The organism is Flavobacterium sp. LS1P28, assembly GCF_003970335.1.
Classification (GTDB): Bacteria; Bacteroidota; Bacteroidia; order Flavobacteriales; family Flavobacteriaceae; genus Flavobacterium.
The window spans coordinates 288,357-346,027 of sequence record NZ_RYDI01000001.1; the positions used below are offsets into that span (position 1 = coordinate 288,357).

The following is a 57,671-nucleotide window of genomic DNA, read 5'->3' on the forward strand; positions in this document are numbered from 1 at the left end:
GAAAATGGAGTTGAATACAACGGATTCAAATAATTGGAAAATTCTATATCAAGTAGGTTCTCGTGACGATAAAAATACAAAAGCAGTGGAAGAAAAAATTAAAATGTTCATAGCCAGTGAAAATCTTCAGAAACTATATTATTCCTATGATATTTATACGGAGAAAGAAAATTTCATTACCATTCACGGTATAAAATCACGGGTTTATGCAACTGACATAACATTGGTTTTAGCAGAGAACATAAAATATAAAATCACGGATGCCGCAATAGTGGTTTCAGGTGAAAACTACAAAGTAATCCAAATCAAGAAAAATCTCGAAACGTATTTGGTACCAAAAAAGCAATAATTATGTTTGATAAAAAAGCAAAATCCTATACCGATCTTTTAGGAAAAACGAATCGGATTGTTGAAGGAACTACGATAAAAGGCGATATTATTTCGCAGGCTGATTTTAGATTAGACGGAAATTTAATTGGTAATTTTCAGTCAGAAGGAAAAATAGTGATTGGACCCGCAGGAAGTGTCACTGGAGATATTGTATGCAAAAATGCGGACATCGAAGGAAAATTTGAAGGTAAAATTCAGGTAACCGAAGTATTGAATGTAAAATCAAAGGCCAGTATTCATGGAGAAGTTATTGTAGGGAAATTAGCAGTAGAGCCAGGCGCTGATTTTAGTGCATCTTGTGCCATGAAAACAAATATTAAAAATGTAATGCAAAACGATGGACAACAAACCACCCCCGAAAAGAGCGAATAAATGGCTGCAGTTCATTAATATTCCAATTCAAATGGGAGTTATCATATTTTTGTTTTCCTATCTTGGGGAGTGGTTAGACGAGAATTATCCCCATCCAAGAGTATATTACAGTAAAATTGTAGTGATGGTTGGCGTGGTTTTGGCATTGTACAATGTAATCCGTCAGGTAAACGAAATCAATAAAACGCAGTAATTTTTCAAAATAAAAAGCGTAAAAACCAATCGTAACACGTTCCGATTTTACAAATTAAAATAACGTTGCGCCTGAGTGCCTTTGCGGCAAAAAACAAATACAATGAATTTAAAAAAATACAAACCACTGCTGCCTTTATTGGTGCTTGCGGGATTGGCTTACGGTATTCATAGAGTTGTTTTTTATGTTTTGCACATAAATGACTCCACTTTTTACTATTCGATAGAAACCCTATACCTGCTGTTCTTGGCGTTGTCAATTATGGTATTTGTGGTTTTGCTGAAAGTGAAAGAACGAAGTTTTGATAATGTAGGCATGTCATTTCTTTTGAGCACCAGTATCAAAATGATAGTTTGTTATTTGATTTTAAAGCCTATATTGCGGGTTACAATTGAAATTAAATCAATAGAGAAAATTAATTTTTTTATAATGTTTATTCTCTTTTTAGCAATCGAAACCATATTAACAATACGTATCTTAAACGAAAAGCAATAAATATATTTTTTAAGGAACAAATCCATCAAAAATAATTTTTTATATTCTTTTGCATATTAATAAAAGATGTACATTTGCACCAAATTTCAGAAACGTAATAAATTAAGATAATTAACTGTTATGGTGATTTCAAACAAACCACTTAGATTCATAGTAGCGACTTTAGTAGCGTGTCTTCCTTTAATTAGTTTTGCAAATCCGGAACAGGATTCTGTGAAAGTAAAAACAGAAGTTGCTCATGAGGCAGCTGAAGGAGCTCATGCTGAACCAACAGATGTAAAATCTGAAATTAAGGAATTTATCAATCATCACCTTTTAGATTCACATTCTTTTACCTTTAATGCGGATAAAGAATCAGGATCACATAATGGTTTCTCATTGCCTGTTATCCTTTGGGACAATGGTTTGCAAGTATTTTCTTCTTCAAAATTTCATTATGGTGAAGAAACAGCAGAGCACAATGGAAACTTCTACGTATTGCACCACGAAAAAATATACAAAACAGAGGCGGACGGAACTTTAACAGAAGGCGAACATGGTCATCCTACTAATGTAACGCCACTTGATTTATCCATCACTAAAAGTGTGGTTGGTATTTTGTTTGTCGCCATTTTAATGTTTATCTTGTTTAAAGGTTTAGCAAAATCATATACTAAAAACGGAGGAATTGCTTCAGGAGCCGGACGCATATTTGAACCGATTGTTTTGTATGTCAGAGACGAAATTGCCATACCAAATATTGGAGAAAAAAAATATAAGAAATACATGAGTTACTTGTTAACGATATTTTTCTTTATTTTATTTCTAAACATTTTAGGGTTAACGCCACTGGGATTCAATATAACGGGAAATATTGCTATAACAGCATCGCTGGCTATTTTGACGTATGTAATTACCACTTTCTCAGCCAATAAAAATTACTGGGCACACATTTTCTGGATGCCAGGGGTGCCAACTCCAATGAAATTTATTTTGGCGCCAATTGAATTATTGGGAACCATCATCAAACCATTTTCATTAATGATCCGTTTGTACGCTAATATTTTAGCAGGACACGTAGTTTTGATGAGTATCATTGGTTTAATGTTTATTTTTAAAAGTTGGATTGGAAGCAGTTTGTCATTTGGATTGGCATTTGTGCTTATGATTCTTGAAATATTAGTAGCTTTTTTACAAGCGTATATTTTCACTATGTTATCCGCACTTTATTTTGGAGCAGGAAACGAAGAGCATCATCACGAAGAGGCTCACCATTAAGTCGAAAGTCAAACGTTGAAAGTTTAAAAGTCACCTTGACTTTATGACATTCGACCTTACAACTTTAGACTATTAATAAAAATGTTTAATTTTTAATTTATATATTATGGAAATTCCAACTATTGTAGGAGCAGGATTGATTGTTATCGGAGCAGGTTTAGGTATTGGTAGAATTGGTGGTTCAGCAATGGACGCTATTGCTCGTCAACCAGAAGCTTCTGGAAAAATCCAAACAGCTATGCTTATCGCAGCTGCACTTATTGAAGGTATTGGTTTTGCTGCGTTATTCGCATCTTAATTAAAACTAAAAAAAACAATAGTTACAACGGTTGGTTGTAACTATTGTTTTTAAAATTAAAACATTACAAATTGCGATTAAAAGCAATTCATACTTTAAAATTTATAATTAGATATAATGGATAAGTTAATAAATGATTTTTCGTTTGGTTTGTTTATTTGGCAAATAGTAATATTTGTAGGATTGATATTCTTGTTAAAAAAATTCGCTTGGAAACCAATTCTGGATGCAGTTAATGATAGAGAAGAAGGAATTAAAAATGCCTTACTATCTGCTGAAAACGCTAGAAAAGAAATGCAAAATCTTCAAGCTGACAACCAACGTATTTTACAAGAAGCAAGATTAGAGCGTGACAACATGCTTAAAGACGCTCGTGAAATAAAAGAGAAAATGGTTGCTGATGCAAAAAATGAAGCACAGGCTCAAGGATTAAAAATGATCGAGCAAGCGAAAGCAGCAATTGAAAGTGAAAAAAATGCAGCCATGGCCGAATTGAAATTACAAGTTTCAACATTGTCATTGAATATCGCAGAAAAAATATTGAAAGACGAATTATCTAACAAAGAAGCTCAAACTAAATTAGTTGAGAAAATGTTAGGTGATGTAAAGTTAAACTAACAATTATGGCAAGTACAAGAGCAGCAATTCGCTATGCAAAAGCAATTCTAGACTTAGCAAACTCAAAAGGTGTTGCCGAAGTTGTAAATAACGACATGAAATTGATTGCTTCGACAATTAAGGGTAATTTAGAATTGAGTACTTTTATTCAAAACCCGACCATGAAAGTGGAGGTAAAAGAAAAAGCACTGTTAGAAGTTTTTGCCGGTATAAATGGCGTAACTCAAGGGTTGTTTCATTTATTATTTGAAAACAAAAGATTCGAAATTCTAGAAGCAATTGCCATAGAGTACAGTAAATTATCGGATATTATGAATGGTATTGAAGTAGCGCAGGTTACTACAGCGATTCTTATGGATGCAGCATTAGAAGCTAAAGTTTTGGCTAAAATTGCAACACTTTCGGATAAAAAAATCACAATAGAAAATATAGTAGATGCTTCAATCATTGGAGGATTTATTCTTAGAATAGGCGACAAGCAATACAATGCTTCAGTAGCCAACAGATTACAAGTATTAAAAAGAGAGTTAAGTAATTAGTTTTATTGCACATTTAAGTGTCTAAATTATAAATTAAGATGGCGGAAATCAAACCTGCTGAAATTTCAGCAATATTAAGAAAGCAAGTAGAAGGTTTTGAATCTGGTGCTACACTAGAAGAAGTAGGAACAGTACTTCAAGTTGGAGATGGTATTGCTCGTGTTTACGGGCTTTCGAATGTTCAATATGGAGAGTTAGTTGAATTTGACAATGGATTAGAAGCTATTGTTTTGAATCTTGAAGAAGATAATGTAGGTGTAGTTCTTTTAGGACCATCTACAGGAATCAAAGAAGGTTCAACTGCTAAAAGAACACAACGTATTGCTTCTCTTAAAGTAGGAGAACAAATGGTAGGTCGTGTAGTAAACACACTTGGTTTTCCTATTGATGGAAAAGGACCAATCGGTGGAGACTTATACGAAATGCCGTTAGAAAGAAAAGCTCCTGGAGTTATCTTCCGTCAACCCGTTACTGAGCCATTACAAACAGGAATAAAAGCAGTAGATGCTATGATTCCAGTAGGTCGTGGACAACGTGAGCTAGTTATTGGTGACCGTCAAACAGGTAAATCAACTGTTTGTATCGATACTATCTTAAATCAAAAAGAATTTTACGATGCTGGGAAACCAGTATTTTGTATCTATGTTGCTATTGGACAAAAAGCTTCGACTGTAGCAGGAATTGCTAAAATGTTAGAAGAAAAAGGCGCAATGGCATATACCATTATTGTTGCTGCAAATGCTTCTGATCCAGCTCCAATGCAAGTGTATGCTCCTTTCGCAGGTGCTGCAATTGGAGAATATTTTAGAGATTCAGGTCGTCCGGCTTTAATTGTTTATGATGATTTATCTAAACAAGCGGTTGCATACCGTGAGGTTTCTCTGTTATTGAGAAGACCACCGGGACGCGAAGCATATCCTGGAGACGTTTTCTACCTTCACAGTAGATTATTAGAACGTGCTTGTAAAGTAATTGCAGATGATGGAATTGCTAAAGACATGAACGATTTACCAGATTCATTGAAATCAATTGTAAAAGGTGGTGGTTCATTGACTGCGCTGCCAATTATTGAAACTCAAGCTGGTGACGTTTCTGCATACATCCCAACAAACGTAATTTCTATTACAGATGGTCAAATTTTCCTTGATGGAGATTTGTTTAACTCTGGGGTTCGTCCGGCAATTAACGTAGGTATTTCGGTATCTCGTGTTGGAGGAAATGCTCAAATAAAATCAATGAAAAAAGTAGCAGGTACATTGAAATTGGATCAAGCACAATTCCGTGAATTAGAAGCGTTTGCTAAATTTGGTTCTGATCTTGATGCCGTTACTTTAAACGTAATTGAAAAAGGAAGAAGAAACGTTGAAATCTTGAAACAAGGTTTGAACGATCCATATACTGTTGAAGATCAAGTTGCGATTATCTATGCTGGTTCTAAAAACTTATTGAGAAATGTTCCTGTGAACAAAGTAAGAGAATTTGAGAAAGATTTCTTGGAATTCTTGAACAACAAACACAGAGCAACTCTTGACGCTTTAAAAGCAGGAAAATTAACAGACGAAATTACAGATGTAATTGAATCTGTGGCAAAAGAATTATCAGCAAAATATAACTAAAACTAGTCAAAAGTTGTAAAGTCGAAAGTCTTAAAGTCAGTTTATCTGCTTTTGAGGACTTTAGACTTTATGACTTTACGACATTAGACTAATATAAAATGGCAAATTTAAAGGAAATCCGTAATAGAATTACTTCCGTTTCATCTACGATGCAAATTACATCGGCAATGAAAATGGTTTCTGCAGCAAAGCTAAAGAAAGCACAAGATGCAATCACAGCAATGCGCCCTTATGCCGAAAAATTAACGGAATTATTGCAAAATCTTTCTGCCACGCTTGATGGTGAGATAGGAGGAGAGTTTACCTTACAACGAGAGATCAAGAAAGTATTATTAGTTGTAATAACTTCTAACAGAGGTTTAGCGGGTGCTTTTAATACGAATGCAATCAAAGAAGCTAAAAATCGCGCTGAATTTTATACGGGGAAGCAAGTGGATATTTTTGCTATTGGCAAAAAAGGAAATGATGTTTTGAGTAAAACACATTCAGTGGTTGATAATCAAAGCGTAGTTTTTGATGACTTGACTTTTGATGCTGTAGCTAAAATTGCGGATACATTAACGGAGAAATTCGTTTCAGGAGAATATGATAAAATTGAGTTGATTTATAACCAATTTAAAAATGCCGCAACACAAATCGTTCAAACCGAACAATTTTTGCCATTGGCACCTATAAAATCTGATCTTACAGTTTCAACTGGTGATTATATTTTTGAACCTTCAAAAGAAGAAATCGTGTTGACTTTAATTCCAAAATCATTAAAAACACAATTGTATAAAGGAATTCGGGATTCATTTGCCTCAGAGCACGGAGCGCGTATGACTGCGATGCATAAAGCAACTGATAATGCAACGGAAATGAGAAATCAATTGAAATTAACATATAATAAAGCACGTCAGGCTTCTATTACTAATGAGATCTTAGAGATCGTTGGTGGTGCTGAAGCGTTGAATGGATAATAGATTATTGATTCAAAATATATAAAGAGTCACGTATAGCGTGACTCTTTTCTTGTTTCTAAGGGAATTGTTTAATAATCTTTTTTTTCTTAAACCAATCCTTGTTTATTCCATAAATCGTAGTACTTTCCTTTTTGTTCTATTAATGCGACATGATTTCCGGACTCCACGATAGTGCCATTTTCCATTACCAAAATAGTATCTGCATTAGCTATAGTACTCAATCGATGGGCTATGACAATAACTGTTTTTCCCTGAGATTTAAAATTATCAATCACTTCTTTTACAATGTGTTCCGAGTTAGTATCTAATGAAGAAGTGGCTTCATCCATTAATAACACTTCCGGGTTTTTGTACAAGGCTCTTGCTATAGCAATACGTTGTTTTTGTCCTCCAGAGAGCATGGCGCCATTTTCTCCAATTTGAGTTTCAAAACCATTGGGCAATTTCTCCACAAACTCTGTAATTCCCAATTGTTTGGACAAATCTAAAATGCGTTGAATATTTGGAAATGAATCGCCTAAAGCAATGTTTTCGATAATATTTCCCGAAAACAGATTGAGCTGTTGCGGAATGACACCAATGCAATTCCGTAAACTCTGATAATGTATGAATTGAGAATCATATTCTCCAATATAAATTTTTCCTTCTTTTATGGGATATAAGTTTTGCAACAGTGAAATCAGTGTCGTTTTACCACTTCCGCTTTCGCCAACGATAGCTGTGGTTTCATTTTTCTTGAAAACCGCATTAAAATTTTTGAAAACTTCTGTTCGAGAGCCATAACGAAACGTTACATTTTCGAATTTTATATCTCCTATGTTTTCTCTTTGTAATTCGACTTTATTTTCTGTCTCTTCTCGTTCTAAATCCATTATCTCAAATAGACGATCTGCGGCAATTAAGGCATTTTGAGCGGTTTTATTCATCCCAATTAATGATGCTACTGGTGAGGTAAAATAGCCAATTAATGCATAGAATGAAAACAATTCACCTGGAGTTATAGCTCTGTCAATTACATAACCAGAACCTATCCACATAAGTATTACTGTAAATATAGAGGCCAAGAACTGCGTTGAAGTCCCAGCAAAAAGACCATTTAGTCCAGATTTGTAGCCAGTAAAAAGTAATTTAACAAACTTGTTTTCTGTTTTTAAATTTGAAAATTCTTCAATTCCAAATTCTTTAACCGTTCTAATATGGGTAATACTCTCGACTAATTGCGTTTGCAATTCCGCAGCATTCTCCATGATAACGCGTTCCACTTTTTTATTGAACTTATTTAAAATAAAATAAATAGCTCCATAAAATGGAATCACCAGCAGAATCACCAAGGCCAATTTCCAATAATAGGTAAACATCAAGGTAAAGGAAAAAATCACAATGAAGATATTTACAATCATATCAATCGCCACTTCATTGATAAAAGATCTAATTTTTACCGCATCGCCAATCCGGGATGTGATTTCTCCAACTTGCATCGTGTCAAAAAAACGTTGCGGAAGATGGAGTAAATGTTTATAGTATCCTAAAATTAATTTGGCATCAATCAATTGCCCCGTTTTCATAACAAAAACACTCTTTTGAGAACCGATGTAGGCTTGCAATATGATGATAAAAATCATGGAAACACTCAGCAAATTGAGTAAGTTTCTGTTGCCTTCAACCAAAACATAATCGGTAATTTTTTGAATGTAGATGGACATGGCCAATCCTAAAACGGTAAAAAGTATGGCACCCGCCAAAGCCTGAATTAAAATGGTTTTATGTGGCTGTACCAAATCCCAAAAGCGTTTTAATGGAGTAACTTTTTCGTTATATTCCTTGAAATCATCATTCGGTGCAAAAAGAATCAGTACACCAGTCCAGATTTTTTGAAATTCTTCATACGTATAGGTTTCCATTTTGCCAAAAGCGGGATCCATTACCGTTATGGTTCCCCCTCCTTTGGAGGGGTTAGGGGAGGATTCAACTTTATAAATCACCACATAATGATGCAATTGTTCTTTTACTATAATGTGAGCAATAGCAGGGAGCGGAATTTTATCAATAGCATCTATGCCTCCTTTTACTCCCTTGGCAGAAAAACCCATTTTTTCGGCAGCTTCAATTATCCCCAGCACATTGGTACCTCTTTTATCGGTATTCGCAAATTGACGAATGCGCGCTATAGGCAGATTAACTTTGTAATGATTGCCAATAGAAGCGAGACAAGCAGCACCACAATCTTTAATATCATGTTGTTTTATTTTTATTGAAGCCATTATAAGAGTATAGATGATAGAAAAAAGACTTTAGAATTTTCTCAGAGAGTATAAATTATTTTATAAAATTTTACCAGTTTAAGATTTGGATGCAATTTGTTTTGGGTTGAGCCAATCATCGACTTTGTCAAACAATAAATCAAATAAGCTTCTTCTTGTAATGATGTATCGTGTGGTTAGGGTCATTCCTTTTGTAATTTGGGTTTTGTAACCGGATTGCAATTGCATTGCGGTAGTATTCAGTGCGCATCGTACTTTAAAAAAAGCTTGTTCCCCTTGAATGGTAATATTACGGTCAATATCGATTACTTTTCCTTCTAGCAAACCCCATTGGTTGTAATTGAAAGCATCGAGTTGAAATTTCACCTTTTGATTTTTTCTAATTAAACCTATATCGTTTGGTGAAACGGTGCTTTCTACAATCAATTGATCTATTGCCGAAATAGAGGCTATAGGTTGAGAGGCGTTCAAGAAAGAACCAGCTTGAATTCCTGAGAAATTTTCTATAGTTCCAGATAATGGTGCTGTTATATAATAGTTTTGCGCTTCTACTTTTATTTTTTCTAGGGTGCCGTTTAGGTTTTGAAGTTGCATTTGTAGCTCTCGTTTGCTGTTTTGCCAAAGGCTACGTTGGTTTTTTTCTAAACCAGAAAGTGCTTGCTGAGCATACGTATAATCAAAACTATATTTCTCAAATTCAGCTTTGGCAATTATGCCCTTATCATGCAACTGTTTGTTTCGGTCATATACTATTTTTGATTGGGCAATTTTGCTTTGCAATTCCTCTCTTTTATTATTGTAACTCTGCCACTCTTGCTGCATAGCAAGTGTTTTAAAACCCGTAGCCCTGCCTTGTGTAACTTGAGTTAAATCATGAATTTGATCCTGAATAGTAGCCGCCGTCACTTGATTATTGGCTTTCTCGGTATTTAAATTTTCTTGGGTAATGGCAATCAGGGTATCTCCTTGTTGCACTACTTGGTTATTCTTTATTTTTATAAAAGTTACTTTGCCATTCACTAAGCTACTTACTGGAACATTGTCAGTAGTACTTCGCACGATACCGCGACTCTGACTGCTAATGTCTATTTTGATGACAGGCAATAGTGCCAGAAAAATAAGTATAGCCAGAATCAAGACCAAGTAAATAGAAATACTCTTGGTTTTGTTTTTTGCGATAAGGTTTTCGAGAGTGTTTATGGGATCTTGACTGAAGTTCATTTTTTTTAGTGAATTTATAAGACACGTTTGTATAGATAATAAAAACATGGAGAACCTGCAATCCAACAAACAAATTTCCTTTAACTGATTACTATTTCAATACTAAAAAGACTGCCTAATAAAATAGGCAGTCTCACAATAAAAATCTTGATTTAAAAGTTATTTTTTAACTTTTGAATATGAGCAATTAACGCTCCTAAAGCAATACCTATGATAAATATCTTAAACCAATAAGGAGCTAAGTATTGCATTATTTTATGATAAGTCATTGTGTTAATTTTATGATGTTGCCCAGTCTACAAATTTATAGACGCCATATCCAACTAAAGCACCTACAACAACAACGCCAACAACTGTAGCCCCTGCAGCAGCCACGGCTATCACTGCTGGAGCAAGATAACCTCCTTCAGTCTCTTTGGACTCTTGGATACTAATTTCCTTTAAATTCAACGCTTCTAAATTCATATTTTAATTTTTTGATATTTAACATTATTTTTGTCCTTGAGCAACTGCTGCACCTACACCAACTCCTACCCAAAATGCAGTAGCTACAGTTTCAGCAGATATTGCTATTCCCCATATTAGAAGAGGTATAAACCCACCTTCTGTTCCTTTAACTTCTTGAGCATTAAGCTCCACTAAATTCAAATTATCTAAATTCATTTTTTAAGTTTTTAAAATTACACATTTCATTTCAATAAAAAGTTTCTCGAGAACTTTTGTGCTTGGTTTTTTTTAGAGACCATAGCTTTCAAACTCCTTGCTCTGTTTTTTTTGAAAGGGTTACAGTACAGCTGAATTATTCCCTTATGCTTTGTTTTTTGAGGAACAAATACCTTTACATAAAACCTCATGCTCTGTTTTTTTTGAAAGGGTTACAGTACAGCTGAATTATTCCCTTGTAATTGGCCAATTGATTTAGGAAAGTAATCTACATTTAAAAGTAACGTCTTACTCCAAACGCTTTCACTTTCTTTGTGCCAAAACTAGAGTAAGAAGAGGTTCTAAGCAAACTGTTATTATCGGAATTCCTGAATTCCGATACTGAATTCACGGAATTCCACAAATTGTATTTTATAAATCACTGAAAATATGCTATTTAAATAATGTAAAAAAATCATTATTTTTAAGATTATTTTAGTGATGTTGCTGTATTTTTGTGCAAAATCTACTGTAATGACTAACCAACGTTTTATTAAAATAGTGCTTTTAATACTGTTTCCTTATTGTTTATTGGCGCAAACGGCTGATAAATTTATCGGAAAAGATTCGTATGAAGATTTAAAAAAAGAGTTTATTTTACAGAAAAGTGATAATAATAAGAAAACATTTATTTCGGAAATCATTTCTAAATCTTATTCTAGAAAAAATAATTTAAGTCTTTCACGGGGTTTTTATCTTTTATCAACATTATACAAAGGAAATAAAGCAATACAATACCTTGATTCATCTATTGCCTATTCAACTAATCAAAATGATTATAATTTTCCAGCATTGTCTTATTCTAGAAAGGCATATGAGTTAAGAATGCAATTTAAGTATAGCAAGGCTTTAGCTAATTATTTCAAAGCAGAAAAATATGCTAAAGACAATAATGAAGATTTAAATTTTTATATCAAGCGGTCAATTGGTGTTTTAAGGTCAGAGGAATTAGGTGAAGTAGAGGAGGCATTGCTACTATATCGTGAATGTTTAAGTTACATAAGAAAAAAAGACATATCATCTTTAAAATACAGTAGCGATTATCACAATCTTTTATTTGTGATTGCCGATGCGCACAAATCATTAAAGAATTTAGACTCTGCTAGTTTTTATAACAAATTAGGGTACAAAGAATCGATTATAACCAACGATAAGTTTTATATACCATATTTTATTTTAAATGAAGGTGCAAATGAAATGTTAAAGAAAAATTACAAAGCATCTTTAGATAGTATAAATAAGGCATTGCCTCAAATAATATTAGATAAAAATTTTGGTAATATACTGGCGTCTTATTTTTATTTAGGAAAGTCGTACGCTGGTATGAGTAGTGAAAAGAAAGCGATTCAAAATTTTATCAAAGTAGATTCCATGTATTTATTAAATAAAAGAATTACACCAGAGTTTATAAGTGGGTATTCCTATTTAATTGAATATTACAAAAAAACTGGAGACAAAGAAAATCAATTAAAATTCTTGAATAAGTTTATGAGTATTGATAGCATATTACAAAGAAACTATAAGCATTTAAATAAAGTTTTAGTCAAAGAATATGACACTCCTCGTTTACTTGCAGAAAAAGAATCCCTTGTACAATCCTTGCAAAACAATGAATCTAGATATTTTATATGGATTTTGATTCTAATAGTAGGTATTGGAGGCTTAATAGGCTACCAATTTTATTCAAAAAAACAATATCAAAAACGATTTGAAGCAATTATTCGTCCTACATCAGTTGATTTTCAGCCTTCTGGTGCTATAAAAAAGGAAGATGATTTTAAACAAGAAAGTAAATCACAAGAATCACGAGGTATAGCAATAGAGGTTGTGGAGCAATTATTAGAGAAGTTAGTCTACTTTGAACGCAATAAGGGATATTTAGAGAATACGATTACCATTCAAAAAGTAGCTTTGCAGTTAAATACAAATACAAAATATTTGTCTAATGTTATTAATGAACATAAAGGAAAAACGTTTGTGCATTATATTAACGATTTGAGAATTACACATGCGGTTGACCAATTGCAAGCCCAAACGAAATTACGAAATTACACCATGCCTTTTTTAGCGAAGGAGTTTGGATTCAATTCTGCCGAAGCTTTTGCTGCGGCTTTTTATAAGAAAAACAAGATTAAGCCTACTTTTTTTCTAAAAGCACTAGAAAATGAAAAATATTCATAACTATTTCGTTTTCAGTTAATTATTTTATATAGCGCTATCGGAATTCACGGAATTCCGCCAATAACTTTTAATTTTTTTTAGCTATTATCAGGCCAAGCTTTTACTTTTGCAACTTGTATAATAAATAAATAATTTTATCACATGAAAACAGAAAAAAAACAAACAAAAACGCAATCAAAGTTCAATTTAGAAAAAATGAAAGTAGCTCAATTGGATAACTTACATTTAATAAATGGTGGTTTTTTAAAATTGACTGGTGACATTGAAACTGTAACTGACTCTTTAATGCCTCCTCCCAATAACTTTAACTTAAAAAAATGAAAAATATTTATTTAATTTTTTTAGTCTGTATAATTTTAAGTTGTGCCACAAAAAAAAATGGAGTTTATGTTTTAAAAAATGAATCAATTAGCTCTGGTTGGCGAAGTTTAGATTCTTTAAATTGGTTTCATAAAGTCAATAAAGATCAAAATGCTTTTATCATTGATTTTATTCAAGTCAAAAAAACATCTAAAAGTAAAGTTCGAAACAATAATGTTGTGGTTGCTATAATTGACACTCCATTAGATACTAATCATGAATATTTAAAGAATAATATTTGGTTCAATAAACATGAAATTCCTTCTAACGGTATAGATGACGATAAAAATGGCTATGTAGACGATATTAATGGTTGGAATTTTATAGGAACAAGAGATAATGGTTATTTAGTTTGGGTTAATTTTGAATTTGTAAGATTTTTGAAAATTTTGAACGCTAATTCTAATCCTCAATTAACTATTCAAAACCTAGGCGGTGATGAATATAAACGTATAATCAACACTTATAACAAGCAATTTGGAGCTTATGACAACTGGTTAAAATCACAACAATACATTGTTGATAATTATCAAATAGCAAAAGATAGCTTAAAAAGATATTTTCCTAATGAAAAGTATTCAATCAAGGAATTAGATAGTTTGTATCTCAAGCATAAAATTAATGATAAAACTTTTAAACAAAGACGTGAAGACAAGGATTATGATATTGGTGCAATGATAGGTTTTATAAAGTCAAGATTGCAAGCAGGAGAGAATACAATTGAGGAAGCTTTAGATACAAGGGTTCGAATAGATTCGATAGTCAACAGAAATCTAAATGTAAATTTTGATGAAAGAATATATATTAAAGGCAATCCTTATTTAGTTAGTAAAGGATATGGAAATGCGACTATCTCAGAAAACAAGGCAGGCAAAAGATCTACGCATAATCATTCAACTAAGGTATCAGGTATTGTATCGATGATTGCAAAAAATAATTTCAAGATAATGCCGTTAGTAATTTCGGCATCAGGTGATGAATACGATCAGGATATAGCTAATGCGATATATTATGCAGTAGATAATGGTGCAAAGGTTATCAATATGTCATTTGGTAAAGAATTTTCTTTATATAAAGAATTGGTAATAGAAGCATTAAAGTATGCAATGAAAAGGGATGTATTGATTGTACATTCTGCGGGTAACAATAAATTCAATATTGACGAAAACCCTTATTATCCGTCAGATACAGAATTTAAGGATGATGCAAAAGAAGTCGTAGATAATTTTATCAATGTAGGCGCCACTACTGCAAAAGCAGACAGTACTTTTGTGGCCTCTTATTCAAATTACGGCAAGAAGAATGTAGATTTATTTGCTCCTGGAGATAAAATTTATACCACAACCGCAGGCAATAGTTATGGCTATGATTCAGGTACTTCACTTGCAGCACCCATGGTTTCTGGAACAGCGGCTTTAATATGGTCGTATTATCCTAAACTAACAGCTAAGGAGGTTAAACAAATTATTCTAGAATCAGGAACGGCTTACGATTTAGACGTTTTGGTCCCTGGTGGAGAGGGCAAAAAAATCAAATTTAGTGAATTATCTAAATCAGGAAAAGTATTAAATGTCTATAACGCGATGCAACTCGCTGAGAAAGTGAGTAAAAAGAAACGATAATGCACCACTATCAAGTTCGTCCTTTCTCGCACTATGTTTTAAGAACCCCTTTATTTCCATTGCCTTTCTATTTTGATTTATTGGAAAATTATTCCGAAGAGGCCTTATTGCTGCAGTTTGAAAACCCTTATGTTAGAGAAGCCATTCGTATGGCTTCACCGGAACTACTAACAGCTTTAAAAAAATGGAAAGCTGATCCTTCCAGTGTATCACCTAAAAAAAGGGAGAGTTTGCAGCTTAGTTTACTGAAATACATTGCGCGAATATCAACTCGTTGTACTCCTTTCGGGTTATTTGCGGGTTGTTCAGTTGGAAAAATAGCTTCTGAAACGAACATTATACTCAATTCAACTGAAAATTTTAGTCGTTTTACACAATTTGACATGCAATTTTGGGTGGCATTATTACGAGAATTTGCTAAAAGAGAAGAAGTTATACCTTATCTTAAATATTATCCTAATAATTCGATCTATGCTCTTGGGGATTTTTACCGCTATGTTGATTACAACTATGTAAAAACAAAAAGAGTCCATACCATTTCAGCATTGCGAAAAACAGCCCTTTTAAGTGAATTAGTGCTTAAAGCAACATCAGGGATGACTGTTGATGAAATGGTTTGTCTTCTTGCCGATGATGATTCTGAAACCGCAGAAGCTTTAGAATATATTAATCAGCTTATCGATTTTCAGTTTCTTGTAAGTGAATTGGATGCAACAGTTACAGGTAGTGATGAATGGGGACGCGTTTTTTCTATCATCGATAAAATTCCGAACTTAAAAAAAGATTCTCAACTTTTGCAAAGTATAAGAACTCAATTTTTAGTATTAGACCAAACGCTTGTTCCTTCTGAAAAAGACTATGAAGCGATACAGGATTTAATTGAGAAAACAGGTGTGGAGTTTGATGAAAAATATCTTTTTCAAACTGATTTAAATACGACCGCTTCCGTAAATACTTTGAGTACTAGTTCACAAAATAAAGTCTTCCAAGCGGTTCGTTTTTTAAACGGAATTCAAAAGCAAAAGAAGTCTGAAAACCATACTAATTTTATAAAAGCATTCACACAAAGGAATGAATCAAGAGAAATGCCTTTGACAACTGTTTTAGATACTGAAACGGGAATTGGGTATCTTCAAAATTCTGAAATGAATGATACGCATGAGATTTTGGAGCATTTTTCTTTTAAAAGTAAAGTTCAAGAAACAATCCTCGAACCTTGGACGGCTTATGATTTTATAATGGAGAAGAAACTTCAGCAATGTATTCTTAAAAATGAAGAAGCAGTATCGCTTTCTGAAAAGGATTTTCCGGATTTTGATCCTAGTTGGAATAATGCACCAGCTACTTTCTCGGTAATGATTGAAATTGCATTGCATCAAGAAAAAGAAATCATATCAATTGAATCTTCGGGGGATGTTAGTGCCGCCAAACTATTAGGGCGTTTTTGTAATGGAAATGATGCTATTTTCAATTTAACCAATGAAGTTGTAGCCAAAGAAGCGACCTATCATTCTGATAAAATTTTAGCAGAGATTGTTCATATTCCGGAATCAAGAACTGGTAATATATTAAGAAGACCTGTTTTAAGAGCATTTGAAATTGCCTATTTGGCTAATTCGGCAGCAACTAAAGACTACACGATTGACTTAAATGATTTAATGATTTCGATACGCAACAACAAAATTATTTTGCGATCTAAGAAACACAATAAAGAAGTTATTCCTTGTTTGTCAAATGCCCATAATTATGTTACTAAATCGCTGCCTGTTTATCATTTTTTATGTGATTTACAGTCGCAAGATGTAAAGCCTATTTACAGTTTCAGTTGGGGTGTTTTAGAAACGCATTATGATTTTTTTCCAAGGGTTGAATATAACGGAGTACTACTTTCAAAATCAAAATGGATCGTAAGTAAAACTGAAATTATGCCTTTTTATAAAATGGATGGCATTCTATTATTTGAAGCTTTTTCGATTTGGAGAAAACAACGAAGCATTCCTAGTCTTGTAAATTGGGCTCATTTTGACAACACATTGTTACTTGATTTTGAGACAAATATAGGGATTCAATTATTTTTGAAATCAGTTGTAAATCATGTTAAAATCACTTTAGAAGAATTTCTATTTACAGAGGAATCTGTGGTGAAAAACGCAAAAGGTGAAAATTTTGCCAATCAGTTCATTCTATCCTATTATAAAGACCAATTGTAAAGTATGAAAAGGGATTTTTGCATAGGAAGTGAATGGCTGTATTATAAAATATACACTGGAGTAAAAACAGCAGATCTTATATTATCTGAAAAGTTGTATCCCTTAATTTTAGATTTACAAAAGGAAAAGATAATTGCCAAATGGTTTTTTATTCGGTATAACGATCCTGATTCGCATCTTCGTCTTCGTTTTTTAGTAACCAAACCAGAAGCAATAGCTACCATTATCAGTTCATTCCATCCTGTTTTTGAGAAGTTATTGGTCAACCATTTAGTTTGGAAAGTACAAACGGATACTTATAAGAGAGAATTGGAGCGGTACGGAGAGGCTACCATGGTAGATTCTGAGACTTTGTTTGGGTATCATAGTGAGTTGATTGTAGCCTATTTAAAGCATAAATCCAATTTTGAGGTAGCAGCACAGCTATTGTTTGGACTGTTTACAATTCATCATTTTTTAGAAAGTTTTCAGTTATCAATGTCTGAAAAACATGAATTGATGCGCCGGTTACAAATGAATTTTAAAAAAGAATTTAATGCCGATGCGGCCACAAATAAGGGACTAGATACCCAATACCGCAAGCGTGAAGTAGAAATTACTGCCTTGCTACTAGGCAAAACGGACTTGCCATTTGAAGTATTAACTCCCTTCATAGAAACTAAAATATCAGAAATTGCTTTGTTAAGTTCCAACATAAAAAGTCAGTTGGAGATTCCTCTTTTTGATTTTTTAAGCAGCCATATTCACATGATGGTTAATCGTCAGTTTACCTCCCGCCAACGACAATATGAGCTCCTGATATACGACCATTTGTATCGGTTTTATAAAACTCAGGAGCTCAGAAGGCATTAAAAATTGGGATTGACTTTTGAGTTAAGCCCTTTTGCTCTATAATACAATAGAATGTTTTAGTTAAAAATCAGTGACAACAAATTTACCATTTGTAATATTGTGAATCAAAGCGCCTTTATTATAAACTTGCAGATTCATTTCGCCTCTAGTTACTTTTTCTTCATTTATAGTTGTATGCTCAAGAATTGTGTAACTGCCAGCTGTTTGGTATTTTTTCCAATCAATATCTCTAATCCACAATAACTGGGTAGCTCTAAATATGCCAACATATTGATCAAAATCAATTCTGTTCTCTATTGTATTTTGGTCAAATTTATACGTGCCTACTGCTAAATTTGGCAATTTAATTTTAGATTTAATTAAAGCTCTAAATCCGTTATCTGTGTAAAAGTACATTTGATATGGATTATTTAATAGTTTCGGATCATATTCGCCAAAATGAAATGCGGTAAAAAAACTTAAAGCAGTTCCTTTAAAATTCATATTTGTAAAAGTATATGGGCACTCGGTAGTTCTTACATTATTACTAGTTACCGACCCTTCGATATATTTTCTTTTTTTATCAATGTCTAATTCATCATAGTAAGATTGTTCTAATAGATATCCTTTAAAATCAAAATGAAGGTACTTTTTTGTTTCATCGTAGTTGAAATTTGATATTGTCATTAAGCCTTTAGGGTTAAAATCGGCAGATTCAAAATGTGCATTTTGATTTCTATAGTCAAAAAGTGTAATATTTTTTAACGTACCATTTTTCAATAGCGAGAATTCAATTCTAAAACCTGGATTTTTATTGTTTTGATAGCTACAACTAAAAAATAAACTTTCACAACTTTCGTTGGAGCCGATGCGACTATTTATTAAATTTAACTGTTCATTGTCAATTTTAATATTTAGAGAATTCACAACTTCTTCTTTAAGAACTTCTTCTCTTTCACAAGATGCTATAAAAAGGAATAAAAGCAAACTATTTGCTTTTATTAAAAACCACCTACAGTACTTACCGTAGGTGGATATGTTTTTTTTTGTGCCTACCATTGAACTTGAATTGGTCTTACTTGAAACTCTACTTTACCAGTATAATATGTTCTTGTAGCAAATTGCCCAGTATTAGGATTTTTATTTACTACATTATCGTAAAAAGGAATTACAGAGTCGAATAAATTGTTGCTTTTCGTTGTTCTTTTGACGATATAATCATTTGATTTTGATTCTTCAATTGACGCTCCATATTTCGTGTTCACTTTAACAACCTCAAAAATTGTCCCGCTTAATTCGGTAGAAAAGTTAGCATTGAATTTTGAGCTTATTGATTGTTTAGTTTCAATTATTAATGGATCATCTACTTCTTCAAAAGAAAATTTCCATTCATTTGAAAATCTATTTAAATCCCACGTTTGAAATTCTAACACTGTACCGTAATTATTATTCAAAAAATTTATAGTTTTTAAGCCAATTATAGTTGTACGAATGTAAGTTTTTTTGAAAGGCCAATTAAATCTGCTGTATGCTTCATGTTTTAATTCAAATAAATCAGACGGTTTAGCAAAAAAGCCTTTTTTATCTGATTCACCAGTGTTTGATGCTTTTGATCCATAAAAGCAATAAATCATAAATTCAAATTGTCCGTCTGTCCATCCGGAGGAGCTATTGAGTCTATAATCAGTTACTTGTTTTGGGTCATCTGTGTTTGAAATAGTATTAAATGCTCCTTGTGCATCATTTCCCGACATTTTGAAAGAGGTTATGTATTCTCTATACTTCCCACCACTAATTACTCCTTTTTGCTTGCTAGGAGTCAATCCATAATAGATGTTGTCTCTTTGCCAACCCTCTGATGCAGTACCTTCCCAAACATTGTAAGCATCCTTTAAAAATTGACTTTAGCACCATCATTTTTTATGTTGGAAAATAGCAAAATTACTGAACATTTCTATTCGATTTGCTACATAACAAGTAACAATCATTACGTTATAATTTTACTCTTAAAGTAGGTAATATAGCTATGGTTTCAACACCATTTAATGAATAATACAACTTGCTTTTTAAACCAAGTTCAGCATAACTATTGAGTTTGAAATAATATTCTAAAGATCCAAATAAACCCAAATTGTCTGCTCGATTTTTTTCGTTTATTAACACAAACACAGTATTGTTATCAATATTAGTAATATCGCTTCTGTTCATATTTTCAATAAAATAGTATGCTCCAAGCGTAAACTGCAAATTGTTTTTAAAAACGGTTCTAAAATGAACATCATAAAAGTCTTTGGTATGAATGTTTCTATAGTTTTGTAAAACCAAACCAGTATTGGTTGAAGTAAGTATTACACCATCATCTATATTTTTTGCATGCTGTAACCTAGAATAACCTAATCCAATGTAGCGGTCTTTAGGTAATTTAAAATCAAAATTTATTTCATAAAACGAGCCAATATTTGGCAATTCAAAAGGTACGGGATCATCTAAAAAGGATTTGGAGTACTCGATGTAGGATAGACCATAAGAGAACGAAATTTCAATTTTTTGTTCTTTGTTTTCTTGAGCAAATAAAGAAGTTGAAAGAAAAAATATAGTTAATAGTAGTCTATTTTTCATAGGATTAGATTTTATAAGTAACTGTTTTTTAATTTTAATGAATGTTTTATTGAATCATTTTTCTAAAAATAATTTTATGATAATTAGAATCTTTTACCAATATTTAAAGTAAGGTTATAGTGGTTAGGATACACCGGAATTGAGTTAATTTTTTTTTCGCCAATAGGCATTAAATAGTACGGACTGATACCAACAAAGTAATTCTTATAAAATGTACATTGAAATTGTAATCCTAAGGTATAATAAAAAGTATTTAAATTACCTGAAGTGGTTCCATTTTCATAAGTAAGTATCTGTCCATTATTAAAATCATAAGTCCAATTTTTTACATCATGCGCTCTAGAATATGAAAACAAATAGCCAGCACCTAAATTAAAATTAAATAAAAACCGATCATTATTAACAAATAGATAATCTATCTTAGTTCCTACAGTAACAGTATTTATTTTTGACCAAAGCGAATTAAAATATACACCTGAGTAGGTTTGATCCATTAAATAATTATCGACTGCTGTTGCATCATCAAAAAAACGAGGAAAATCATTACTTTGATTGTATTCTAAATACAAATCAAATGCAAAAGACTGAGAAAATCTATTTTGATAATTTAAACCTAGTGAAAAATTATTTAAGTTGCTTTCTTTATCAGGAAACCAAGGTTTGCCAATTGACACATAAACGCTTTCGTTTTGAGCAGATGAGATTGTAAAAATAAAGATAAATAAAACTGTAAAATTTTTTTTCATAACAACATAAATGTAGATGCTGTACCAAAGATACAGCATCTAATTAATAATTAAAGGTCGGTATAATAGTGTTTAAAGTAGTAATCTACAATGCCATTTTTCTTCACATTATAATCCACACCACCATCACTGACTGTTTCACCAGTAGCGCCAAGACCTACAATAGTTGCTAAAACAATTCTACGTGAGATTTCTGCATTTGTCCTAAACTTTGCATTACCGACTGAAACATTAATTTTAGCTGAACCGCTTGCCTCGGCATTTGGTTTAATTTTACCATCTTCAAGTTTAAAACCTGACTTCATGGAAAGTTCAAAAGATGCTGTAGCCTTCAAGTTATGTATGGAAAAAATAGCGAAATCCTGTGTATTTTCGCTCATGTTCCAATCTTGGTCAAATTCAGCACCAAAATCAACCCAATTTTTATCTTTGACATGTTTTCTTTTACATCTGAATTCTTTTACAATATAATCTTTTGGAGAAGCTGTTATTGTGCCATCTGCGTTTTGTGTGACAGAACCATCAGTTGTGCCGCGGTAAAATCTCAACTTTTGATGTGTGCCACCAAACCCCATGTAACCAGTTCCATTTATTCTTATTCTTGGGATATAGGAACTGATACCATCTGTTTCGGGAATATTATTATGATTGGTATTTGTTGTCAGTAATGTTGTTGTTGGTATTGTATTGTTATTATTAGTAAATCCACTAGGATTGTAAACCATGAATTGATTCTCACTAGTTATCAGTTCATTATTTTGGTCTAAAGGTGTAGGTAACAGTTCTATAAAATTACAAGGTCTACCAGCAATATCACATGGATCTATAGGTACGATTACATAAACGGGATTGTTATCTAAAAAATTGTTATCAAGATTATTAATAATTTCATAATCACTGTAGCCTGTATTAAATTGAAATCCGATGTTTGTTTGCGAATTGTTTAGCGGATCGAATGAAACATAATATTCTTGTGCATTTTGATCATCATTTTCATATTCAGGATCAAATGGAAAAAAAATTTGTAATTCCTGTGAAACAAGAAGATTAGTTAATTCATCTGCAATAAACGCTGTAGATCTAAAATTGTTCTTAGAAGTTAAGTTTTTGTCCAAAATTTCTTTAATTGTTTTATAATCATTAGAATTATTTTCAAACTCTTTTCTTAAAGCATTTTTAAAAATATTTTGCTTTCTTAAATTATTTATTTGGTTTTTGAACGTAGCTTGTTCATTTTTTCTTAAACCTTCTTCTTGTTCAAGTAAGTATGCAAAAGATACAATATTTGCATCTTTGTCAACTTCTTTCATTTTGTTATTTAAAGCGTTTTTGACTTCAGAGTCAGTTAATAACTTGCCTAACAAAATAGCAGTTTCTTGTACTAACTTCTGTTTTGAATTTAAATTTGTTTTTTCTAGTGTTTCACTATTGTTTTCAGTAGAACAACTGATTACCAAGAGGCAGAAGGAAAGTAGGAATATACTTTTTCTCATTATAAATTTTGTTCTCATTTAAGATTGTTTTAATTGTTTTAAATTGATAAATTTTAGATAAGTAGCTACAATATCATTTTAGAAAAAAAACTTAATTCTAAATAACGTCTTACTAAGAACTTATTTGTTTTTCTTGACTCCAAAACTACCCTCATATATTTTAACATACAAACACTTGTTATCGGAATTCACGGAATTCCGTGTCTTAATTCCGTGAATATTTTTTTAAAATACCTGAACATCAATAATTTGAAAACATGATTTTTTCTATGAATTTAAGCTATAAGCTCTAATTTTAGGTGTTGCGCGATAAATGACACTTATTAAACTTCAAAATTTTCAATTAGATTTCTCAAAAATTTACCCTATCATCACTTTCAATCTCATTCCTTTTTCTCTAATTTTACATTTTTGAAAAGCAAATATGAAATTAGAAATTAGAAAACTGACCACTAAACAGGAAATGTTAGCTCAATATGAAGTTATGCTACATTTATATACGAATTTCACTTTAGACAAATACGATGCGTATCTCACAGAGATGATCCCACACAACTACAAGCAAATTGCCGTTTTTGAAGGTGATGTATGTGTTGGACTCTCTGGATTGTGGTCAGGAACTAAACTCTGGTCTGGCAAGTATTTAGAAATTGATAATTTTATTGTACACCCAGATCACCGCAAAAAAGGAATTGGCAAAATGTTGACGGATTATGTTGATGCTTTGGCAAAAAAAACGGGCTGTACGATGATCGTTTTAGATGCCTTTACCGGAAATTTCACCGCACATCGCTTTTATTACAACCAAGGTTACGTACCCAAAGGGTTTCACTTTCTTAAAATTTTAAACGAAGAAGGTCTAAGTTAAAGAGAAAATTATGAAAGGATATAAAATAATTTTTTTCTCTGTGATTACCGCTATCAGCCTTACTTTTTGTGCTATGAAACACGAACTTCAAACGGAATTCCCTCAAGAAATACAATCAGTATTCTACCAAAAAGTGAAAAAAGATACGGAAAGCAGCGTGATCAATTTTTATATCGAATTCAAAAAACCGCTTGCGGCAAACATCAAATTGGAGAAAATCTATTTTCACAATCAAGAATCTCTAGTTCAGGAAATTACACCAAAAGACTTTAAATCTTCATTTTTACAAAGCAATAAAAAAGAAGATTTGATTATGGATATAAATCCCACCAAAGAATATTGCAACAAAGCACCTATAATTTCAAAGACCAAATTCGATATCAAATCCACAGAAGCAGTATTAAAATACAAGCTAAAAAATAAAACGTATTATTTGAAAATCTCCAATGTCTTCGAAAAACCGCTCTAATTAAAATCTTCAAATCAAATATTTTCTAAGACAAAACAGCAGTAAAAACAAAAAGGTACTGAGGTCATTTAAACCAAAGAATTGGTTATTTTTGTCGATATCAATTTAAACAAATACGCCATTTTGGGATTATATAAAAATCTTTTTAAACAGACTGCCATTTACGGATTAGCAACGGTCATCCCGCGAATGTTCAGTTTTTTATTGGTGCCTTTATATACGGATCTACTTCCTAAAGCGGAGTATGGGAAGGTTTCCATAATTTTTGCCGGAATGATTTTTTTTAATGTCATTCTTGCATACGGAATGGAAACTGCTTTTTTTAGGTTTTATAATAAGGAAACAAACAAAAATTCAGTAGTTGAAACAACCTCAGTGTCGATCTTCTGGACTTCACTTACCTTTTTATTCATAGCATTACTTTTTCGAAACACATTAGCGCTTTGGTCAGGAATTGATGAACAATATATTACATACACCATTTGGATTTTAGTGCTCGATGCATTGGTTATTGTTCCGTTCTCTAAATTAAGGGTCAACCAGCAACCCGTAAAATACGCCATAATCAAAATAGGAAATGTAGCTGTCAATTTATTTTTGAACCTTTTCTTTTTGAGTTATTTACCGGTGATTTCACAATCAAACCCGGATAGTTTTTTAGGTTCTTTTTACTTGGAAGATTTTCAGATAGGCTATATTTTTGTGTCTAATTTAATTGCCAGTCTACTGACCTTTATAGTGTTGTCACCCAATTACTTTATATTGAAATGGCATTTTGATTATTCGCTTTGGAAACGCATGATGCAATACGGTATGCCTGTTATGGTGGCCGGAATAGCATTTGCCATCAACGACCAATTTGACAAAATTTTATTGGGATACTTATTGCCTCCTGACATTGCTGATGCCGAAGTGGGAGTGTATAACGCCTGCTACAAACTCGGTTTGTTCATGGTCTTGTACCGAACTGCCTATACTTTGGGAATCGAACCCTTCTTTTTTAGCCATTCTAATAGTAAAGATGCGCCACAAACCTATGCTACAATTACCAAATATTTTGTCATTTTTGGGTCGTTTATATTACTGTCCGTCATCGTTTTTGCCGATGTGCTCAAAGTTATTATGATCCGAGATGATTCCTATTGGGAAGCCATGAAAGTAGTACCATTAATTATTTTGGCTAATTTTTTCCTAGGCATTTACACCAACCTTTCCGTTTGGTACAAACTCATTGACAAAACGCATATTGGTGCATACATTTCTATAGTGGGAGCCATCATTACCTTAGCATTAAACTTTCTTTTAATTCCTACAATGAGTTATTACGGTTCTGCAATTGCCACCATTGCGGCTTATGGGAGCATGATGACCATCTCTTATTATTTTGGAAACAAATATTACCCCATACCGTACGAAACCAATAAAATTGCCATGTATTTAGTGATTTCCATAGGTTTTTCAGCAGTTTCATTTTATGGCTTTAGAGAAAATTATTTAGTTGGAGTGCCGCTATTGTTAGCATTCCTATATTTTATTTACTACAACGAGAAAGAATTATTAATCAAAATGTTGAACCGAAAAAAGAATTAGAATCTAGTTTTTAGGAGCTATTTCCTGCTTTTTGCTGTATCTTTTCTTTTTTAAAGAAAAAAAGAAAAGGATGCCGCTTCAATCAGGGCTAAAAAATCGAAAACAATACAAAAGAACATATACGGACAAGTAGGGACAAGTCGCGACTTGTCCCTACAGCACATAAAAATAAAAAAAATGACAATAAACATCATCAACAAATCACAACATGCCTTACCAAACTATGAAACCATAGCCTCTGCCGGAATGGATTTACGTGCTAACTTAACAGCATCTATAACATTAAAACCATTAGATCGAGCCATCGTAAAAACAGGACTTTTCATAGAACTACCCATAGGTTACGAAGCGCAAGTAAGACCTCGAAGCGGTCTCGCTGCTAAAAACGGAATCACAGTATTGAACGCACCCGGAACAGTAGATGCCGATTATCGTGGTGAAATTGGAGTTATTTTAGTAAATTTATCCAATGAAGATTTTGTTATCCAAAACGGAGAACGCATTGCGCAACTCATCATCGCAAAACACGAACGTGCAGAGTGGATTCAAGTACAAGAGCTGACAGAAACCTCCAGAGGAGAAGGCGGATTTGGTAGTACGGGAGTGAAATAGATTTAATAATTTAAAGATTGAAAAATTTAAAGATTTGCGATAATCTTTAAATTTTTCAATCGTTTAATCTTTCAATAAAAAAACATGAAAATAATTGTCCCAATGGCAGGCCGTGGTTCACGCCTTCGCCCACATACATTAACCATTCCTAAACCTTTAATTCCTATTGCAGGAAAACCGATTGTTCACCGTTTAGTAGAGGATATTGCAGGCGTATTAAATCAAGCGATCGAAGAAGTAGCCTTTATTATTCATGAAAGTTTTGGCAAAAAAGTAGAAGAGGAACTAATTGCTATCGCACAAAAATTAGGCGCCAAAGGCACTATTTATTACCAAAACGAAGCTTTAGGAACCGGTCACGCCATTATGTGTGCCAAAGATTCTTTGAGTGGACCAGCAGTTATCGCTTACGCAGATACGTTGATTCGGGCTGATTTCGATTTGGACCAAAATGCCGACAGCGTGATTTGGGTGAAACAAGTAGATCAGCCGGAAGCTTTTGGTGTTGTAAAACTGAATGAAGCAAATGAAATAGTAGAATTAGTAGAGAAACCGGTAACTTTTGTCTCAGATCTTGCCGTTATCGGAATTTACTATTTTAAAGATGTGGCCGTGCTGAAAAACGAATTACAATTAGTATTAGATAACAATATTATCCACGGTGGCGAATATCAAATAAATGATGGTATCAAACAAATGATGGCTAAAGGCATGAAATTTGTTCCCGGTAAAGTGGACGAATGGATGGATTGTGGCAACAAGAATGTAACCGTGGAAACCAATTCCAGAATGTTAGGATTCTTGCATAATGATGGCGAACATTTAGTGGATTTTGATGTCAAATTAGAGAATTCAACTATAATTCCGCCTTGTTATATCGGTAAAAATGTAATTTTGATAAACGCAACTGTTGGTCCTAATGTATCTTTAGGAGATGGATGCCATGTTTCAAACAGTACGATAAAAAACAGTTTGGTACAAACCCATTCTCATATCAAAAATGCGAATTTAGACAATGCAATGATTGGGAATCACGTTAGTTTTGATGGGAATTTTTCCAGTATTAGCATTGGGGATTATTCGGTATTGGAGTAAAAGGATTCAATTAATGCACTAAGCAATAAGAATAAAACAATGTTGCATTTTTTTACCATATAAGTCATGTAAGTTTAAGTTTCAATTGTGTTGGCCTTATGTAACTTAAACAATCATAAGGTCATTTAAGGTTTAATTCTTATATGACTTATATATCAAATAGTATTTCACTCATTTTTTAGTATGACATTAAATAGGTCCAACTACTTAAATGCTATAATCAAAAATAAAAATATTTAATTTTAAACATACGAGTCTTGCAAGGCTATGTGGCTTCGCTTAAATGAACTATTGGTTTTACTTGAATTAATTCAAAACTTATATGACTTATATGTTTAAACAAGTATGCGACGAAATGTTATTATTTGTAATGTTAAGTGGTATTATATAAAAAAGATTCAGGATTAAAAATACAGCATGAAAAAAAGCGCTTTCATAATTTTATTTCTCGTTTTGCAATGCAATTCGGCTTTGCTGTGGGCACAAACAGAACCTGAGGAAATAAAGCTCGATACGGATCAGTTTCAGGAACTTTTTTATGAATCGTTGTTGCAAAAAGGGATTGAGAACTATGATAAAGCAATTGTAGCTTTGGATAAAGCCAATAAAATTAAACCCAATGATGCCGCCGTATATTATGAGTTAGGGAAGAATTATTTAGCATTAAAAGAGTATAAAAGTGCTTATAATTACTTTGAAAACGCCACTAAAATTGATCCTAAAAACAAGTGGTTCTGGATAGGAATGTATGATGTGAGTTACGAAACTAAAAATTTTACTCAGGGAATTACCGTCATCAATAAGTTGATTGAATTTGATCCCAAGTACAAAGAAGATTTGACCTCACTTTATATGGGGACTAATCAGTATGAGAAAGCTTTGGCACTGATTCAGGAACTTAATGAAACCATCGGAAAAACAGATAGAAGGGAATTATACAAAAGCCAGATTCTGTCTGTAGGAAAATTTCAGAATATGGAGATTACCAATCTGGAAGATCTGATTGCTAAAAACCCACAGGATGAGTTCAATTATATCAGTTTAATTTTTTTGTATTCGAAAAATAATGAAGAGTCAAAAGCGTTTGAAACCGTCAAAAAACTCGAAAAAGCAATCCCAGATTCGGAGTGGGCACAAGTAAGTGTATTCAAAAATTACTTGGATGCTAATGACGCACCAAAAGCCATTAAAGCAATGAATATTGTTTTGGCCAGTGCCAAAATTGATTCGAAAATTAAACACCGAATTCTGAATGAGTTTCTGGTTTTTACCGATAAAAATCCGCAATATTCGGCTGATTTAGAGAAGGCTGTCGGCTATTTTGACAAGGATACTTCCGTTGATGTTGCCAAAGAAATTGGGAAGTTTTTCCATGCTAAAAAACAATGGAACAAAGCAATTATGTATTATGAAAAATCAGCAAATAAGGAATCTGATGATGCCGTCGGAACGAATTTACTTTTGCTTCAAGCGCATACGGAGATGAAACAATTTGATACAGTAGCTAGGAAAGCTTCGGCACTTATGGAGACTTTTCCAACGCAGCCTCAGTTTTATTATTATGCGGGTTTAGCCAACAATCAGCTGCAACAATTTAAAAAGGCGAAGGGTTTTTTAGAAATGGGCATGGATTATGTAGTGGAGAATAAAGAGTTGGAAATCAATTTCAATATTCAACTTGGAGAAGCGTATAATGGTTTGGGAGATTTCAAGAAAAAAGACTCGTTTTTCTCTAAAGCCAATCAATTATTAAAAGAAAAAAAATAATGAAAAAAATTTCAATAGTAGTTCTACTTACTGTTTTTATGATTTCTTGTAAATCTAAAGCCATTGTGGTTGCTGCCAGTAATGAGCCCGTTGCTGAAGCGGGGTATATGTCAGCCAAAAAAATAATAGAAAATCATTATAACAATAAAAATGAATTTTCTACATTATACATTAAGTCAAGCGCGCGTTATGCGGATGACAAGCAGACCCAAAACGTTACCGCAGAAATTAAAATCAAGAAAGACGAACAAATTTTAGTAAGCATTCGTTTTCTTGGAATTACAATGGCAAAAGCATTGATTACGCCTTCCACGGTGAGCTATTACGAAAAAATCAACGGAAACTATTTTGAAGGGGATTTCAGCAGTTTAAGCCAGTGGCTAGGAACGGATTTGGATTATAATAAAATCCAGAACATGTTATTAGGTCAGGCTATTGATGATTTGACTAAAGGAAAATATCTAGAAACATTATTGGAACAAACCTATCGATTAGATGATACATCGAACAAAAACACAAAAAAATCATTCTTTTTAGATGCCGATAAATTTTTAGTTCAAAAGCAAGAAATTACACAAACTGCCGAAGAGCGAACGATCAAAGTTACATACACAGACAACAAAGTATACAACGAGACAACATTGCCTACAAGTGTTTTAATTAATACGTTTCAGAAGAAAGGAACTACCGAAATCAGTTTAGATTACAATACGGTAACTTTCAATGAAGAACTTTCTTTTCCTTATAGTGTTCCAAATGGGTACAAAAGAATTATAATTAAGTAAATTAGCAAAAATATTTTTCCGATATGCCAAAATTTCTCCTAAGCCTAATTTTAATTTGTACCACTTCATTACTATGGAGTCAGGAATCCCAACAAGAAAAATTAGAAGAACGTAAAGCTCAAATTCAAAAAGAAATTCGAGAAAATGAAAGATTACTGCAGAATGTAAAGAAAAAAGAGAAATCCGCTCTCAATGTGGTGATTATTCAAAGTACTAAAATAAGGCTTAAAGAAAAATTAATAAATACCACTGAAAAGCAAACCAAGTTGCTTAACAACGATATGTACATTAATCAGGTTCAGATCAATAAATTAAAAAAAGAATTGGGGGAACTGAAGGAGGATTATGCCGAAATGATTTTAAAATCATATAAAAGCCGTTCGTCAGAAAGTAGAGCGATGTTTTTATTGTCTTCTGAAAATTTTTTACAGGCATACAAAAGAGCGCAGTACATGAAGCAGTACACCAGTTATAGAAAAGCACAGGGCGAGGAAATTAAATCTAAGTCGACCAAGTTATTGGACTATAATGATAAATTAAACATTCAAAAAAAGGAAAAACAAAAACTGATTGCCGAAAACGAAAAGGAACGATTGGCTCTGGAAAAGGAAAAGAAAGAACAGCAAAAGGTAGTAAATTTTATCAAAAAAGATAAAAATATGATTGCCAAAGAGCTTAAGAAAAGACAACAAGAGTACAAATCAATTGACAGACAAATCAATAAATTAATTCGGGAAGCCATTGCGGCAGCCAATAGGAAAGCCGCCTTAGAAAAAGCGAAAGCCAATCCAAGTGCTCCGGTTTCCAGAGGTGCAGTGTCATCCTCTAAAATTGAGTTAACTCCCGAAGCTAAAATAGTTGCTGATAATTTTAGAGCGAATAGAGGAAGATTGCCGTATCCTGTTGAAAAAGGATATATATCATTAGGATATGGAAACCAAACCCATCCTTTGTTCAATACAATTACGGTTCACAACAGCGGTGTAGAAATCACTACGGACAATGGCGCAAGTGCCAGAGCTGTTTTTGGAGGAGAAGTAACCAGTGTCATCGTTTTGTCACCAGTAAACAAAGCCGTAATGATACAGCACGGAGATTTCTTTACGGTCTATCAAAATTTAAGCTCAGTGTCAGTCAATAAAGGAGATAAAGTGAGTATAAAGCAAAGTCTTGGAAAAGTAAGAACGAATGGCGAGACCGGAAAAACGATAATTAAATTTTTAATCCTACAAAATACAACCTATAATAATCCTTCAAGCTGGTTGTCCCCAAGATAGAAAATAGTTGTCTGATAAAAAAAGCACTATCAATTCAATCGAATTGATAGTGCTTTTTTTAGTTAAGGAATTCTTTAGTATTAATGGATAAAAGGTCTGTTGACGAAACCTTTTTGACGGTTGTGCTCCATTGCTGTAGTGTTAGTATAGATAGCTGTTTGATTTTTGAATAAATTAACGAATTTAGAACCTTTTAATGGGTTATTCTGCTTTATTAAAAGAAGAATGTACAGCTTTCATCATTCCTTCAGTAGACCAGGTTCCGGAAACTATAATACGTCTGATAGTGTACAATGGATCTGCAGGATCTCTTTTGGTTGATAAAATATAAGCCATTTCATAACCACTTTTCTTAATTTCAGGAATAGCTGCAGTATTCCATAATCCAAACGGATAGGCAAAATCCGTCACCGGTTTTCCTATGATTTCTTCTAATTTTGCTTTTGGTTTTACCAATTGTAAATTCCAGTCGTCGCCCATATATTTTGTAACCATGTGGTGATCCCAAGTATGCGCGCCTACCACATGTCCGTCATCAGATAAGCTTTTAATTTGCTTTTTGCTCATATATCCGGGACGATTAATTGAGACAGTCATAATATAAAACACGCCTTTGAAACCCTGTTTTTTCATTTCGGCTGCGCCAATGCTAAATTGTTCTTCTCTGGTATCATCAAAAGTAATCATGATTGGCTTTTCCGGTAAGGGACCATCAAATACTAAATAATCATAGAGTTGTTGTGGCAAAACGGTTTTATATCCTGCATCGGCTAAGGCTTTCATTTGTGCTGCAAAAGCATCAGGTTTTACGGTGTACACTTTCATGTTTCCGCTCGCACTGGCACTAAAATCTCGGATATTATGATAACATAAAACGGGTACTTCTTTTTTTGAAAGAATAGTCGCAGCATCAGCCGCTACTTTTTTTGGTGCAATAATTTTTGCAGGAACAGTTATAAGCGGGATTTCCGGTATTATTTTACGAGGTTCTGATTGGCATCCAACTACTAAAAAAAACCCAACAGAAAGGGAATAAAGAATATTCTTCATAAATCAATTGGTAAATTATTGGTACTGAATGTAAATTGGTTTTGGAGTAAATTTTACTAATTCCTCTGGGCTGTACATCTTCCAATCGTTTTTATTGTCATTTTTATAAAATAATTTAAAACCAGTGAATTGTACCGGTTCTCTATAAATATAACTCATATACGTGGACTTTTTTAGAATTTTACTTCCAAAACCATCCATGTCCATAACGATTTGAACTTCAGGAACGGTCTTGATTTCTTTATAGTTTTTTACCATGCCCTGAGTAAAACGGTGTATTACAAGCACTTTTGGAGTCAGTTTATTTTTGCGCACAATATTTGCCAATATGTCAATGGCATCGTTAATATCAGCGGCAGTGAAATGCCCGATTTTTGAACCTGGGCGCTCTCCATTTTTCATAGAAAACTCCGGATCAATTCCAAGGTGTACATTAGGCATTGAAAGGTATTGTTCCAGTTCTGCCACTTCTGCCTTAACGGTGCTGTGTCCCACCTGAATGTCTAGAAATACCAGCGCATTTATAGGTTTTGCCCAACTTATAATAGTGTCTATTTGCTTAAATGGCATACGCATGCGGTGCATATTATTTTTTCCCGGAGCGCCTTGAGCGGTAACGGCAATATAATGCAAAGCCGGAATTGCTTTTACAGTAGAATCAGCAGCTTGCCACTTGGCCACTTCACCTTGTAATTTTGCCAACATTTCTTTTCGGGGAATTTCACCTAATATTCCCATTCTGGTGGAATATAAGTTGCCGTAATAAGCAATGATTCTATTGTAGGGTAAGAGTGCGCCCGGTAAAGGATAAGGGGCTTTTACAGGCCATCTGCCCGAGGTGTCATTGTTGCTTAAGGCAATCATTCTGGTATTAAAATCAAGCGTGTCGATGGTAAGGGATATTTTCTTTTCTATCGAATCTACTTTTACGGTGGCCGGTTTTTCTGTTTCACTTTCATTATCAGCGGCTTTATTCCGATTACAGGCTAGCGTACTTAACAATAATACGGGAAGTGTGATATATGCAATTGTTGATTTTTTCATAGGTAGCTACTACTTTTTATTTAAAATGAAGGTCCAAGTTTAAAGATAATTTAATTCTGGGATTAATCACAAAGATATGATTTTTAAAGAACGTCATTTTGGTTAAACTAGTGTTTTTAAAATGGTGTTTTTTATATAATTTCCGTTTAAACTAGACTTTTGTGTAATTTTACAATAATCTTTAATCGAATTCAAAACAATATGAAACAGAATGTAAATTGCAACTTAATAATTGTGGGGAGCATTTTTATTTAATCCATATTTTATTTAAAAGGGTTTTTTGGAACAAAAAGAAAATACTAACTTTATAAACGTTTTCATTCCCTTAAACACAACAAAAATTGTTCAAAAACAGCCTTTCCTTTCTTCTTTTTTTATGTAGTGTTTTCACTGTTTTTGGACAAATAAAAAAAGATACCATAGCCCTTTCAGAAATCACTTTGAAGGGTTCGCCAATTAAAAATGCACCTCAAAACACTGCTTCTTCCGTTTCAGTGATTACTACTGCCGACATCAATAAAAGTGATGGCATTATACTGACCCCTGTACTAAACAAAATTCCCGGGGTTACCATGCAACAAGGTGCGTTGAACACCAACAGGATTACGATTCGTGGCATTGGCGCCAGATCTCAATACGGAACCAATAAAATAAAAGCCTATTTTGATGGTATACCATTGAGTTCCGGTGATGGTGAAACCACTATTGACGATATTGATTTAGCGTCAATCGAAAAAATAGAAATCATAAAAGGACCAAATTCTACGAGTTTTGGATCCGGTTTGGGTGGCGTGATTCAGTTGTTTTCAAGAGAAACTCCATTATTGGAATCGTTTGGAAAATCAACAGTTACTTTTGGGAGTTTTGGGTTGCTACAAAACCGACTCTCGGCAGGATACAGCGATTCCAAAACGAATGTATTTGCGAGTTTTACGGATTTACAAAGTGAGGGATTCAGGGAAAATAGTTCCTATGACAGAAAATCATTTAACCTGCATGCCAAACAAAAAATTAATTCAAAGGGTAGTTTTTCCTTTTTGGGAACATTCACCCGATTGAAAGCTTTTATTCCAAGTTCTATTAATGAGACGGATTTAAAAAATAATCCAGAGAAAGCAGCCGCTACATGGGCAGCCGCACAAGGTTTTGAGTCGTATGATAAATTCATGCTGGGTTTAGGATACGACCATCAATTTTCTGAAAAATGGTCGCTGCAAACCAGTATTTTTTCTAATTTTAAAGATGCTTACGAACCCAGACCTTTTGACATTTTGGACGAAAAAACAAGTTCGCTAGGCCTTCGTTCGAATGTGAATTACAAAGACCAATTGTTTTCTTTGCCCTTTGAACTGAGTTTTGGCACCGAATTATTGACGGAAAAATACGCGTATTCCCTTTTTAAAAATTTGTACAAATCGCAACCTGGTCAAGGTAGTTTAAAAGGCGACGAATTCAGCTCCATCGAACAAAACCGGAACTACAGCAACTACTTTTTACAAATGGAATTTTGGATTTCAGAAAAACTGCATCTGGAAACCGGAGTAGCATTTAACACAACCAAATATTCGTTAGAAGATATTTTCGAAAATAATTCTGGGGCTCAAAAAATGCCCTTTACTTTTGGAAATGTGTGGTCACCAAGAATTGGTTTCTCGTATAAAGTAAGCAAAGGAAAAAATATATTTACATCGGTGAGTAAAGGATTTTCGGTGCCATCAGTTGCTGAAACACTGACTCCAGAAGGGCAAATAAACACCGATTTGAAACCAGAAGTGGGGTGGAATTATGAATTGGGTTTCAAAGGAAACTGGCTTGAAAATAAAATATACACCGAAGTAACGTTTTATAGCACACAAATTGAAAATTTATTAGTGGCACGACGCACCGCCAATGATCAATTTGTTGGGATTAATGCAGGAAGCAGTTCACATTCAGGATTAGAATTCTTGGTTAATTACAAACTTTTCGAACTTACCCAATTTCAAATGACTTCTTATTTTTCAGGTGCGGTGAATACCTTTAAATTCAAAGAATTCTTGGATGGTGATGCTGATTATTCGGGAAATCAATTGACGGGCGTTCCTGAAAAGCAATTTAATTTTGGAGTAGATTTAACCACAAAAAATGGATTTGGTGTCAACACTTCTTTCCGAACGATGAGTAAAATTCCGTTAAATGATTCCAATACAAAATACAGTGAGCGGTATTCGTTGCTTGATATTAAAACGACCTATGTTTTCACGATTCTTAAAATCCTGAAAACAGAGCTGAATGCTGGAATCAATAACGCTTTGGATACTAAATATGCGGCTAATATTTTGCCAAACGCAGTTGGTTTTGGCACTGCTGCGCCACGTTATTTTTATCCAGGAAATCCCGTCAATTTTTACGGTGGTTTTTCGGTAGCGTTTCTTTTTTAGATAGGAATCCTAAGCCGATATTTTATTTTTTAATGCCCGCGACTTCTTTCTCGGTAACGATTTTGGTTTGTTTATTACTCCAGGAAGTCATAATGTAATTCATCACATCAGCCACTTCCTGATCCGTAAGTCCCATGGCCGGCATGCTGCTATTGTACTTGATTTTATTGACAATAATTTCGCCACTTTGTCCAAATTTTACGGCAGCGATACTTTGATTTCTCTTAGTTTTCAACCAGTCCGAACCGTCTAGAGGCGGGAAGTTCTTACCATCTCCTTTTCCATTTGCGCCATGGCATTGCATGCAAAAATCTGCATAAATTTCTTTTCCGGGTGACTGAAGTTTTGCAGCAACTTCGGTTTCAGTATTCAAGTCAATATAGTTGTCTGCGGAAAATGGATTTGCAAAAGAGAAGCCTCCCAATACAAACACTCCAAATCCTAAAAATAATTTCGTTATCAACATCGTTTAATTTGGTATAATTTTAATAATTCCTTTTCCTTCCACGCCCATATAAATATAGCCATCCGGACCTTGTGCCACATTACGCACGCGACCAATTCCGGTTGCAATTTTTTGTCTGCCGATCACTTCGTTTCCTTTTAACTTTAGCAATTCAAGATATTGGAATTTCAAAGAGCCCACCAATAAATGTCCTTTCCAGTCTGGATATTTGTCGCTGGTGACAAAAGCCATTCCGCTTGGAGCGATGGACGGCAACCAATAATAAATAGGTTTTTGGATGCCTGGTTTTTCGTTTTCTTTACTAATGGTGGTTCCGTCATAATCGATACCATAAGTCACCACAGGCCATCCATAATTGGTTCCTTTTTTTATGATATTGATTTCATCTCCACCTTGTGGACCATGTTCATGTTCCCAAATGGCGCCTGTTACTGGGTTTTTTGCCATTCCTTGCGGATTGCGATTTCCATAAGTGTAAATTGCTTCTTTGGCTCCGGTTTGACCTACAAATGGATTGTCTTTAGGGATGCTTCCATCATCATTTAGTCGGTATATTTTTCCGCCATCACGCTTAATGTCTTGCGGATTGACAAAATGTTCGCCCCGCTCTCCGATGGAGAAATACAAATAACCGTCGTTGTCAAATAGAATTCGGGAACCAAAATGTTGTCCTTTTGTAGTGTTTGGAGTGGCTTTGTAAAGTGATTCGATTTGTGTCAGCGCTCCGTCCAATAATTTGGCTCGAATGAGTTTTGTGTGACCGCCAGTACCTTCCCCTTCATCGGAAGCGAAGGTCATATAAATCCAACCATTTTTAGCATAATCAGGGTGTAAAGCGATGTCTAATAACCCACCTTGTCCACGTGCGTATACTTTTGGAACATTTTTGATTTCTGTTTTTGTTCCGTTTTTGATATGGTATAAAACACCACTTTTTTCGGTAACTAACATGCTGCCGTCTGGCAACCAAGTCATCCCCCACGGAACAACAATATCTGCAACCACGGTTTCAAGCGTATAGTTTTTTACCTCGTCTTTGATAGGAATATCTTCAGATTTTACCTGAGCGTTACAACTTAAAGAAAGAAAGGATATAATTGAAAGTGAAACTAATTTAATTTTTTTCATGAGTATCATTTTTGGTCTTTTTAAAAAAGAAATCTTTTAAAGATAGTAAAAGAGGATTTAAAAAGGCAAATAAGTATTTGATTTTGCTTAGAATTAACAAAAGGAAGCTATTGAATTCCTTTTTTAAAGCTATGATTTAAATTTAGAATTGGACAAAAACCCCATCTAAAAATCAGGTGGTTAAATTTAATCTTTTTGAAAAAAAATTATTTCTTAGCGCTGTATTTTGCAGTTCTGGCGTTGTTGATTACCCCTTTCCAGTTCAATCCAAAACCAAAATCATTCACATTACCAGATGCATCTGTGTATGGAATCATGTCAAGAGGAACGTCTTCTAATTGTTTTTCAACGGTTGTCATATTCAATGGCATTTACAAAGGCAATAATCCGGAAGGTTCTGTTTTACCCGAAACAATATCCAATAAAGCTTCCATTTGAACACCAAATTCTCCCACGATGGCATCTACTTCTTTTTTAAATTCCCCAAAAACCATTGGATTAGAAATATTCACAGATACTAATACCGGCTTTCCTTTCATGGCGCTTTTAGTTTCCGTAATGGTATTATCCTTTTTTAGGCGCTTTGTATAATGGAACGGCAGAGCAGGCTTCACCATACATGATACTTCGTGCAAAAGGGTACAAGTAATGCGCGGCCAATACATAAGCCCGCATCGGAACCGGTTTTCTGGAGCATCCTTTTATAATAATAGGCTTGTTTTCATACGCTGAGTAGTCAATTTTAGGCAGTAATTCTTCATACAAGGATGCGTCTAAATCTTCCAAGGTTCCATTGATAATTTTCTTTGCAAACGGCGCCAATTGAATGGCAACCAAAATCGAAGCCCAGGCAGGAACAATAGCATCAGTGCTGCAGTGAATTGCCACATAGTGATCTTGATATTGTGACCAATCGTGATTTTTCAGTTCCTCTCTAAAGTCTTTTTCTTTCAATAAAAATCCTTCTAAAAGCCATTTTGAAATATCGATTTGCGTACGAATCCCTTTTGGATAATAGTCTTCAAGATCGAAAACTTCCAAAACACTATTCGCAACTTTATTTATTATTTCCATTTTAAAAATCATAAAGTCGAATATCGAAAGCCATAAGGTCAATTACTTAGAGACTTTATGACTTTCGACATTAGGACTAATTTAAAGCATTCCCAATTCTAATTTAGCTTCTTCGCTCATTAAATCTTTGCTCCAAGGCGGATCAAAAGTAATTTCTACTTCAGCGTCTTTTACATGTTCGATCGATTTCACTTTTTCTTCCACTTCTCTTGGTAAGCTTTCTGCAACGGGGCAGTTGGGCGAAGTAAGGGTCATCAGGATTTTTACTTCATAATCCGTATTGACCATCACGTCATAAATTAATCCTAATTCGTAAATGTCTACAGGAATCTCCGGATCGTAAATAGTCTTTAATATTTTTACGATCGATTCTCCTAATTCAGTTGTGTCTATTTCTTGTGTCATAATTTTGTCTATTTTTTAAACACATAAGTCATATAAGTTTCTCTTTTTAAAGAAGATATAAGTATGTGTACGTTTTTATTTTAGTTTTTAATATTTTTAAAACATATAAGTCATGTAAGTTTCTTTGTTCAAAGTAAAACATTCATCTAAATTTGCTTATATGACTTATATGTTTAATTTTTTTTAGTCTCCAAGCCGCCTATATAATTCATTCACCATTGTTTTTTGACCTTCGTAGAAAATATTTTTCACGTTAAAGTTAATCAACAAACCAATTGGCGCATTTAATAAATTCATGTAAGTAAGTAATTGTGCTTCATAAATTGGGTTTATTTCACTTACCGATTTTAATTCAACAACAAGAGCATTTTCAATAAATAAATCACATCGTAATTTAGATTCTAACTCATATCCTTTATATTTTAAAGGGACCAGTAATTCAGAAGAATAATTTATTTTCCGTAATTCTAATTCTTTTTTTAGGCATTGATGATAAACACATTCCAATAAACCCGGACCTATACTTTTATGAACTTCAATCGCTGCTCCATTAACCTGATACACTAAATCTTTGAGATAACTCCTCGTTATGTTTACAGCCATCAGCTTACGTTGGTAAAGTTAGTGTATGTTAATTTGAATTAAAAAAATTGATATGACTTATATGTTTGAAATCAATTCTGTGCATTGAATGCCAAAGCATACATTTTTATATTTTTTATCATAGATACCAATCCGTTGGCTCGAGTTGGCGACAAGTGTTCTTTCAAACCTATTTCGTCAATAAAATGTAGATCTGCTTCCAGAATATCAGATGCTTTTTGATTGGAAAAAGTACGAATTAATATCGCAATAATTCCTTTTGTCAAAATGGCATCACTGTCAGCAGTGAAAATAATTTTATCATCCGTTTGCTCTCCTTGCAACCACACTTTGGACTGGCAGCCTTTGATAATATTGTTCTCTGTCTTGAATTCTTCTTTGATTAAAGGAAGCTTTCTTCCTAATTCGATGATGTATTCATAACGCTCCATCCAGTCGTCAAACATGGAGAACTCATCAACAATTTCATCTTGTATTTCTTTAATTTTCATATTCTGCTGAATTTATTTCAGTATTATTCTTTAGCTAATGAAGTTATCGTATTCACAAACTTCTTAATTTCTTTTGGTGGAAAACCGTGATCAAAACTAGTGGTTTCATAGGCTTTCTCCTTAAGGGTAATTTTCAGTTTGGCTATAGCGGCACCGTCATGAAAACGTTTTTCGCTGGGCGCTTTGAGCTTAGACAAACTATCCAATTTCACTGTTTTAAAACAATCTACTAACTCTTTCCAGTCGGCATCCGATACTTTTTTGGGTATTGGTTTGTCATTTCCATCTCTGTCTTTTGAAACTGTCAGTATCTGATTTTTCACCGTTATTTTTTGATAAAAACCTCTGGTGTTGGCCGTGTATTCAATAACAGTAGTTTCCATATCTTGTGCTTTGGCACTATTGCAACCGTTGCCCATAAAAATAGTCAGGAATATAATAGATAGTATTTTCATATGTAGATAATATTTGTTTTTTATAGGAATATGGTATCGCCAGATCTTCATTGGTGTTTGAGACAGCTTCTGTCATGGCGATTTCATATGAAGATAATTTTAAATTTTAGGACAGCATGACTTTTGCTTTTTTAATAGCTTCAACCATAACATCAATTTCTTCGGTGGTATTATAAAAAGCAAATGATGCTCGTATCGTACCTGGAATCTTAAAGAAATCCATGATGGGTTGCGCACAATGATGGCCTGTTCGTACGGCTATTCCTAGCTTGTCAATTATAGTGCCAATATCGTACGGATGAATGCCTTCAATATTAAAGGATATTACGGAAGTCTTTGCTGCTGCGGTGCCAAAAATTTTCAACCCTTCAATTTCCAATAACCGTTTGGTTCCATATTCCAATAATTCTAATTCCTGTTGTTGAATGTTGTCAAAACCCACTTCGTTCATATAATCAACCGCAGTTCCCAGAACAATTCCTCCGGCAATATTTGGTGTTCCGGCCTCAAATTTATGGGGCAATTCCGCATAAGTAGTTTTTTCGAAAGTTACTTCTTTGATCATTTCGCCTCCGCCTTGATACGGGGGTAATTTATTCAACCACGCTTCTTTTCCGTATAAAATTCCGACGCCTGTTGGACCACATATTTTATGTCCTGAAAAAACATAAAAATCACAATTTAATTCTTGTACATCTGGTTTCAGGTGTGGAACGGCTTGTGCGCCATCAATCAAAATTGCGGCTCCTGCCTCATGTGCTTTGTCAATCATGTATTTGATAGGATTGACAGTTCCAAGAGCATTCGAAATATGATTTACTGTTACAATCTTCGTTTTGTCCGAAAGTAATTTGTCATATTCGGACATGATCAGTTCGCCATCCAGATTCATTGGAATGACCCGCAAAATTGCTCCGGTTTTCTCACACAACATTTGCCAAGGCACAATATTGCTGTGGTGTTCCATTGCCGAAACTAAAATTTCATCACCGGGTTTCAAAATCGAAGCAAATCCATTGGCCACTAAATTAATTCCATGAGTAGTCCCCGAAGTAAAAAGCACTTCATGGGGAAATTTTGCATTGATGTGATTTTGTAATTTACCGCGTGAAATTTCATATGCATCGGTGGCCAGTTGGCTCAGCGTATGAACACCACGATGAATATTAGCATTGATTTCCTGGTAGTATTTAGAGATCGCATCAATCACAACTTGTGGCTTTTGCGAAGTGGCTCCGTTGTCAAAATAAACCAATGCTTTCCCGTTTACTTTCTGAGAAAGAATAGGGAAGTCGGCTCTAATTTTATTTACATCTAACATTTTATCTGCTTGTTTTTATTGTTTTTATTGGTAAGATAGAACGCCAATAGTCAACAATTTTTTCGACAATCCAATTTAGTATTGGTCTTTTCTTATTTAGAATTTTTCTACATACAAAAGTAGTGAAATTGGAATTAATTTATAGCAAACACTTGTTAATAATACCTCATTTTCTCAATCCGATACTGTTTCAATAATGTGCTTCTTTTTTATTAAATTGCTTCAAATTAAGCCTCTATGAAAAAAGTATTCAAGTTCGTTGGTTTTGCCTCTTTTATCGGAATCTTTTATGTTGGTTTAATAACCTATCCAAAATTGGATTTAATTTCTGGCTTTTCAGCCAAAAGTGTAGCCTCGGGACATTTTATTGATAATCGTTCGCAGAAAATGATAGAAAAAGGCGACAATGACATCGATATGATTGACTTAGCCAAAAACAAAATAGAAGCTACCGGAAAATTTGCGATTGCTTCGGTTTATGGTTTGAAAGAACGAAAAGCGATTTATCGTGAAGGCTTGGGGGCCACTTTAATCAACGATGATTTTGATGTTTCAAAGCCGTATTTGGTTCCTAAAAGAACGAGATTGAATATTAATATGCCTTTTCCATACGGGAATAACGAGCCAAAAGACACTATTTTTTCAGATGTTGATTACACTAAATTAAATGCAGCTGTTGCCAATGCTTTTGATGAAAAAGAGGCAATCAAAAAAAGAACCCGTTCCCTTTTAGTGATTTATAAAGATAAAATTATTGCCGAAAAATACGATAGCGGTTTTGATAAAAACAGTAAAATATTGGGTTGGTCGATGACAAAAAGTATTACCAGCGCCATGTTTGGAATTTTGGAAAAACAAGGCAAATACGATATTTACAAACCTGCTCCAATTCCAGAATGGAAAAATGATCATCGAAAAGGTATTACTACCAATGATTTATTGCACATGAATTCCGGTTTAGAATGGGAGGAGCAATACGATAAAATTTCTGATGCCACCAAAATGCTTTTCCAAGCTGAAGACATGACTCTTGTACAACGAAAAAAATCAATGGTATTCCGGACGAATACGCATTGGAATTATTCTTCGGGGACCACGAATTTGCTTTCGGGAATTTTACGGAAGCAGTTCAAAACGCATCAGGAATATTTAGACTTCTGGTACAGTGCCTTGATAGATAAAATAGGAATGTACTCGATGGTAATCGAAACGGATATGGCAGGAAATTATGTGGGTTCATCTTACGGTTGGGCTACCACACGTGATTGGTCTAAATTCGGGTTGTTGTATTTGCATAAAGGCAACTGGAATGGTGAACAAATTTTCAACGAAAGTTGGGCAAAATACACCGCAACTCCTACAAACACTTCAAATAGAAGATATGGTGGACACTTTTGGCTCAATGCCGGCGGACACTTCCCTGATGTTCCCAGAGATATGTATTACTGCAGCGGTTTTCAAGGTCAGATGGTAGCGATTATTCCATCACTGGATTTAGTGATTGTACGAATGGGTTTGAAGGAAAATCCTAATTTTGATTTTAATGGAATGTTGCGTGGGATTGTGGAGAGTGTGAAAAAATGATTGGATAAAAAACCCTGTTAGAGTTTTAAACTCTGACAGGGTTACTATTATAACTTCTTTTTAGTGTTGATTACAAATCGAATCCCATTTTTACACCTAATTTAGTTGCAATAATCGTAGTAATTCGTTTTTTGAGTTCCGGTATTTTAATGCTTTCAATAACTGCATTGGAGAAGGCATACATTAATAACGCTTTGGCTTCTTTTTTAGGAATTCCACGCGCTTGCATGTAGAACATTGCGGTTTCATCCAATTGTCCAATAGTACAGCCATGAGAACATTTTACATCATCAGCAAAAATTTCTAGTTGCGGTTTGGCGTTGATTGTTGCTTTATCACTCAAGAGTATATTATTGCTTTTCTGAAAGGCATTGGTTTTCTGGGCTTCTCTTTCTACAAAAATCTTTCCGTTGAAAACGCCTGTCGAGCGATCAGAATAGATTCCTTTATAATCTTGATGACTTTCGCAATTAGGAGTAGAGTGCTGCACTAGAGTGTAATGATCTACGTGTTGTTTCTCCCCAATTATTGTTATTCCGTTAAGATAACTTACGATTCTTTCTCCAAAATGATAAAAGTTCAAGTTGTTTCTGGTGAGGTTTCCGCCAAAACAAAACGTATTAACGGATACACTGCTTTCTTGTTTTTGAGAAACGTAGGTATTGTCAATGAGATTGGCTTCAAGCGTATCGTTTTGAATTTTATAATAATCAACGATGGCGCGTTTTTGAGCAAAAATCTCAGTCACAGAATTCGTTAATACGGGATTTTCGGTTAAGCTTTGATGCCGTTCAATAATTTGTACATGGGAATTCTCCCCTACAATAATCAAATTTCTAGGTTGAACCATTAGTGCTGCTTCATTCCCTGTAGAGAAATACATGATTTCAATAGGCTTGTCAGCTACTTTACTTTTTGGGATATTGATATACGCTCCTTCATTGGCGAAAGCCGTATTCAATGATGTTAGACTTTCCTCTTTGCTGGCAATTTGATTAAAATAAGTATCAATAACCATTTTGTATTTTGGTTTGGTCAATGCCGATGACATTAAGCAAACATCAATCCCTTCGTGTGTGGTTGACGATAAATTAGAACTGAAAACTCCGTCGATAAATACTACTTTGTAGGTGTCTATTTCGTGTAAGAAATATTTTTTTACATGGTTGAATTCAACTGCATTTTCCTGTTTTGAAAAAACGGTAAAGTCATTTTTCAGGATGGCGTTTAGCGATGTGTATTTCCAAGACTCCTCTTTTTTTGTTGGGAAACCTTTATTTTCGAAGTTTTTTATGGCAGCAGTTCTCACGTCATGAAGTTCAGAATGTACATCAATGCGTTCTTCGAAAGCCATAAAAGACGATAGTAATTTTTCTTTTAATTCCATTTTTATTTAAGTCTTAAAGTCGAAAGTCAAATGTCTTAAAGTCGGTATAAGCATAAAATAGCTGATTCAACTATTTTAGACTTTCGACTTTCGATTTTTAAACTTTACGACTAGATTCTAGGTATTTAATAAAACCACTTAACAATTTTGATATTTCTGTTACTGATTCTAAAAGTTTTTCAAATTCTTCTTTAGTAATATAATCTAAATCAAATGCTAAATATAATTGAGAACGAACTTCTCCAGCGGAAGCTTTTGCAACATATAAAAAGTAAATAAACTCTTTGTCTGTATTTCTCTCAAAGCCTTCAGCGATATTTGATGATATAGAAATTGATGCTCGCCTAATTTGTCTAGTGAAATCAAAGTCTTTCTTGAAATTTGTGTTTTCGGTAACTAGGTAAACTTTTTTGTTAAAAACTCTTGCTTTTTGCCAAGAATTAATTTCTTCGAAAGAATTAAATTTTCCCATTACTTTTTTCTTTTGACTTTATGACCTTCGACTTTAGACTATTTTAATTTTAAGCTTCTTGTTCTTGTTTAATCCAGTCGTATCCTTTTTCTTCCAGTTCGTGTGCCAGTTCTTTTCCACCAGATTTTACAATTTTTCCATTGTACAATACGTGAACAAAATCAGGAACGATATAGTCTAACAATCTTTGGTAGTGTGTGATCACTACAATTGCATTTTTGTCGCTTTTTAGTTTGTTTACCCCATTTGCAACAATACGCAAGGCATCAATATCAAGTCCAGAATCAGTTTCATCAAGAATAGCCAATTTTGGTTCTAGCATTGCCATTTGGAAAATTTCATTCCGTTTTTTTTCTCCACCAGAAAAACCTTCGTTTAAAGAGCGAGATAAAAATTTACGGTCAATTTCTAATAATTCTGATTTCTCCCGAATCACTTTTAGCATTTCATTAGAAGGCATTTCTTCTAATCCTTTAGCTTTACGGGTTTCGTTGATTGCTGTTCTCATGAAGTTGGTAACTGAAACTCCTGGAATTTCCACTGGATATTGGAACGAAAGAAAAACGCCTTTGTGCGCTCTTTCTTCTGGTGCCAATTCCGAAAGGTCTTCTCCGTCTAAAGTGATTTCGCCTTCGGTTACTTCGTAGTTTTCGTTTCCTGCAATGATGGAGGCTAACGTACTTTTTCCGGCACCGTTTGGTCCCATTATCGCGTGAATTTCTCCCGCTTTTACTTCAAGGTTGATTCCTTTTAATATTTCTTTGTCCCCAATGGAGGCGTGTAAATTTTTTATACTTAACATTTGTTTCTTTGTTTATTCGTAATGACCTTTTAGTGATAAAATGTCTAATATTTCAATTGTATTTTTTCGGTAACTTTATATATAATGCGATGTTCTTGATTTATTCTTCTTGACCATTTTCCAGAAAGCTGGTATTTTAATTGTTCAGGCTTTCCAATTCCTTCAAAAGCATGTAGTTGAATGTCTTCTATTAAATCTATAATTTTATTTAAAATATTTTTATTTCCAGATTTAATCCAAAAATCTAAATCTTTTCTAGCTTTAGTCGTAAATACTATTTGCATAAAGCACGTATTTCTTCCATCGTCATTTTTATCCCTTTCCCGTTTTTAATACTTTGTTCTGCTTCCAAAATTTCTTTTACAAACTCAGGGTTATATGGATTTTCTTCTTTTACAATTTCAAATCCAAGTGATTTCGCCAACGATTTTAACAATGGAAAATCTTTTTTCTTTACATTTTTTAAAATTATATCCATAATATTTAGATTTAAAAAATTACCCTACAGAACCTTCTAACGAAATTTCTAATAATTTTTGTGCTTCTACGGCGAATTCCATTGGTAACTTATTCAATACATCTTTACTGAAACCGTTTACGATTAAAGCAATAGCTTTTTCGGTTGGAATTCCACGTTGGTTGCAATAGAAAACTTGGTCTTCGCCAATTTTACTTGTCGTAGCCTCATGTTCGATTTTTGCCGATGGATTTTTGCTTTCGATATAAGGAAAGGTATGCGCGCCACAATTGTTTCCCATTAATAAGGAATCACATTGTGAAAAGTTTCTAGCGTTCTCTGCGTTTGCTGAAATGCGCACCAAACCTCTGTAACTATTTTGTGATCTTCCGGCAGAAATCCCTTTAGATATAATAGTAGATTTAGTGTTTTTACCTAGATGCACCATCTTAGTTCCTGTATCGGCTTGTTGGAAATTATTGGTCACCGCAATCGAATAAAATTCGCCGGTTGAATTGTCTCCTTTTAAAATAACCGAAGGATATTTCCATGTTATTGCAGAGCCGGTCTCCACTTGTGTCCAGGAAATTTTTGCGTTTTTCTCGCAAATTCCTCTTTTGGTTACAAAGTTGAAAACGCCGCCTTTTCCTTCTTTGTTTCCCGGATACCAGTTTTGTACGGTTGAATATTTTATTTCGGCATCGTCCAAAGCGATTAATTCTACTACCGCGGCGTGCAATTGATTTTCATCACGACTTGGAGCGGTACAACCTTCTAAATACGAAACATAACTACCTTCATCGGCAACTAACAAGGTTCTTTCGAATTGCCCAGTTCCAGCCTGATTGATTCTAAAATAAGTAGATAGTTCCATTGGACAACGAATGCCTTTTGGAATATAACAGAAAGATCCGTCAGAGAAAACTGCCGAATTCAGCGCCGCATAAAAGTTGTCTTTTTGCGGTACAACTGTCCCTAAATATTTACGAACTAATTCGGGATGTTCTTTGATGGCTTCAGAAATACTCATGAAGATAATTCCTTTTTCGCCTAATGTTTTTTTGAAAGTCGTTGCTACTGAAACGGAATCCACAACGATATCCATAGCTACATTATTCATCATCTTTTGCTCATCGACAGAGATGCCTAACTTTTTGTACATTTCTAAAAGTTCCGGATCTACATCATCCAATGTTTTATTTGGATCTACCGCTTTTGGAGCTGAATAATAGGAAATAGCCTGAAAATCAGGTTTGGTATAATGCACATTTGCCCATTCTGGCTCTGTCATTTGCTCCCAAGCACGAAAAGCCTCAAGACGCCAATCAGTCATCCATTGTGGTTCTCCTTTTTTGTGCGAAATAGCGCGAACGATATCTTCATTTAAACCTATAGGAAACGTTTCTGATTCTAATTCAGTGTAAAATCCGTATTCGTATTCTTTATTTTCGAGTTCGATTTTTAAGTCGTCTTCTGTATATTTGCTCATTCTGATTTAAAGATTTAAAGATTTAAAGATTCAATTATTGAATATTAAACTTTATTATTTGTGTCTAAATATTTAATAAAATTAGAAAGGTTTTGAGAAATCTCAATAGTTAAATTATAACTTTTTTGAATTTCTTCGTGATTGCAAAAACCTAACTCTCTGGATAATACCAACATATTTCTAACCTCAGCACAACTGCCTTTGGAGATTTTTAAATATCTTGTAAATTGTCTATTACTGTTGTATTCTGAACCTTCGGCAATATTATTTGTAATTGAAACTACTGCTCTTTTTATTTGGTCCTTAAAACCAAATTCTTTTTCCAAGGATTTATTATTTAATAATTCAAAAACTAATTTAGTTAAGACAATACCTTTTTTATGGACATCAAATTCTTCAAATGATTTTGTCATACTATCATTAATCTTTTAATTTTTCAATTTTTCAATCTTTAAATTAAAGAGAGAAACTCTCACCGCAACCACATGTTCTATTGGCATTAGGATTATTAAAAACAAATCCTTTACCATTTATTCCTCCTGAAAATTCTAATACTGTTCCGGCTAGGTACAGAAAGGATTTTTTTTCGACAGCAATAGTGATATCGTTGTCTATAAAAATCTTATCGTCGTCGCTTTTTGTTTTATCAAATTTTAAATCATAAGACAATCCAGAACATCCGCCGCTTTTCACACCTACTCTCACGTAGTCTATGGAGGCGTCAAAACCATCATCTTGCATTAAATCGATGATTTTTTTTCTTGCTGTGTCAGAAACTTTTATCATAGCTTATATTGATTTTGTCTAAATTAAAGACAAAGATAGTATATAAAAAGCTTTTTACATAGTTGATAACATTTTTATAACCAATACAAAAATAGAAAAAAGCTATTTTAAACAACTAAAAGCATTTGAATTCCTTAACTTTGAAACTTCTCAAAAAACACAAAAACATGAAATTATACCCCATAGAAACTGGAAACTTTAAATTAGATGGAGGTGCAATGTTTGGCGTAGTGCCAAAAACCATTTGGAACAAAACCAATCCCGCAGATGAGAATAACCTGATTGACATTGCTGCTCGTTGTTTACTAATTGAAGAGGGCAATCGATTGATTTTGATTGATACCGGAATGGGAAACAAACAATCCGATAAATTTTTTGGGTATTACTCGCTTTGGGGTACCCATTCGATGGACAACTCATTAGCTAAACACGGTTTTCATCGGGATGATGTCACGGATGTTTTTATGACGCATTTGCATTTTGACCATTGTGGGGGCAGTGTACAATGGAATAAGGGCAAAACGGGGTATGAACCGGCTTTTAAAAACGCTAAATTCTGGAGTAACGAAAATCACTGGGAATGGGCAACCAAACCAAATCCCAGAGAGAAAGCATCGTTCTTGTCTGAAAACATTTTGCCGATACAGGAAAGCGGTCAGTTGCATTTCATCCAAAGACCGGAAGGCGATTTTCTGGCAAAATCGGAATTGGGTTTTGGCATCTTCTTTGCTGATGGACATACGGAAAAGCAAATGATTCCGCACATACAATACAAGGACAAAACAATCGTTTTTTGCGCTGATTTATTGGCAACAGCCGGACACGTTCCCATTGCGTATGTCATGGGTTATGACACCAGACCTTTGTTAACGATGCCTGAAAAAGCGAAATTTCTAAATGCTGCAGCAGAAAATAATTACTATTTATTTTTAGAACATGATGCGCATAACGAAATCATAACGGTTGAAAAAACGGAAAAAGGGGTGCGTTTGAAAGAACGGTTTTCATGTGATGAAGTCTTAACGTAGTGTTAAGTATAGTTTCAGTTGTAACAAAAAAAATTATTTTAGACAAATATTTTAAAATTAACAAAAAACATTTTCGATGAATACCATTAAACCCATTTGCATTTCTGCTTTTGCTTTATTAGCATTAGCAGGTTGTGGCGCTTCAAGACAAGTTTCAAATACTTCAATTTCTGGACTGGTTGCCATAAGCGCTCCTTTGAATATTACAAAAAAAGCACCAATAACTGAAAATGACTTGAAACGTTGGAGCCATTTAGATATTGTTACTGACACGATTCCCGGAATGAGCGTAGATAAAGCGTATGCTGAATTATTGAAGGGTAAAAAAGGCGTGCCTGTTATTGTTGGGATTGTAGATTCGGGTGTGGATATTGAACATGAGGATTTAAAATCGGCACTTTGGACTAATACCAAAGAAATTCCCGGAAACGGAATTGACGATGACAAAAATGGATATATTGATGATATTCACGGTTGGAATTTTCTTGGAGATAGTACCAAAGAGAATCTGGAATACGAAAGGATTATCAAAGATAAAACCCTGGTAGATGACGTTACCTATCAAGCTGCAAAAGCGTTGAATGACAAAAAAGTGGCTGATGCTGCGGCAGGAAAGACACGTTCCGAGCAAATGTTAGCGGCTCTTATGACCAGCGATGCTACTTTAGTAAAACATTTTGGTAAGTCAGTTTATACCATTGAAGAGGTAAATGCGATTGTTTCGCAAGAACTGGAAATACAAAAGAGCAAAGCGGCTATGCAACAAATGCTCTCTTATGGATTGCCAATTGCGGAACTAAAAGTGGCTATTCAAAAACAATTAGACGATCAGGTTGCCCTTATAAACGGAGACAATCTAAAAACAGACTACCGTAAAGTGGTAGGAGATAATCCAAATGATATTACGGATACTAAATACGGAAACAATAATGTGATGGGACCAGACAAGAATGAAATTCTTCATGGGACTCACGTTGCCGGAATTGTTGCTCAAACCAGAAATAATACTTTGGGGGGTGATGGTGTGGCTAATAATGTTCAAATTCTGACCGTTCGCGCTGTGCCGGATGGAGATGAGTATGATAAAGATATTGCACTTGGAATTCGTTACGCAGTAGATAATGGAGCCAAAGTAATCAACGGAAGTTTTGGAAAAGGCTTTTCTCCTCACAAGCAATGGGTGTACGATGCTATAAAATATGCAGAGAAAAAAGACGTCTTGATTGTACATGCAGCCGGAAATGACGCAAAAGACATCGATTATGCAGACAATTTTCCAAATGACTCTGAGGATAAAATAACAGAGTTTGCAGATAATTTTATCACAATTGGGGCTTTAAATTTTGAATACGGAAATAAGGTTGTGGCTCGTTTTTCTAACATTGGAAAAATTAATGTAGACGTTTTTGCTCCCGGAGTAAAAATCTATGCTACAACTCCAAACGACACCTATAAATACTTGCAAGGAACTTCAATGGCTGCGCCAAATGTAGCAGGAGTAGCGGCTTTGATTCGTTCGTATTACCCAAAATTATCCGCACAACAAGTAAAACACATCTTGATGGATTCCGGAATTGCAATTACAACAGCTGTTATTGTGGGAGGAAAACCAAATGACACGCGTCCCTTTTCGGCACTTTCTAAATCTGGTAAAATAGTAAATGCATACAATGCTTTACTCATGGCAGAAAAAATGTCTAAAAAATAATATTTTAAGAATTTAGTACTTGGAAGGGCAGTTTGTCCTTCCATTTTTATTTAAACCTACCTATGAAATCGCCATGACAGAAGCTGTCGCAAACACCAATGAAGATCTGGCGATACCATATTCCTATAAAAAACAAATATTATCTACATATGAAAAAATTACTTTTATTTTCTTTTGTTGTTTTTGGTCTCGGAACTGTTTTTGCCCAAAACACCTCGTATTGGCAACAACATGTCGATTACAAAATGGATGTTACCTTGGATGTAAAAACATACCAGTACACCGGGAAGCAGGAATTGGTATACACCAATAATTCTTCGGATACTTTGAGAAAAGTATATTATCACCTATTTAATAATGCCTTTCAGCCCGGAAGCGAAATGGATGCCAGAATCCAAAGTATCAAAGATCCTGACGGCAGAATGGTCAACAAAATAAAAGTAGACGGTAAAGAAGTGAAGGAAAGCCGCATTAAAAACCTGAAACCAAATGAAATTGGTTTTTTGCGAATTTCTAATTTTAAACAAGATGGAGCAGTTGCTACTGCAAAAGAGGTCGGAACTATTCTTGAGGTGACTTTGGCTAAGGAAATATTGCCGAATACTAAAACTACATTTACATTAGATTTTGAGGGTCAGGTTCCCATTCAGATTCGTCGTTCCGGAAGAAATAATGCTGAAGGTGTAGCATTATCTATGTCGCAATGGTATCCAAAAATGGCTGAATTTGATTTTGAAGGTTGGCACGCAGATCCTTACATTGCCAGAGAATTTCATGGTGTTTGGGGAAATTTTGACGTGAATATTACTATTGACAAGGATTACGTTTTAGGCGGTACCGGTTATTTACAAAACAAAAATGAAATTGGTCACGGCTATCAAGACCAAGGTGTTGTTGTGTCTGTTCCAAAGAAAACAAAAATGTTGACTTGGCATTTTAATGCACCAATGGTTCATGATTTTACATGGGCTGCTGATCCGGATTACATTCACGATGTAGTAAAAGGGCCTAACGGTGTTGATTTGCATTTTTTGTATAAAAACAACCCTAAATACATTCAAAACTGGAAAAACCTGCAACCAAAAACGGTCCAGTTAATGGAAATTTATAACAAAACGGTTGGAGATTATCCGTACAAACAATATTCTGTGATTCAGGGTGGCGATGGTGGTATGGAATATGCCATGTGTACACTGATTTTAGGACAAGGTAGTTTTGAAGGATTGCTTGGAGTAACTGCACACGAAATGGCGCACTCTTGGTTCCAACATGTTTTGGCTTCCAATGAGTCAAAACACGGATGGATGGACGAAGGTTTTACGTCTTTTCTGGAAGATTTTGGACTAAATGAAATTGCGGATAAAAAGGTAGAAAATCCATTTGCTGGAGCATATACAGGTTATTTCTCTATGGTAAATTCAGGAAAAGAGTTGCCACAAGGAACGCATGCAGATCGTTTTGATGAAAACAGAGTCTACAGCATCACATCATATAGTAAAGGAGAAATTTTCTTGACTCAATTGATGTATTTGATTGGAAAAGATAATGTTATGAAGACGTTGAAGCGGTATTACAGCGATTTTAAATTCAAGCACCCTACGCCAAATGATATCAAAAGATCAGCCGAACGAGTTTCTGGAGCAAATCTGGATTGGTATTTGACAGATTGGACACAAACAACCAATACGATTGATTATGGCATCAAGGATGTAAAGGAAAATGCAGATAAAACGACGGTTACTTTAGAAAGAATTGGTAGAATGCCAATGCCTATTGATCTGTTAGTAGAATATACAGATGGAAAAACAGAAAGTTTCTACATCCCGTTGCGCATGATGAGTTTCGAAAAAGAAAATCCAAATCCCGCCATAAAAAGAACAGTTTTGAATGATTGGGCTTGGGCGTACCCAACCTTTGAATTTGATATTTCTAAATCGAAAGCTTCTATCAAGAAAATCACCATCGACTCAAGTGGATTAATGGCTGATTTGAAAAAGGAAAACAATACGTACGAGATAAAGTAACTACTATTGAAACGTTATAAAAAAAGTCTAATTTTCACAACTAGACTTTTTTTTTGGTTTATATTGTTAAATGATTTACTTCAAATGCTCCAACATATCGACAGTCATCGTTTCTAAATTAAATTCATGTTTCCATACTTGAAGTTTTTTGTTTTTTCGTTACTAAAAATATCCCTAAAAGTGGGTATTGTAGCTTGTAAATTATACCCTATTTTTATGAAATATAAACGAACCAATTATTTTATGAAAATAAACAAACAAACAAACAAACAAACGAAATAAAGCATAAAGTCCTTGTGCTTTTTATGAGTTTTTCGCTGTGTTTTATGCAGTCTTGTAGTATGGAAGATCTTGTAATTGAACAACAATTGACTATTGAAACCGTATCCAAAAACGAGGCAGTTTCTTTCGTTAAAAATCGCTATGATGAACAAAGAACAACAGCTAAAAGTAGTGGTTTACAAAATGATTTTGACTTTGATAAAATTACCCAAGAAAAACTAACCAATACCACTGAGTTATTGACAGTCATTCCTATAAAAACAAAAGCACAACAGCAGCGCCGTCGTGCTCTTTTTTTACGGGTAGGATCGCAAATTGAATCGATGATTTATCATGAGTTTGCAGAAAGTTCATTTACCAACGATACTTTTAGTGGTATTGTACTTATGACGCGATTAAATGGCGACTTTATTAGAGCATATCGTTTAAAAAACAATAAGTATGTAGTTGATTTGGTACCAAATAAAAAAAATCAATCTGGACAAAAAGGAACCCAAAATACGAGTAGGACTATTGATGGTGGCGACTTACACGAAGTAATAGTAATCAATAGCTATAAAGACCCTAGTGCTTTTGTTTCATTAAACGAGATGGGCAAAGAAGTACCCATAACTATTAGTTGGAACTCTTTGGGCAGTGGCGGTACAACAGGTGATGCGCCTTGGAATAAGAATGAGCAAGAACTGCCAAATCCTTGTCTTGATTTAGCAAATTTAATGAATTATAATCTTAATTCGTCTAACAGTTTAAAAGCAGGAATTAACTGGCTCAAAGACAAAGTTGACGCAACCGTAAATGATAAAGAAGCAGGAATAGAAGTAAAAAAAGTAATGAATCCTGACGAAACTTTTAAATATGAGTTTACCCAAGTTTTGTCTAACGAACAGTTTTCAATACCGATGTCAGTAGGATTTGGTTACATTGGAGGATTGCATTCTCATCCCTCTGATGGTTATGCTATGTTTTCTTTTCAAGATATTCGCTTTTTGTTAAGCGTGTACGATGAGGCCAGCTCTAGCAGAAAACAAGAAGCTTTTAATGGTTTAGTTTGCAAAGACGCTTTAGGAAATACAAATACCTACATGCTAAAAATAGAAAATATTGAATCACTGCGAACTCAGATTAATTCTGTTTGGAACGACCCCAATTATACCAAATTTCAAAGTGAAGATGAACGTATTAAAAAAATTCACGAAGATCAAGCAAAAATCTATGCCAAAAGTAATGGAAACTTAGAGAAAAGTTTCCTAGAGCAATTTAAAGATTTTGGTATAGTACTTTTTAAAGCTGATGTTACAACCGATAATTTTGATAAACTTACCTTAAACAATTCAACAATAACCCAAACTCCTTGTAACTAATAAATAAACAATCATGAAAACATACATTCACTATTTCGCATTTTTCCTTTTCTTAACTGCTTGTACAGCCCAATCGCCAGTGTACGATATTTCAGAACCTACAAGAGGGAAGCCTCAAGGAGCCTATTATAAAGACATCAATGGCGTACTTGATGGTTATGACGGTACATATTTATATACTAGTGGGAGTACCTCTTTGAAATTTGTATTAAAGAAAAAAATAAAATCATATGGATATTATTATACTGACCTTATTGTTGGAGAATTTCAATTCATCAAGGATGGAGTAGAAAAAGGCAATACATTAGCCAATATAAATGTCAATTATACTGATGAAGAGATCAATCATATCATAACAGGAAATAGAATTATCATTGGCACTCAGCTGGGCTGTCCTAATTGTTCACCAACAGAAAAACGTTTACGTCTTAGTTTTGTAGATAATAAATCGCCAAATATTGCTGGTATAGACATACGTAAAACAGAGGTAAATGGTGTTGCTGCATTACTAGTAAAAATATTTTGGGATGGATTTATAATCCGCAAAGAGGGAGATCCTGCGCCTACTCCTGCCAGTATAAATACCGGCGAATACTTAATGATTAAGCAGTAACAGTACTACTGTATGCTATAAACCTAAATAAATTATTTCAAATGCTCCAGCATATCTTTAGTCATGCTTTCAAGATTAAACTCATGTTTCCATCCCCAGTCTTTTCTGGCCTCAGCATCATCAATACTTGCTGGCCAGCTGTCGGCTATTTTTATTTTTTAAAATATCCCTAAAAGTGGGTATTGTAGCTTGTAAATTATACCCTATTTTTATGAAATATAAACGAACCAATTATTTTATGAAAACAAACAAACAAACAAACAAACGAAATAAAGCAAAAAGGCCTTGTGCTTTTTATGAGTTTTTCGCTGTGTTTTATGCAGTCTTGTAGTATGGAAGATCTTGTAATTGAACAACAATTGACTATTGAAACCGTATCCAAAAACGAGGCAGTTTCTTTCGTTAAAAATCGCTATGATGAACAAAGAACAACAGCTAAAAGTAGTGGTTTACAAAATGATTTTGACTTTGATAAAATTACCCAAGAAAAACTAACCAATACCACTGAGTTATTGACAGTCATTCCTATAAAAACAAAAATACAAAATCAACGTCGCCGCGCTCTTTTTTTACGGGTAGGATCGCAAATTGAATCGATGATTTATCATGAGTTTGCAGAAAGTTCATTTACCAACGATACTTTTAGTGGTATTGTACTTATGACGCGATTAAATGGGGACTTTATTAGAGCATATCGTTTAAAAAACAATAAGTATGTAGTTGATTTGGTACCAAATAAAAAAAATCAATCAGGACAAAAAGGAACCCAAAATACGAGTAGGACTATTGATGGTGGCGACTTACACGAAGTAATAGTAATCAATAGCTATAAAGACCCTAGTGCTTTTGTTTCATTAAACGAGATGGGCAAAGAAGTACCCATAACTATTAGTTGGAACTCTTTGGGCAGTGGTGGTGATCCAAACCCAAGCGACAATGAAGAATTAGAGTTTAAAATTAATTCTGATGAGTTAAACGGAAAAGCCAAATGTATAAATGATCTTTTAAACAAAAACGGAGATTCTTTTGTGAAAAATTTAGTATCTAATTTTCAAGGAGAATCAGAATTTGATATTAAAATTGTTTCTAAAGATAATGTGTTTTCTACAGAAACTGGTTTAGAAGTTAACGGGAAAACTTTACCTCCAAACAATAACGTAATAGTAATTGAAATTAGTACTTCTAAAACAAATGATAATGCGGCTCTAGAGGGTGCAAGAACCATTTTACATGAATACATACATGCAGATATTTTTAGAAAGCTAAATACGATATACGATGCAAGCGGAACTTTGGATTTTAAAAAAACGTATGAAGCATACGGGAATCAACACGGGACTATAGCAGAACTATACCTTAACAGCATGAAAGAAGCTTTAAAAGAGTTTCATCAAAATGTACTTACCGATGATTATAATAAATATACTAATTATTATGGAGAAACGCCAACAGATGCTTTTTATGAGGCTATGGCTTGGGGCGGTCTAAGAGAAAATTCTGTTAAAGCTTGGACAGATTTACCCGCAGAGAAAAGAGTTGCAATAGAGGCACTCGCTGACAGAGTCCCTCGTTTAAGCAAAATAGTTCTTTGCCCTAATTAGTATATTATAAAAACTATTTGATTTATGAAAACATATATTTTATTTATGCTAACTTTCTTTTCTATTGCTGTCCTAAAGGCACAAGAAAGAAAAAAAGATACGCTTTTTTTTAATATAGATAAATATTACACAATATCTCCTACAATAATTCCAAATCTTTCGAAACAAACT

The 57,671-nt window shown here is 33.9% G+C and carries 61 protein-coding genes and 1 pseudogene (2 of these 62 cut by a window edge); 32 read left to right on the top strand and 30 right to left on the bottom strand.

Annotation, left to right across the window (positions count from 1 at the left end; all coding sequences use genetic code 11):
- From EKL97_RS01200 to atpG, 10 genes are all read left to right on the top strand, one after another.
- A protein-coding gene (locus EKL97_RS01200; RefSeq protein ID WP_317125226.1) for a tetratricopeptide repeat protein crosses the window boundary here: on the top strand, window positions 1-349 show its final stretch. It extends 2,276 nt beyond the left edge of the window; the window shows 349 of its 2,625 coding nt (coding positions 2,277-2,625); the start codon falls outside the window, past its left edge; its stop codon occupies window positions 347-349.
- Window positions 350-351: 2 nt separating this feature from the next.
- Window positions 352-762: a polymer-forming cytoskeletal protein gene (locus EKL97_RS01205; RefSeq protein WP_126457781.1), complete on the top strand. Its 411-nt coding sequence runs from the start codon at window positions 352-354 to the stop codon at window positions 760-762.
- Window positions 728-955 (top strand): AtpZ/AtpI family protein, encoded by a 228-nt coding sequence (locus tag EKL97_RS01210; protein WP_126552877.1) that lies wholly within the window; start codon window positions 728-730, stop codon window positions 953-955. Before EKL97_RS01205 ends, EKL97_RS01210 begins: the two co-directional genes overlap by 35 nt.
- A gap of 102 nt (window positions 956-1,057) precedes the next feature.
- The gene (locus EKL97_RS01215) at window positions 1,058-1,450 is read left to right on the top strand and encodes a hypothetical protein (protein ID WP_126457782.1); all 393 of its coding nucleotides are present in this window, start codon (window positions 1,058-1,060) and stop codon (window positions 1,448-1,450) included.
- 120 nt (window positions 1,451-1,570) lie between these two features.
- Window positions 1,571-2,707, top strand: coding sequence for a F0F1 ATP synthase subunit A (gene atpB / locus EKL97_RS01220; protein WP_126552879.1), 1,137 nt, complete (start codon window positions 1,571-1,573; stop codon window positions 2,705-2,707).
- Window positions 2,708-2,813: 106 nt separating this feature from the next.
- Complete coding sequence (atpE, locus tag EKL97_RS01225) at window positions 2,814-3,005, top strand: ATP synthase F0 subunit C (protein ID WP_073353856.1); 192 nt, start codon at window positions 2,814-2,816, stop codon at window positions 3,003-3,005.
- Window positions 3,006-3,122: 117 nt separating this feature from the next.
- A complete protein-coding gene (locus EKL97_RS01230) occupies window positions 3,123-3,623 on the top strand; it encodes a F0F1 ATP synthase subunit B (protein WP_126455009.1) in 501 nt (166 codons plus the stop codon).
- 5 nt (window positions 3,624-3,628) lie between these two features.
- Window positions 3,629-4,162 (top strand): ATP synthase F1 subunit delta, encoded by a 534-nt coding sequence (gene atpH / locus EKL97_RS01235; protein ID WP_126455011.1) that lies wholly within the window; start codon window positions 3,629-3,631, stop codon window positions 4,160-4,162.
- Window positions 4,163-4,200: 38 nt separating this feature from the next.
- Window positions 4,201-5,778 carry a F0F1 ATP synthase subunit alpha gene (atpA, locus tag EKL97_RS01240; protein ID WP_126457785.1) on the top strand — a complete coding sequence of 526 codons (1,578 nt, stop codon included), beginning with the start codon at window positions 4,201-4,203 and terminating at the stop codon, window positions 5,776-5,778.
- A gap of 98 nt (window positions 5,779-5,876) precedes the next feature.
- The gene (gene atpG, locus EKL97_RS01245) at window positions 5,877-6,737 is read left to right on the top strand and encodes an ATP synthase F1 subunit gamma (protein ID WP_126567839.1); all 861 of its coding nucleotides are present in this window, start codon (window positions 5,877-5,879) and stop codon (window positions 6,735-6,737) included.
- 89 nt (window positions 6,738-6,826) lie between these two features.
- On the opposite strand, the gene EKL97_RS01250 is transcribed toward atpG, so the two are convergent.
- From EKL97_RS01250 to EKL97_RS15730, 4 genes are all read right to left on the bottom strand, one after another.
- Window positions 6,827-9,001, bottom strand: coding sequence for a peptidase domain-containing ABC transporter (locus EKL97_RS01250; protein WP_126567840.1), 2,175 nt, complete (start codon window positions 8,999-9,001; stop codon window positions 6,827-6,829).
- 78 nt (window positions 9,002-9,079) lie between these two features.
- Window positions 9,080-10,222 carry an HlyD family secretion protein gene (locus EKL97_RS01255; protein ID WP_199736771.1) on the bottom strand — a complete coding sequence of 381 codons (1,143 nt, stop codon included), beginning with the start codon at window positions 10,220-10,222 and terminating at the stop codon, window positions 9,080-9,082.
- Between the two features lie 279 nt (window positions 10,223-10,501).
- Complete coding sequence (locus EKL97_RS15640; RefSeq protein WP_091259184.1) at window positions 10,502-10,687, bottom strand: hypothetical protein; 186 nt, start codon at window positions 10,685-10,687, stop codon at window positions 10,502-10,504.
- A gap of 24 nt (window positions 10,688-10,711) precedes the next feature.
- On the bottom strand, window positions 10,712-10,885 hold the full coding sequence (locus EKL97_RS15730) for a bacteriocin (RefSeq protein ID WP_231507447.1): 174 nt from the start codon (window positions 10,883-10,885) through the stop codon (window positions 10,712-10,714).
- Between the two features lie 513 nt (window positions 10,886-11,398).
- On the opposite strand from EKL97_RS15730, the gene EKL97_RS01270 reads away from it, so the two are divergent.
- From EKL97_RS01270 to EKL97_RS01290, 5 genes are all read left to right on the top strand, one after another.
- Entirely contained in the window at window positions 11,399-13,105 is a 1,707-nt protein-coding gene (locus EKL97_RS01270) for a helix-turn-helix domain-containing protein (RefSeq protein WP_158614838.1), read from the top strand.
- A gap of 141 nt (window positions 13,106-13,246) precedes the next feature.
- Window positions 13,247-13,426, top strand: coding sequence for a hypothetical protein (locus EKL97_RS01275; RefSeq protein WP_126457790.1), 180 nt, complete (start codon window positions 13,247-13,249; stop codon window positions 13,424-13,426).
- On the top strand, window positions 13,423-15,087 hold the full coding sequence (locus EKL97_RS01280; RefSeq protein ID WP_126457791.1) for a S8 family serine peptidase: 1,665 nt from the start codon (window positions 13,423-13,425) through the stop codon (window positions 15,085-15,087). Before EKL97_RS01275 ends, EKL97_RS01280 begins: the two co-directional genes overlap by 4 nt.
- Window positions 15,087-17,297, top strand: coding sequence for a lantibiotic dehydratase family protein (locus tag EKL97_RS01285; RefSeq protein WP_126457792.1), 2,211 nt, complete (start codon window positions 15,087-15,089; stop codon window positions 17,295-17,297). Before EKL97_RS01280 ends, EKL97_RS01285 begins: the two co-directional genes overlap by 1 nt.
- A 3-nt stretch (window positions 17,298-17,300) precedes the next feature.
- On the top strand, window positions 17,301-18,149 hold the full coding sequence (locus EKL97_RS01290) for a thiopeptide-type bacteriocin biosynthesis protein (protein ID WP_126457793.1): 849 nt from the start codon (window positions 17,301-17,303) through the stop codon (window positions 18,147-18,149).
- 60 nt (window positions 18,150-18,209) lie between these two features.
- Here EKL97_RS01290 and EKL97_RS01295 read toward each other — a convergent pair whose 3' ends face one another.
- From EKL97_RS01295 to EKL97_RS01315, 5 genes are all read right to left on the bottom strand, one after another.
- Window positions 18,210-19,187 (bottom strand): hypothetical protein, encoded by a 978-nt coding sequence (locus tag EKL97_RS01295; protein ID WP_126457795.1) that lies wholly within the window; start codon window positions 19,185-19,187, stop codon window positions 18,210-18,212.
- On the bottom strand, window positions 19,181-19,951 hold the full coding sequence (locus tag EKL97_RS01300) for a hypothetical protein (protein ID WP_126567842.1): 771 nt from the start codon (window positions 19,949-19,951) through the stop codon (window positions 19,181-19,183). Before EKL97_RS01300 ends, EKL97_RS01295 begins: the two co-directional genes overlap by 7 nt.
- A 169-nt stretch (window positions 19,952-20,120) precedes the next feature.
- Complete coding sequence (locus EKL97_RS01305; protein WP_126457799.1) at window positions 20,121-20,747, bottom strand: hypothetical protein; 627 nt, start codon at window positions 20,745-20,747, stop codon at window positions 20,121-20,123.
- Window positions 20,748-20,830: 83 nt separating this feature from the next.
- Window positions 20,831-21,493, bottom strand: coding sequence for a hypothetical protein (locus EKL97_RS01310; protein ID WP_091259556.1), 663 nt, complete (start codon window positions 21,491-21,493; stop codon window positions 20,831-20,833).
- 50 nt (window positions 21,494-21,543) lie between these two features.
- On the bottom strand, window positions 21,544-23,004 hold the full coding sequence (locus EKL97_RS01315) for a hypothetical protein (RefSeq protein ID WP_126552891.1): 1,461 nt from the start codon (window positions 23,002-23,004) through the stop codon (window positions 21,544-21,546).
- 406 nt (window positions 23,005-23,410) lie between these two features.
- On the opposite strand from EKL97_RS01315, the gene EKL97_RS01320 reads away from it, so the two are divergent.
- The 8 genes from EKL97_RS01320 (at window position 23,411) to EKL97_RS01355 (ending at window position 31,449) form a co-directional block, all read left to right on the top strand.
- A complete protein-coding gene (locus EKL97_RS01320) occupies window positions 23,411-23,854 on the top strand; it encodes a GNAT family N-acetyltransferase (protein ID WP_126567844.1) in 444 nt (147 codons plus the stop codon).
- Between the two features lie 10 nt (window positions 23,855-23,864).
- On the top strand, window positions 23,865-24,323 hold the full coding sequence (locus tag EKL97_RS01325; protein ID WP_126457807.1) for a hypothetical protein: 459 nt from the start codon (window positions 23,865-23,867) through the stop codon (window positions 24,321-24,323).
- Window positions 24,324-24,446: 123 nt separating this feature from the next.
- The gene (locus tag EKL97_RS01330; protein ID WP_126567845.1) at window positions 24,447-25,913 is read left to right on the top strand and encodes a lipopolysaccharide biosynthesis protein; all 1,467 of its coding nucleotides are present in this window, start codon (window positions 24,447-24,449) and stop codon (window positions 25,911-25,913) included.
- A 177-nt stretch (window positions 25,914-26,090) separates the two neighbouring features.
- Window positions 26,091-26,525, top strand: a complete 435-nt coding sequence (dut, locus tag EKL97_RS01335; protein ID WP_126567847.1) for a dUTP diphosphatase — start codon at window positions 26,091-26,093, stop codon at window positions 26,523-26,525.
- 84 nt (window positions 26,526-26,609) lie between these two features.
- A complete protein-coding gene (locus tag EKL97_RS01340) occupies window positions 26,610-27,620 on the top strand; it encodes a sugar phosphate nucleotidyltransferase (RefSeq protein WP_126567849.1) in 1,011 nt (336 codons plus the stop codon).
- A gap of 417 nt (window positions 27,621-28,037) precedes the next feature.
- On the top strand, window positions 28,038-29,387 hold the full coding sequence (locus EKL97_RS01345; protein WP_126552899.1) for a tetratricopeptide repeat protein: 1,350 nt from the start codon (window positions 28,038-28,040) through the stop codon (window positions 29,385-29,387).
- The gene (locus EKL97_RS01350) at window positions 29,387-30,172 is read left to right on the top strand and encodes a DUF4292 domain-containing protein (protein ID WP_126457815.1); all 786 of its coding nucleotides are present in this window, start codon (window positions 29,387-29,389) and stop codon (window positions 30,170-30,172) included. The genes EKL97_RS01345 and EKL97_RS01350 overlap by 1 nt, the downstream gene beginning before the upstream one ends.
- A 23-nt stretch (window positions 30,173-30,195) precedes the next feature.
- Window positions 30,196-31,449, top strand: a complete 1,254-nt coding sequence (locus EKL97_RS01355) for a murein hydrolase activator EnvC family protein (protein WP_126455028.1) — start codon at window positions 30,196-30,198, stop codon at window positions 31,447-31,449.
- A gap of 201 nt (window positions 31,450-31,650) precedes the next feature.
- Here the strand turns inward: EKL97_RS01355 and EKL97_RS01360 are convergent, their stop codons facing one another.
- Both EKL97_RS01360 and EKL97_RS01365 read right to left on the bottom strand, forming a co-directional pair.
- Window positions 31,651-32,499, bottom strand: coding sequence for a polysaccharide deacetylase family protein (locus EKL97_RS01360; protein WP_126567851.1), 849 nt, complete (start codon window positions 32,497-32,499; stop codon window positions 31,651-31,653).
- 15 nt (window positions 32,500-32,514) lie between these two features.
- Complete coding sequence (locus EKL97_RS01365; protein WP_126567852.1) at window positions 32,515-33,543, bottom strand: hypothetical protein; 1,029 nt, start codon at window positions 33,541-33,543, stop codon at window positions 32,515-32,517.
- Between the two features lie 341 nt (window positions 33,544-33,884).
- Here EKL97_RS01365 and EKL97_RS01370 point away from each other — a divergent pair, with 341 nt between their 5' ends.
- Window positions 33,885-35,963 carry a TonB-dependent receptor family protein gene (locus tag EKL97_RS01370; protein ID WP_126567854.1) on the top strand — a complete coding sequence of 693 codons (2,079 nt, stop codon included), beginning with the start codon at window positions 33,885-33,887 and terminating at the stop codon, window positions 35,961-35,963.
- Window positions 35,964-35,985: 22 nt separating this feature from the next.
- On the opposite strand, the gene EKL97_RS01375 is transcribed toward EKL97_RS01370, so the two are convergent.
- From EKL97_RS01375 to EKL97_RS01410, 10 genes are all read right to left on the bottom strand, one after another.
- Complete coding sequence (locus EKL97_RS01375) at window positions 35,986-36,429, bottom strand: c-type cytochrome (protein ID WP_126561340.1); 444 nt, start codon at window positions 36,427-36,429, stop codon at window positions 35,986-35,988.
- 3 nt (window positions 36,430-36,432) lie between these two features.
- Window positions 36,433-37,557 (bottom strand): PQQ-dependent sugar dehydrogenase, encoded by a 1,125-nt coding sequence (locus tag EKL97_RS01380; protein WP_126567856.1) that lies wholly within the window; start codon window positions 37,555-37,557, stop codon window positions 36,433-36,435.
- A 206-nt stretch (window positions 37,558-37,763) separates the two neighbouring features.
- Window positions 37,764-37,916 (bottom strand): hypothetical protein, encoded by a 153-nt coding sequence (locus EKL97_RS15525; RefSeq protein ID WP_158614837.1) that lies wholly within the window; start codon window positions 37,914-37,916, stop codon window positions 37,764-37,766.
- Window positions 37,917-37,928: 12 nt separating this feature from the next.
- Complete coding sequence (locus EKL97_RS15530) at window positions 37,929-38,096, bottom strand: hypothetical protein (RefSeq protein WP_156063277.1); 168 nt, start codon at window positions 38,094-38,096, stop codon at window positions 37,929-37,931.
- 25 nt (window positions 38,097-38,121) lie between these two features.
- Window positions 38,122-38,631 carry a DUF2480 family protein gene (locus EKL97_RS01385; RefSeq protein ID WP_126552907.1) on the bottom strand — a complete coding sequence of 170 codons (510 nt, stop codon included), beginning with the start codon at window positions 38,629-38,631 and terminating at the stop codon, window positions 38,122-38,124.
- 81 nt (window positions 38,632-38,712) lie between these two features.
- Window positions 38,713-39,036 carry an SUF system Fe-S cluster assembly protein gene (locus EKL97_RS01390; protein ID WP_126455787.1) on the bottom strand — a complete coding sequence of 108 codons (324 nt, stop codon included), beginning with the start codon at window positions 39,034-39,036 and terminating at the stop codon, window positions 38,713-38,715.
- A 183-nt stretch (window positions 39,037-39,219) separates the two neighbouring features.
- Entirely contained in the window at window positions 39,220-39,639 is a 420-nt protein-coding gene (locus EKL97_RS01395) for a GxxExxY protein (protein WP_126567857.1), read from the bottom strand.
- Between the two features lie 71 nt (window positions 39,640-39,710).
- Window positions 39,711-40,130 (bottom strand): SufE family protein, encoded by a 420-nt coding sequence (locus EKL97_RS01400; RefSeq protein ID WP_126567859.1) that lies wholly within the window; start codon window positions 40,128-40,130, stop codon window positions 39,711-39,713.
- Between the two features lie 23 nt (window positions 40,131-40,153).
- On the bottom strand, window positions 40,154-40,585 hold the full coding sequence (locus EKL97_RS01405) for a hypothetical protein (protein WP_126457835.1): 432 nt from the start codon (window positions 40,583-40,585) through the stop codon (window positions 40,154-40,156).
- A 106-nt stretch (window positions 40,586-40,691) separates the two neighbouring features.
- Window positions 40,692-41,906 (bottom strand): aminotransferase class V-fold PLP-dependent enzyme, encoded by a 1,215-nt coding sequence (locus tag EKL97_RS01410; RefSeq protein ID WP_126457837.1) that lies wholly within the window; start codon window positions 41,904-41,906, stop codon window positions 40,692-40,694.
- Window positions 41,907-42,143: 237 nt separating this feature from the next.
- On the opposite strand from EKL97_RS01410, the gene EKL97_RS01415 reads away from it, so the two are divergent.
- Entirely contained in the window at window positions 42,144-43,490 is a 1,347-nt protein-coding gene (locus EKL97_RS01415; protein WP_126457839.1) for a serine hydrolase domain-containing protein, read from the top strand.
- Window positions 43,491-43,560: 70 nt separating this feature from the next.
- Here EKL97_RS01415 and sufD read toward each other — a convergent pair whose 3' ends face one another.
- The 8 genes from sufD to EKL97_RS01455 all read right to left on the bottom strand — a co-directional run bounded on the left by sufD (window position 43,561) and on the right by EKL97_RS01455 (window position 48,883).
- Entirely contained in the window at window positions 43,561-44,877 is a 1,317-nt protein-coding gene (gene sufD / locus EKL97_RS01420) for a Fe-S cluster assembly protein SufD (protein ID WP_126552917.1), read from the bottom strand.
- Between the two features lie 97 nt (window positions 44,878-44,974).
- Entirely contained in the window at window positions 44,975-45,349 is a 375-nt protein-coding gene (locus EKL97_RS01425; protein WP_126552919.1) for a four helix bundle protein, read from the bottom strand.
- 49 nt (window positions 45,350-45,398) lie between these two features.
- On the bottom strand, window positions 45,399-46,151 hold the full coding sequence (gene sufC, locus EKL97_RS01430) for a Fe-S cluster assembly ATPase SufC (RefSeq protein ID WP_126455797.1): 753 nt from the start codon (window positions 46,149-46,151) through the stop codon (window positions 45,399-45,401).
- Between the two features lie 44 nt (window positions 46,152-46,195).
- The gene (locus tag EKL97_RS01435) at window positions 46,196-46,435 is read right to left on the bottom strand and encodes a Txe/YoeB family addiction module toxin (protein ID WP_126567860.1); all 240 of its coding nucleotides are present in this window, start codon (window positions 46,433-46,435) and stop codon (window positions 46,196-46,198) included.
- On the bottom strand, window positions 46,426-46,629 hold the full coding sequence (locus tag EKL97_RS01440; protein WP_126552921.1) for a DUF2683 family protein: 204 nt from the start codon (window positions 46,627-46,629) through the stop codon (window positions 46,426-46,428). Before EKL97_RS01440 ends, EKL97_RS01435 begins: the two co-directional genes overlap by 10 nt.
- A 19-nt stretch (window positions 46,630-46,648) precedes the next feature.
- On the bottom strand, window positions 46,649-48,097 hold the full coding sequence (gene sufB / locus EKL97_RS01445; RefSeq protein WP_126567862.1) for a Fe-S cluster assembly protein SufB: 1,449 nt from the start codon (window positions 48,095-48,097) through the stop codon (window positions 46,649-46,651).
- 44 nt (window positions 48,098-48,141) lie between these two features.
- Window positions 48,142-48,510 (bottom strand): four helix bundle protein, encoded by a 369-nt coding sequence (locus EKL97_RS01450; protein ID WP_126561335.1) that lies wholly within the window; start codon window positions 48,508-48,510, stop codon window positions 48,142-48,144.
- A 43-nt stretch (window positions 48,511-48,553) separates the two neighbouring features.
- Window positions 48,554-48,883, bottom strand: coding sequence for a HesB/IscA family protein (locus EKL97_RS01455; protein ID WP_126455801.1), 330 nt, complete (start codon window positions 48,881-48,883; stop codon window positions 48,554-48,556).
- 167 nt (window positions 48,884-49,050) lie between these two features.
- Here EKL97_RS01455 and EKL97_RS01460 point away from each other — a divergent pair, with 167 nt between their 5' ends.
- From EKL97_RS01460 to EKL97_RS01480, 5 genes are all read left to right on the top strand, one after another.
- Window positions 49,051-49,911, top strand: a complete 861-nt coding sequence (locus EKL97_RS01460) for an MBL fold metallo-hydrolase (RefSeq protein ID WP_126455803.1) — start codon at window positions 49,051-49,053, stop codon at window positions 49,909-49,911.
- 76 nt (window positions 49,912-49,987) lie between these two features.
- Entirely contained in the window at window positions 49,988-51,619 is a 1,632-nt protein-coding gene (locus EKL97_RS01465; protein ID WP_126515245.1) for a S8 family peptidase, read from the top strand.
- 149 nt (window positions 51,620-51,768) lie between these two features.
- Complete coding sequence (locus EKL97_RS01470) at window positions 51,769-53,643, top strand: M1 family metallopeptidase (RefSeq protein WP_126567863.1); 1,875 nt, start codon at window positions 51,769-51,771, stop codon at window positions 53,641-53,643.
- Between the two features lie 341 nt (window positions 53,644-53,984).
- Window positions 53,985-55,286 carry a hypothetical protein gene (locus tag EKL97_RS01475; protein WP_126567865.1) on the top strand — a complete coding sequence of 434 codons (1,302 nt, stop codon included), beginning with the start codon at window positions 53,985-53,987 and terminating at the stop codon, window positions 55,284-55,286.
- Between the two features lie 13 nt (window positions 55,287-55,299).
- Entirely contained in the window at window positions 55,300-55,899 is a 600-nt protein-coding gene (locus tag EKL97_RS01480; protein ID WP_126567867.1) for a DUF6705 family protein, read from the top strand.
- A 32-nt stretch (window positions 55,900-55,931) separates the two neighbouring features.
- Here the strand turns inward: EKL97_RS01480 and EKL97_RS15735 are convergent.
- Window positions 55,932-56,051 (bottom strand): annotated as a pseudogene (locus tag EKL97_RS15735) (NAD-dependent epimerase); the annotation flags it as partial.
- 180 nt (window positions 56,052-56,231) lie between these two features.
- Here EKL97_RS15735 and EKL97_RS01485 point away from each other — a divergent pair.
- Together EKL97_RS01485 and EKL97_RS01490 are read left to right on the top strand one after the other, a co-directional pair.
- Window positions 56,232-57,500, top strand: coding sequence for a hypothetical protein (locus EKL97_RS01485; protein WP_126567868.1), 1,269 nt, complete (start codon window positions 56,232-56,234; stop codon window positions 57,498-57,500).
- 24 nt (window positions 57,501-57,524) lie between these two features.
- On the top strand, window positions 57,525-57,671 hold the beginning of the coding sequence (locus tag EKL97_RS01490; RefSeq protein ID WP_126552939.1) for a hypothetical protein. It continues 642 nt past the right edge of the window; only the first 147 of its 789 coding nucleotides appear in the window; the start codon lies at window positions 57,525-57,527; its stop codon lies beyond the right edge, outside the window.

What these genes read in the sequence shown, in the direction of transcription:
- EKL97_RS01205 (WP_126457781.1), top strand. Translation starts at nt 352, where the DNA reads ATGTTTGATAAAAAAGCAAAATCCTATACCGATCTTTTAGGAAAAACG.
- EKL97_RS01210 (WP_126552877.1), top strand. Translation starts at nt 728, where the DNA reads ATGGACAACAAACCACCCCCGAAAAGAGCGAATAAATGGCTGCAGTTC.
- EKL97_RS01215 (WP_126457782.1), top strand. Translation starts at nt 1,058, where the DNA reads ATGAATTTAAAAAAATACAAACCACTGCTGCCTTTATTGGTGCTTGCG.
- atpB (WP_126552879.1), top strand. Translation starts at nt 1,571, where the DNA reads ATGGTGATTTCAAACAAACCACTTAGATTCATAGTAGCGACTTTAGTA.
- atpE (WP_073353856.1), top strand. Translation starts at nt 2,814, where the DNA reads ATGGAAATTCCAACTATTGTAGGAGCAGGATTGATTGTTATCGGAGCA.
- EKL97_RS01230 (WP_126455009.1), top strand. Translation starts at nt 3,123, where the DNA reads ATGGATAAGTTAATAAATGATTTTTCGTTTGGTTTGTTTATTTGGCAA.
- atpH (WP_126455011.1), top strand. Translation starts at nt 3,629, where the DNA reads ATGGCAAGTACAAGAGCAGCAATTCGCTATGCAAAAGCAATTCTAGAC.
- atpA (WP_126457785.1), top strand. Translation starts at nt 4,201, where the DNA reads ATGGCGGAAATCAAACCTGCTGAAATTTCAGCAATATTAAGAAAGCAA.
- atpG (WP_126567839.1), top strand. Translation starts at nt 5,877, where the DNA reads ATGGCAAATTTAAAGGAAATCCGTAATAGAATTACTTCCGTTTCATCT.
- EKL97_RS01250 (WP_126567840.1), bottom strand. Translation starts at nt 9,001, where the DNA reads ATGGCTTCAATAAAAATAAAACAACATGATATTAAAGATTGTGGTGCT.
- EKL97_RS01255 (WP_199736771.1), bottom strand. Translation starts at nt 10,222, where the DNA reads ATGAACTTCAGTCAAGATCCCATAAACACTCTCGAAAACCTTATCGCA.
- EKL97_RS15640 (WP_091259184.1), bottom strand. Translation starts at nt 10,687, where the DNA reads ATGAATTTAGAAGCGTTGAATTTAAAGGAAATTAGTATCCAAGAGTCC.
- EKL97_RS15730 (WP_231507447.1), bottom strand. Translation starts at nt 10,885, where the DNA reads ATGAATTTAGATAATTTGAATTTAGTGGAGCTTAATGCTCAAGAAGTT.
- EKL97_RS01270 (WP_158614838.1), top strand. Translation starts at nt 11,399, where the DNA reads ATGACTAACCAACGTTTTATTAAAATAGTGCTTTTAATACTGTTTCCT.
- EKL97_RS01275 (WP_126457790.1), top strand. Translation starts at nt 13,247, where the DNA reads ATGAAAACAGAAAAAAAACAAACAAAAACGCAATCAAAGTTCAATTTA.
- EKL97_RS01280 (WP_126457791.1), top strand. Translation starts at nt 13,423, where the DNA reads ATGAAAAATATTTATTTAATTTTTTTAGTCTGTATAATTTTAAGTTGT.
- EKL97_RS01285 (WP_126457792.1), top strand. Translation starts at nt 15,087, where the DNA reads ATGCACCACTATCAAGTTCGTCCTTTCTCGCACTATGTTTTAAGAACC.
- EKL97_RS01290 (WP_126457793.1), top strand. Translation starts at nt 17,301, where the DNA reads ATGAAAAGGGATTTTTGCATAGGAAGTGAATGGCTGTATTATAAAATA.
- EKL97_RS01295 (WP_126457795.1), bottom strand. Translation starts at nt 19,187, where the DNA reads ATGGTAGGCACAAAAAAAAACATATCCACCTACGGTAAGTACTGTAGG.
- EKL97_RS01305 (WP_126457799.1), bottom strand. Translation starts at nt 20,747, where the DNA reads ATGAAAAATAGACTACTATTAACTATATTTTTTCTTTCAACTTCTTTA.
- EKL97_RS01310 (WP_091259556.1), bottom strand. Translation starts at nt 21,493, where the DNA reads ATGAAAAAAAATTTTACAGTTTTATTTATCTTTATTTTTACAATCTCA.
- EKL97_RS01315 (WP_126552891.1), bottom strand. Translation starts at nt 23,004, where the DNA reads ATGAGAACAAAATTTATAATGAGAAAAAGTATATTCCTACTTTCCTTC.
- EKL97_RS01320 (WP_126567844.1), top strand. Translation starts at nt 23,411, where the DNA reads ATGAAATTAGAAATTAGAAAACTGACCACTAAACAGGAAATGTTAGCT.
- EKL97_RS01325 (WP_126457807.1), top strand. Translation starts at nt 23,865, where the DNA reads ATGAAAGGATATAAAATAATTTTTTTCTCTGTGATTACCGCTATCAGC.
- dut (WP_126567847.1), top strand. Translation starts at nt 26,091, where the DNA reads ATGACAATAAACATCATCAACAAATCACAACATGCCTTACCAAACTAT.
- EKL97_RS01340 (WP_126567849.1), top strand. Translation starts at nt 26,610, where the DNA reads ATGAAAATAATTGTCCCAATGGCAGGCCGTGGTTCACGCCTTCGCCCA.
- EKL97_RS01345 (WP_126552899.1), top strand. Translation starts at nt 28,038, where the DNA reads ATGAAAAAAAGCGCTTTCATAATTTTATTTCTCGTTTTGCAATGCAAT.
- EKL97_RS01350 (WP_126457815.1), top strand. Translation starts at nt 29,387, where the DNA reads ATGAAAAAAATTTCAATAGTAGTTCTACTTACTGTTTTTATGATTTCT.
- EKL97_RS01355 (WP_126455028.1), top strand. Translation starts at nt 30,196, where the DNA reads ATGCCAAAATTTCTCCTAAGCCTAATTTTAATTTGTACCACTTCATTA.
- EKL97_RS01360 (WP_126567851.1), bottom strand. Translation starts at nt 32,499, where the DNA reads ATGAAGAATATTCTTTATTCCCTTTCTGTTGGGTTTTTTTTAGTAGTT.
- EKL97_RS01365 (WP_126567852.1), bottom strand. Translation starts at nt 33,543, where the DNA reads ATGAAAAAATCAACAATTGCATATATCACACTTCCCGTATTATTGTTA.
- EKL97_RS01375 (WP_126561340.1), bottom strand. Translation starts at nt 36,429, where the DNA reads ATGTTGATAACGAAATTATTTTTAGGATTTGGAGTGTTTGTATTGGGA.
- EKL97_RS01380 (WP_126567856.1), bottom strand. Translation starts at nt 37,557, where the DNA reads ATGAAAAAAATTAAATTAGTTTCACTTTCAATTATATCCTTTCTTTCT.
- EKL97_RS15525 (WP_158614837.1), bottom strand. Translation starts at nt 37,916, where the DNA reads ATGACAACCGTTGAAAAACAATTAGAAGACGTTCCTCTTGACATGATT.
- EKL97_RS15530 (WP_156063277.1), bottom strand. Translation starts at nt 38,096, where the DNA reads ATGAAAGGAAAGCCGGTATTAGTATCTGTGAATATTTCTAATCCAATG.
- EKL97_RS01385 (WP_126552907.1), bottom strand. Translation starts at nt 38,631, where the DNA reads ATGGAAATAATAAATAAAGTTGCGAATAGTGTTTTGGAAGTTTTCGAT.
- EKL97_RS01390 (WP_126455787.1), bottom strand. Translation starts at nt 39,036, where the DNA reads ATGACACAAGAAATAGACACAACTGAATTAGGAGAATCGATCGTAAAA.
- EKL97_RS01395 (WP_126567857.1), bottom strand. Translation starts at nt 39,639, where the DNA reads ATGGCTGTAAACATAACGAGGAGTTATCTCAAAGATTTAGTGTATCAG.
- EKL97_RS01400 (WP_126567859.1), bottom strand. Translation starts at nt 40,130, where the DNA reads ATGAAAATTAAAGAAATACAAGATGAAATTGTTGATGAGTTCTCCATG.
- EKL97_RS01405 (WP_126457835.1), bottom strand. Translation starts at nt 40,585, where the DNA reads ATGAAAATACTATCTATTATATTCCTGACTATTTTTATGGGCAACGGT.
- EKL97_RS01410 (WP_126457837.1), bottom strand. Translation starts at nt 41,906, where the DNA reads ATGTTAGATGTAAATAAAATTAGAGCCGACTTCCCTATTCTTTCTCAG.
- EKL97_RS01415 (WP_126457839.1), top strand. Translation starts at nt 42,144, where the DNA reads ATGAAAAAAGTATTCAAGTTCGTTGGTTTTGCCTCTTTTATCGGAATC.
- sufD (WP_126552917.1), bottom strand. Translation starts at nt 44,877, where the DNA reads ATGGAATTAAAAGAAAAATTACTATCGTCTTTTATGGCTTTCGAAGAA.
- EKL97_RS01425 (WP_126552919.1), bottom strand. Translation starts at nt 45,349, where the DNA reads ATGGGAAAATTTAATTCTTTCGAAGAAATTAATTCTTGGCAAAAAGCA.
- sufC (WP_126455797.1), bottom strand. Translation starts at nt 46,151, where the DNA reads ATGTTAAGTATAAAAAATTTACACGCCTCCATTGGGGACAAAGAAATA.
- EKL97_RS01435 (WP_126567860.1), bottom strand. Translation starts at nt 46,435, where the DNA reads ATGCAAATAGTATTTACGACTAAAGCTAGAAAAGATTTAGATTTTTGG.
- EKL97_RS01440 (WP_126552921.1), bottom strand. Translation starts at nt 46,629, where the DNA reads ATGGATATAATTTTAAAAAATGTAAAGAAAAAAGATTTTCCATTGTTA.
- sufB (WP_126567862.1), bottom strand. Translation starts at nt 48,097, where the DNA reads ATGAGCAAATATACAGAAGACGACTTAAAAATCGAACTCGAAAATAAA.
- EKL97_RS01450 (WP_126561335.1), bottom strand. Translation starts at nt 48,510, where the DNA reads ATGACAAAATCATTTGAAGAATTTGATGTCCATAAAAAAGGTATTGTC.
- EKL97_RS01455 (WP_126455801.1), bottom strand. Translation starts at nt 48,883, where the DNA reads ATGATAAAAGTTTCTGACACAGCAAGAAAAAAAATCATCGATTTAATG.
- EKL97_RS01460 (WP_126455803.1), top strand. Translation starts at nt 49,051, where the DNA reads ATGAAATTATACCCCATAGAAACTGGAAACTTTAAATTAGATGGAGGT.
- EKL97_RS01465 (WP_126515245.1), top strand. Translation starts at nt 49,988, where the DNA reads ATGAATACCATTAAACCCATTTGCATTTCTGCTTTTGCTTTATTAGCA.
- EKL97_RS01470 (WP_126567863.1), top strand. Translation starts at nt 51,769, where the DNA reads ATGAAAAAATTACTTTTATTTTCTTTTGTTGTTTTTGGTCTCGGAACT.
- EKL97_RS01475 (WP_126567865.1), top strand. Translation starts at nt 53,985, where the DNA reads ATGGAAGATCTTGTAATTGAACAACAATTGACTATTGAAACCGTATCC.
- EKL97_RS01480 (WP_126567867.1), top strand. Translation starts at nt 55,300, where the DNA reads ATGAAAACATACATTCACTATTTCGCATTTTTCCTTTTCTTAACTGCT.
- EKL97_RS01485 (WP_126567868.1), top strand. Translation starts at nt 56,232, where the DNA reads ATGGAAGATCTTGTAATTGAACAACAATTGACTATTGAAACCGTATCC.